This is a genomic window from Vibrio sp. MMG023 (genome assembly GCF_021654215.1).
GTDB lineage: Bacteria > Pseudomonadota > Gammaproteobacteria > Enterobacterales > Vibrionaceae > Vibrio > Vibrio jasicida.
In genome coordinates this window covers 461373-519043 of the sequence record NZ_JAKFZP010000005.1, presented here as the reverse complement: position 1 = coordinate 519043, position 57671 = coordinate 461373, and the positions used below count along the sequence as shown (strand labels likewise).

Here is a 57671-nt window from a genome sequence, read left to right as displayed (position 1 = left end):
GGGATTCGTTAGCTGTATTTTGTTAGATAGTGAGGCAGTGAAGGATTTTTCGACAACGATTCATTCAGAAGTTAATCCCGATGCTCTTTTAGAGCACTCACTGTCTTTTAATGTTACAGATCCCGATGGGAATATTGCTCCTTTCCAAAGTCTTGATGCAGAAATCGTGCGTGCCAGGGGAGTCTTTAGTAACGGACTTTCACGTGTCACACTTATTACCGATTCTTTGGGGGAAGCTTCAGAGACTTATCGAGATACTTCGTTAAACAATGCGGTTCTCTCCGTCTTGGTAAGTGCAAACAGTGAAGACTCTGCTGTTATCAAATCAGCTACTGACGAAATGTATATTGATACAACAGACTCGACTCTTTGGAACATTGCTGAAGTGCTAGGAGATTTTGATTTTCAAGACATTGATGAACAAGGTATCCCGCTCCACTATAAATCTAGTACCCAGTATGAGATTGCTGCAGTTCATAAAAACTCTTATGTTGGTCGTGAACTGGTTGCGCGGTATCGCTTAAAGGCAAATAATGTTCCTTCGATAACTTCAGGTAAATTGAACTTCGTTTTACAACAATTTGGCGATTCACCGAACACGGAAGATTGGGGATATTCGAACGCATATCAAGAAGGAATTCCACATTCTTCAGCTGTAATAAGTAATGAAATAAACTACTACTCAGAAAACATAACTACAATCGTGGGTAACGATTATCTTGGAGGTACTAAAGCGATTTTTACCAGCCTTCCAACAAGATACGAATATTGGTACGTTTGGATCGTGATTCAAGGCGATACTTTATTTGTCTACACGAATACATCTGATGAGAGGCCTGATAAGCCAACATCTTCAATAGAGAACGTTTGGACCATTATTGATCCGTCGCAACCTTATTGGATTGGTTTTGGGGGAACGCCAGGAACTGGCGTGTCAGAAAGTGTTTCAATCTACGCCAATGCACTTTGGTTTGGCACCGGAAGCTGAAGCCCACTAGAGTATTCGTAGAAAAAGGGGGAGGTACCTGCCTAGCAGGAGCCTCCCTTTTTGCTCTCTAACCTTTTAATCATTTTCTTTAGAAGGGGGGTGACAAAGACCTAGCCATCACGAAAGGTCATTTTAACTAATGGACATATTGGTCAACAAATTCCGGACACGGACTGAAGTCGACTTTCGACATATACGAGCGACAGTCTATCATTTGTTTGATGAGGACGTTGCTGATTGTAGTAAGGCATCAGGTAATAACTGATGCGTTTCTGCTTAGGTTTGAGTCAGGTACCCCGATGCTAGTACCCATTTAGTTTTCAAGCTTCTGAATAACCTTCCAATTAATGTGGAGCACTGGACCATTAAATCATCATACCGAGATGAAGTTATTTGGGGCGCGAGGGGCTCGATCACAAAAAGTGAGGGTGATTTTGGAGAGGATGAATCTTAAAGCGGAAAAAATGGCCCAAATCAAGGGCCGTCCATTTTCTAGTTCACTAAATGATAGACGTTGTAATTATAGGGGACCTGCTTTCTACTATGAACATACTTAATTGTTGAATATTATCTCAACCAAGTTAAGTCACCGTGTAACCTAGCTTTTTGCTTTTGTTTCCCTTCCGATTCAATTTCTTCATCATAGGTCAGCAAAAACTCTTGTTTGTTCAGACGTTCAATTCTTGCGTCAAAATATCGGTTGTTTGCGTTGATTAAATCCCTTTTAAACGCTTGTGAGGAGTGACTAGTGATGTACAAGTACTGGCTGCTCAACGTCAAGAAGTAAAAGCAACGGTTTGTGTAACCAAGAATGCCGGAGCTCTTCCTCGTTGTTCCATCCTCTAATGTGGTAATGAAGGTAAATAAACCGTTGTTTACGTATAAGTTAAGTTTTCGGCTAGGGTTGTTCAATTGACTCTCTATAGAGAACTTAGAACCGAGCAAACTTAACCATGGGCTAAGTATTAATAAGATTGCTATAAGTACTGAAGCCTTCCATAATGAGAACTTACCAGAAGCCCATTTGACCAGTAATCTCGACATTATCGAGCCTTTCATATTCAAACCTCTTGCTGAGATAAACGGTGTTACTTTTTTCATCGAGTTGAGCGACGTTGATTTGAGAGAGATAATCTTTAGCGTTGAGCTCTATGGTTTGGGCTGCATGTTGATTGCCATTTAAAAATTCATAACTCTTGTTAAAAGACAGCATAAACACCGTATCGTTTATCACCGCATAAAGCCCTTGGCTATGACGAATAACGTGATAGGGCATGAATTGGAGTGATGAATAAAAGCCATGGGAAAACTGTAAATGCGTTTCTAGTCGTGTCGAGGTCACGGGCGAGTACACGGTGAAATCGCCACCAGTAGCATTGATAAAAGGCATCGCAACAATGAGCGAGGCAATGCCAATCGTTCTTTTGAAGTTCATAATCAGTATAAAGAGCAATAAAGCGCGCTGCTGTAAAGCAAAATGAGAACGCTAAGGAAAATATCTCCCCAACGAATTGAGGTGAGGTTTGCGTGAGTTAGGTTTGACGGTGTTTGTATTTGTCCTTCTCCTTCTCCTTCTCTTGTTCCCGTCTCTTGTGAGTCCGGGACAAAGACAAAGTCGTTAGTTTCCCTTAATTGCAATGACATTAGGTTTACGTCAACAGGCAAAACCAGTTTGTAGCCAAGCGTTGGATAACTTCGGATTTCAATGTGCGAGTTTATGGTGGCCAGTTTTCTACGCAGTTTCATGATACTCACGTTTAGGGAATTAGAACCGATAGGCTTATCTGGCCAACCCGCCGCGATGAGGGCATCTCGACTGTAAATTCTGTCGGTGCCGTCGAAGAGTGTTTTAGCGATATTTAAGCTACTCACGCTCATGGATACCGACATGACTAAGCTTTTTGTTGAGTCGTCATAGGCATCAATGGCGAGATTAGCCTCATTGATACAAAGCAACATGGTTTATTGGCACTGCAAGTTAGGGATTATGACTGTTTCTTTTGGGTAAATAACATCTATATCACGTAAGGTTTTAAAGCCATCGTTGGCTGACATAAGCTCGGTAAAGGAAATGTGATGTTGGCTCGCGATTTTGTACAACCAATCCCCTTCTTTTACGCGATAGACCTTGGCCTTACACTTTGTGTTGCGATCTGTGTATTCCATAACCGGTATGACTTGCTTGTCTATTTGTGTTTCAGAAACCACTTGAATCTCTTCATAAGCAGGAGAGGGCGCTTGAGAGTTGGTATTTTGGAATTGATATTGAATTCCGAAACCCAGTGATTGCAATTTATAGTCTGCATTCTGATTGGAAATGAACTTGTAGCCAAAGTTAAACGCCCAGAGCGAGTTTAGATCATATCGAACGCCAATTTGTGCGATAGGCGAGAATTCGCCGTTTTCCGATATCATGCCCAACCCGCCGTAAATTTTGTAGCGTTTAGAGAGAGGTAAGGTACCCAGCAACGACAGATCGGTTCCGTATCGAGAGATATTTTGAGTGGTGTTACGGTATTCACCGACTTTGAGCATGTCTAGCTGACCATATGAACCTGTTGATGCTTCTATCGCCCAGGTTGGAGAGATTTGATAGCCAAGCTTTATCCCTCCGCCAAAAGAGGAGTCAGGTAACTCGGTATCTGTTTTACCGTTATGGGTGAGGGTGCCTCCCACGTACCAATTGGTAGGTTCTGCAACAGCAACAGAGGAGATGGCTGCAATGACTCCGATAATGAATGTTGTTGTATTCATTAATACAGCTCCTCGAACATAACGGTGAAACTTCCTGAGTAAGTGCCGGATTCAACTTCGGTTGAAGGAATATCTTGGTAATTCACCATTAGATCAAAATTAATCACATTGGTTGGCGCATCGAGTACATAACTTGTTTCGTCATTCGTCAGTTTGTTTACCCCCTTTTCCACCCAAATAGGGTCCTCACAGTTTGCGGAAGCACATTCAATACTAAACGGGATTTCTGTCTTCCCAGTGTTGGACGTCAACGTGAATTCATGGGTTAGCAAAGTCATAGATAATCCCGTGCTAAAGGTTCCTGTTGCGGTAATGTTGAACGTGGTCTCTGCTGACACAGTATGGTTGCTGGTGTCATAAACAGGGTTCATTACACCATCACCAGCAACATCGATGTTTTCCAAACTGTTAGGGACATAGTCGATATTGACAGTGAAAACGTCAGATAAAACACGATAGGTGAGGGCGCCACCTGACGACTGATAGTAGTATCGAACGTCAGCAGGGATGGTTGCCGTGTACACACCTTTCTCTTGTCCCTGCAAAGCGGCCAGGAGTGCGGTTGTATCCAAGTCAAATGTTGGTCTGTAAAAATAAAAAGGGGTAACCTCATTGCTGTAATCAAGAGAAAAGCTAGCGCTACAACTTTGCGTGCTGTCATCTGCAAGAGTGACAGTATTTCCAGATAGCTGCGATGTTGCGCAGCTTGGGGTTACAAGTTGAGTGTCATTACGAACATAATTGTTAGATGACACGTTGTATTGCAAGCCTTTCAGCCCGATAGGGGCATTAACGTTTGCCCCAGTTGGTCCAGTTAATGTCATTTCATCTGGCTTGTTGGTTAGGTACGCGCCCGGGAGAAAACGATCTGTCGGAGTGAGACCACTTGCTACTGTCCAGTCACTTAAGGTGTATGTGTTGCCACCTAAAGCAATGGCGTTCTCAAGTCGCAATTGTTGACCTTCAATGTGAACATTGAGGGTGGCACTATGGGCCAGCGGGGCAACAATCAACAGTAACCAAGAAGCAAAACGAATCATTACTTGCCATCCTTTAACGTTATCTTTTTATGGTAGCTTTCGTCATGGTTAATAACGGTCACTTCGACTTGATCTTTTGAGATGTTTTTAGGCAATTCATACGTGCGCTCACGACCTGACAGGGACATGGCGGTAAATTCGCAGTCTTCTGTTACTGTATCTGTACATTGGTCCACATAAGCGCGGATGAAGCTGTTACTCGTGTTGTTGATGTGCAGTTTCCCGTTCGACAATGATACTGAGTAGTCGATTTTCTGTGTTTTCGCAGGAATCACAAAGAGAGGACGATAGCCAAAGTTGATCGTCACAGCAGACTGTGATTTTCCTTCTGGGTCGTAAGGTGATGGTTCAAAGCTAACTAGGTAGTATTGGTCTTCGCTAAAATCACATTTGTTACCACACAAGGAACGCACACCAACTTGCTTTTGGCGACCTGATTCAAGGATCATCTTTGGATGAGTTAACGTTACGCGCCAATCAGAGAAGTTTGACTCTGTATAAGGTGTGCGCGTCAGTTCGCCATTTTTAACTTGCAGCTGAGTGATATTCGATTGAATGAACTCAGTGGTCGATTTGTTGTTTGAGATAGTGAAAACGCCGTTTCCGTATTCGTCACCTACTAACAACATAGTATCTACGTTCATTGCTGAAGCTGCCGTTGAAATAAGTGCAGCAGCGAAAATTGGAAGTGATTTCATCATCAGTTACCTTCTGGTCGATTAAGTACAAAGTCGCGCTCTTGTTGCGTTTCCGAGTTGGCGTACTGAGCGACGTTTTCAATGTTTTGACGTTGTTGATGACTGAGTTGAAGATCCTTATCTCCAGTCAGGTAAACAAAAGACTTACGGCCCAAACGCGTTGTTAGCAGTTCAGCGCCATTGTTGGTCATTGCCTTAAGTTGTTGGTTGATCTCTGTGAGGTCATCAAACTGACCGATGTACATCACATTGATTTCTCGATTATTTTTGACCAGAACCATTGACTCCAATGGTTCAAGATCTGGCTGGCAGTAATTTGTGCCAAAGTTTAATTGTTTTGCATCGTCTACCGATGGTAAATAACATTGCTGGCCACCGCTCTTGAGTGAGAAAGTTTGCCCTTCTTGAACATCAACTTTGTGAATACCTGAAGTAATGTTTGAGATGGACAAACACGCAGGGCCTTCACATTCGATAGTCTCAATGTCGTTACCGAAAATATCTTTGAATTTACTGACAAAGCTGATGACTCGGCTGACATTTGAGTTGAGTTCAATTACGGTTCCTGGGTGCGTATAACCCGTCGCGTTTTGCTGACCTGTATTGTGCAGCGCAACACTCTCCACATCTAATTCGATAGTGCTGGTTTGATATTTATCGAGTGAAATCAAGCCAGAATCACCATAGATGTATTCTTTATGCTTCACTTTGTCGTCAGCTTTTACCACCAACAAGCCTTTTGTTTGGTTCTCTTCATTGTCAAAACGAATGTTATTCTTCGTATCAACGGAGACGTACGCATCACTCTGCTTTGTGGTGAAGTGAATGCTATTCTTACCAATAACTTGTGTACTGCTTAGTGATGCGTTAACTGACTTTTCACCGTTGTCAGCAAGGTACACAAAACCATCTGCATGATAATGTTCGTTTCGGTTTGCCACATAAGCTGTCACATTATTGAGCGAAGATTGCGACGAATTTGCATAGTAGCTGTTGCTTGCCGTTAGACGGAGATCCGTCTCTTCACTCTCGAGCAGATCTCGAGTTTCTAAACTGTTGGTGTATTGGCTAAAGCCATCTTGATCTATGGTGACACTCGACTTGCCTCTTAGCTTAAAGGACAAGGGTACAGACCAATTAATAGCAAGAGTCACTTCGCCTTCATCAAAGTCAGAAGCCAACGATTCGTTGTTGTAACTCAGGTTGACATCAAGATTAGAATCAAGCACAAAAGGTGCACTTAATCCTGATGATAAGAACCAGTTTTTACGCTCGTTGTTGTAGATATCTGCTTGATTTAAGTAGTTTACCGACCCATATCCACGGATTTTTTTACCTAGTGTGAAGCTGCTCGATAGGCTCAGTTGCTCCTTACTCGCAGCGCCATACAGGTACTGGGCAAAACGGTTCTTCTCTTCGTTATCGAGCTTTTCATAGGTGACGCCGATGCGGCCTACATTTAGGTAACCAGATAAGTAAGAAGCTTCGCCATCAATTAAAGAGGCTGTTACCTCATAACGGCTTTCAAATGGTAAATACCCTTTGAGGCCAACTTGCCCCATGTTGTGCTCTTCGGTCACAGTAGAGCCTAAGGCTAGGGTTTGAGTATCAGACCATTTATATGCCACTATGCCTTGAAGATAAGGCGTGGCTTCGAAAGATTCCGTCTTCTGCGCTTCAAATTCATTGTCTTCATTGATGACCTCTACATCCGCACCTTGGAATTGACCTGCTGAAATAAAATAGTCGAACTCTCCGGTGTTAAGCGTATCGGTTTGTGCGTTATAAACACGAACCGACTCCGTGGAAACCACTTGAGAACCTGCCGTGATCTCTACCGTCACGTCATAAACGCCACTAGGAAGCTCTGAATAGCGAATACTGCCTTGGCCTTCTGTTACCGATTTTTGGATGATGATCTGTTCGTCTTTGTAAACTTTTAAAACGCCACTAGAAGGGGCATAAAAAAACAAAAACTGGTCATCATTACTATTTGCTCGACTTAGGTTTTTACTCGAAGATAGATTCACGCTAGCTTCGTGGTACTGAGTACCATTCAATAAAAACGATGTGCTGTTCAATGCCAAGCGATCTTGGTGATAGCCGGCGGTTAGGCGTAAGTTTTTGTGTTCGATATTGTAGTAACCATAGTTAACCTCGGAGGTTCCTTCTTGGTTGCTAACATAAGTATCAAGATGTACCGAGCCATAAGGTAGACCCAGAATGAGTTGGTCACTGATTGACAGGTTAGGGCTACCGTTAAAGCTTGACGTTGTGTATACATTTGCGCGATTGATCAAACCAGGATTTGCATTGTACGTTGACGCGTAGTCTTTCTTTATTGCTCCTGGTTTTGTATCGGCAAGCGACGTTTTGTTGACGTAAATGTAGAGCTTGTTTGTGTGGTAATCATAGAAAACATCGTATGACTCAGGGTTAAGAGAACACAGGTTCAAGTCACCCACACAATCAACGCTGTTTTCTGCGCCAAGCACTAAATCATTAGTAATTTTTGTAGCCGTCACTTTGGTTAAGCCAGAGTGCACTAAGTGTTCCACTAACGTTTGAACGTCATTCTGATCTTGAAGTTGCACAGAGTTGTATGTGACTAACATCGGCAACGTGATGAACGAGCCATTCAGCCCTTTGATTTCTACATCTCGAGCTTGTTTCTCGTAGAAATCCTGAAAACCTTGAGGGATCGGTGCCGCAAAAGAAGTGTCACTAAACGAAAGTGTTACCAAAATACTGGTAGCAACGGTGGAAATTCTATTCACAATGAAAGCTCCGCTAGCACAGATAGTTCGCCTTGACATAAGCTCGCGCTCTCAGGCAAGGTTCCGAAAGAAAATTTGACGTCGTATTCGCCAACCTTTACGCCATCCGAAGCTTGATTGAACTCCATTAACAAAGGTTCAATCTCTGTTAATGGTTGTCCCTCAATGTAAACTTGAGCAAAATCTGACGGTGTTACTAAGGCCGTCTCATCCGCGCTGTAACACTGTGAAGTGTTGCTCTTCATAAAGAGTTGAAACTTCATTGATTGGTCAGAACTCGGAATGTCTGTCGTGACCGTCAACAAAGTGAACGCATCATTAAATGTGTTCGTTTTCGTATTTGTTTTTAGTGTTAATGAAGAAGGGGAAAACGCGATGTCAGTAATCTGGTGAGAGAAAAACTGACTTTTATCGATTTCACTCACTAGTCGAAAAATGTGCGTCTCTGCTTGAGTGCCAAAACTGACGATTCCTGCAACACAAAAACAAGACAAATATCTTTTTAACTTCACGCTTCCCCCTAACAACTAATTAAAGGCCATCTTCGTAGCTAGCGGTCATTTGAACACTTACTTGGCCCTCGCCTTTTACTTCAATGTCAGTGATAGGTTGTTCATTTTTAATAGTAAGAGCTACTACACTGGTTTGAAGTTCATCGAAGTTACCCTTAGTAAACGTTGTGCCTGATAGTTGATCGGTTACCGCTACGTCAGCTTCGTATGACATTGAACCACCCATCATTACTTGAGCGCTGATGTATGACCACGTTGCCAGCGGCTGACGGTCACCGACGGTTTCTAATGCAGAGTCATAATCACGAGCTTCAAGAATCACTTCTGTAGAAGTGAATTTGCCATCATTTTCGATAAAAAGAGTTCCGCTAGCGATTTCGCCACCGCCTTCACCAGTAATAGTTAAGTTGTCGCTAGGAACAGAACTCCCAATTAAACCACTCCAAATAACTTCTGCATTTGCTTCCTCAGCATTTGCTGTACCAGATGACATTGCGATTGCCGTCGCACCCATTAAGAAAAATGTATTAAGTTTCATGTTTTTCACCTATGTTTAAAAAGTCACAGGCTCACACTCCAATATGAAATTGAGCCGTTTTGTGTCGAAAGCAATTTGAATCGATCGAGCAAAACTTTGGAAATAAAAGGCTGTTAATAGTGCTTTATCGATGATTAAAAGTGATTGAAATCAATCAATTTGAATTGATAACTTTATGAATAATTTGAATTTATATTTTTTTATACAACATTTAATGCGTAATGGGGTTGCACGAGGTTAAAGATGTACGAACGACTTTCTATTGATACCGTGAGAAGAACGATTACTTTAATCGACAGTGAATCGGGAAGGGGTAATCAACCACTTGAATTAAATCGAAGCGAATACAATTTGCTACTTGCATTTTGTGACTCTCATGGTGAGGTGATAGATAAACAGACACTTATCGAGATGGGGTGGCCGGGCCGAGTTGTAGGGGATAACTCATTAGCAGTTGCGATCATGAAGTTACGAAAAAAGCTAGATACTCTAGATTTGGGGTTTGAGATTAATAACCTCCCTGGTGAAGGGTATGTATTCATCAATGCTAAAAACGTTGCCATAGAGCATGAAGATGTCGTGGTTGAGTTGGATTCATCGCAAAATGAGCCATTAACATCCACCGATTTACCTACTTCCGCTGACCTTTCAGACAATGGAAAGTCTGACCTAAGGGAAATTAAGTCTCAGGCATTAGTTGAGCATACAGGTATCCAAAAGCTAATTAGAAAGGCAATTTTTTGGGAGATATCCTTAGGTCTCATTATTGGTTTGGTTATCTTCTTTTTTCTGTACAGAGAGGCATTTGAATGTTTTGACTGTTTTGGAGGTGCTGGTGGCTAACGTAAAAAGACTCAGTTTTAGATTACTTTTTGTTTTGAGTGTTGCGTTTTTTCTTCCATGGTTCTTTTCTCTTGGCACTTATTTTTCTGGCTATGCCCATTTTCAAGATGAAGAACATGAGATCTTATTGACGGCCAAATCGGGTTTCTACAAAACTATTCATACTTTTGACGGCCAAGTGTACCGCGTTCACACTGGTATCTACGCGTCTTTGGGCAGTTCGATGTATTTCTTTTCACTTGATGGGAATTACATCGAAGGCCTTGAGCCTGAGTTCGCTGAGAAAGTGATCAGTTTAGATTTATCTCGTTATTTTCGTGGGTTAACACACGTCAAACTTGCAGACCGTGGTGACGGGAAATGGGTTGGAAAAATGCAAAAATCTGAGAGTGAGCATCTATTTGATGAAGTTGTTTTTAACGGACGCTTGGTAGGATGGTGAAAATGGGAAGAAAGAAAAAGGTGTTCATCTACCTAGCACTACTTATAACTCTATTGTCCATTCCTTGGTTGAATGCTTTTACCAGTGTATTTCTGTTGGAAGGAGACTTCGGCGACAGAAACGTTAAGCTTATTGGCTCTCATGGCAGGTATAAGATGGACGTGAATTACCTTTCTAATACTCATATCGTTAATACTGGGTATTATGCTTCCTTTTTCGATACTCTCTATTTGTTTCAACTTCGCCGAGATAAAGTCGCCAATGATGATGCGTTTGATATTAACGAGTTTCTTAGGGGCCATCGAATTGTCATCGTTTTTAAGCTTAATCAAAAGTCCGATAAAGAATACTTGGTCAAACTTATCGAAGAAGACCCGCGGAAAGGTATCTCTGAGTACCCAGTAATTATTGAAGGTAACTTAGGGGTTCTATAGTAAGTAAGGAGTAGTGCTCTAATAGCTAGAGCGCTATTTTGCGCCTATACGAGCAAATTTATATTCCACCATTTTGATATCTTTTCGATTGTAAGTTGCCTAGAAAGGACTACAATCGCGAAATGTTACCCCTCCTTGGTGGATCTAAAAATGATAAAGAAAACCCTCCTTGCTATGGCACTTTCTGCGAGCATTATCGTTCCGGCGAGTGCTTGTACTGGCATCTCTCTTTCTACTGTGGCGAATGACCACATTCATGCTCGCACAATTGAGTGGGGCGAAAACGATCTCAACAGCAAGTTGATTGTTGCTCCCCGTGATTACACGTTTACATCGACTATGCCGGACCAGAAACAAGGTTTGAGTTGGAAGAGTAAGTATGGCTTTGTTGGGATCTCCGTCAGTGACGATCGCTTCATTGGTGAAGGCATCAATGAAGAGGGACTGACTGCTGGTTTGTTTTACTTCAAAGGTTACGGCTCGTTAAAAGCGTACGATGCGAAAGACCGTGCAAACAGCATCGCTGATATGGACTTTGTTCGTTGGATGCTGTCGCAGTTCAAAACCGTCGATGAAGTTAAAACAGCGATGAAAAACATCGATATTGTTCCGGTTTATATCGATGAGAAAGGGCAGCCTTCACCAACTGGGCACTGGCGTGTTACCGACAAAGCGGGCAACAACATCGTCATTGAAATCATGGATCATGGCCAAGTACACATCTACGACAACGAAGTCGGTGTACTAACGAACTCACCAACGTTCCCATGGCAAGTGACCAATTTAAATAACTACATTCATTTGCAACCGGGCACTAGTGCGCCAACCAAGTTTGGTGGTGTTGAGGCGAAGTCGTTCGGTATTGGCTCTGGCTTCTTGGGTATGCCTGGTGACATTACGCCACCATCACGATTTGTTCGTGCGGCGTTTTTCGTCAACACGGCGCCAGAATCAAAAACGGGCGAAGAGGCGGTGTCACAAGCATTCCACATTCTGAACAACTTCGATATTCCAATTGGTACAGAATTTGGGCCCGAATATCGTGAACACATCCCTGATTTGCCGAGTGCGACGCAATGGACCTCGGTGATCGATCAAGGTAACAAGGCGCTGTACTACACCACGATGCACGACAGTCGAATCAAGAAAGTTGACCTGACTAAGATTGATTTTGACCAAAAGCAAGAAGTGAAACGCGAATTGGATAACGGGACGTTTACGTTTACAGACGTGACACCTTAGGTTTCCCTAGAACGTATAAGAACGTATAAGAACGTAGAAATAACGCACAAAGCGGAGAAGGTTTTCCTTCTCCGCTTTTTTATTTCCGAAACATCATGAATTTCAAATAGAGTTTTGAAAATTGAGGTATTGATTCAGTAAGTTATGAAGCACGAGTTATTGGCTAATGAATTTCATGACTCTTATTCCATATTAAACAGACTTTATGCGAGATTTTTTAATCTTCTTATTTATCAGTCGGATGAAAATAATAGTGCTGTAGTAAAAGTCTGATCTTTTCAACAACAAGAGGTTGGTTTAAAACTTATTTATTTAACTTTTATTTACAGAAATATGCTGCTAAATATTTAATTAATTTATGACTTCAATAATTTAAACTAATTTAACGTGTTGAAATTTATTGTCTTTTTGCCTGAGTGCTTAGTTTGTCGTTGTTGTCTTGATGACTTTGAAAGCGGTGTTAATTCTCAGGCTAGAGCTTTAAATTCGCTAAAACTAATTAAGTAATTTCTAAATCCATGAAATGGAAGCTCTGTTCGCGCGTGTTCAATAAGAAATATTTTAAGGTTTTAACCTGATCTTTCTCGGGAAAAATCTGATTTCATGAAGTTGATTTTTACAATTGCTGGGAAATAAAAGTAATAAACAAAGTGGTTGAAATACAAACATAAGGGAAAGGTATGAAAATAAATAAGGTCAGTATAGGGTTAAGTGTCGCTTGCGGATTATTATTCACGGGCGTTACTCACGCTCAGGTTATTCCGTTCAATAATAATCAGCCGACTAATGACTTACAGGGTGATTTTGAGGCGATGGTCATTTATGCGCAAAACATCACGGTTCCTCATCACAACGATAAAGGCGATCCTAGGCCGCACCTCACTGCATTGCGTGATACTTTGCTGCTTGTTAAACCTGTCGAACACGTACTGAACTCGACGCAAGTGAAAGTGATTGGGCGCGATGTTAAAGGTGAGCAATTAGGTGTGCTGTCACTGAACCCACCAGAGCAACTTCCGAGTCACGATGGTTCAAACCTCGATATTACGTATGCGCAAGATATGTGGTCAGTGGCACTGCCAGCGACTTGGATACAGCCCGGCCTTACTCTAGAGCTCCTGAATGGAAGCACATCAGGCGTCCTCTCCGGTTTGGATATTGGTGCGCCGAACGAATTGCTGATAAACACGATGGATTTAGGGATGTTAACCAATCCAAGGGGGCGTTTTTACTTCGCAGATAATCCTGAAAGACATAGAGACTACTTCCAAAAAATTCCGGTAAGCAAGTTGATCGTTAACCCGTACGAAACAGTGAAACTCAATAAAGTGATGCTGCCAGATGGTCGCTTGTTAACCGAGTTAGACCCGAGCACGGGCACTTGGCACAAAGGGGATATGCGTGCGTATACCACCAAGATTCTGATGTCGCACGGCATCAACCTAGCAAACTATGGCATCAACTCTTCAACAGCGATCTCAGAGAGAGCACATCCATATACGGCGAATCAAATTACAGCGATTGCCGCAGTAGGGCGTTATCAAAATGGTGTGGTTGCTCACGGTGGCAGTGGTGGCAACGGTATGGTAACTATCGACTCATCGTTAGGTAATGAATGGAGTCACGAAGTCGGACATAACTTTGGCCTTGGGCACTGGCCGGGTGGCACGGATGGCACAACGCATCGGCCATCTACAGACATAAACTCTGCATGGGGTTGGGATCAATTCCAACAGCGTTTTATTGCTAACTTCATGTGGAGCAAGCGTAATGGTCAGGATCAGGTTTGTTGTACCGACGGCATAGGAATCCCAGCTTTCGAAGGCTATAAGTTCAACAGAGATGCAATGGGGGGCGGTGAGCCAACTTCACCGATTTCCAAATACACTCTGCACACTCCGTTTGTACTAGAAAAGATTCAGACCTTTATGGAAAAGAAAGCGGCGTTTGATGAGGCATCGTCGACTGGCTTTAGTAAATGGAACGATGAAACCAAAACGATGCAAGAGTTTGAACAACCAGCGCTCTTGCTGGCCAAATCCATCGCCTCGCAATCTCAACTAAATACGATCAAAGATGACATCTCAGGTTCAGCGCTGTTGGGTTACATCAGTGACTTTGATATCACAAAGGTAGAAACGGGCGACGGTCGTTGGATTCGCGATATTTACTTGCCGAGCGCTGTAAATGTTGTCGCGGGTAAAGTGGTGAACGTCGCACGTTACTCTGGATATGGCGTGACAGTTCATATTAATGGCCAATCGGTGAACTTGAATCGTGGTGACAGCAAGTTTTACATCAGCGACGGTAAAGGTTGGCAAGAAACCAGTGAAGCTCAGGTAGCGGAAAATAACCCGACACGTGTCCCTACGGATAGCGGTGTCGCTGTTACTACGCTCGTCGGTTACTACGACCCTCAGCAGACACTTAATAGTTATATTTTCCCAGCATTACATGGTGCGTATGGCTTTGTTTATCAGCCGACTCCGGCAGAGATCCTAAACACAAATGGATGTTATGTCAGAGTGTATAACGGTAGAAACTACCAAACGGATAACTACCAGTTGGTTGGATTCCGTTATGACGATAACGTGATGAACAAGTTCCACATCAACCTCAAGCAAGCGGATGCACCGACAAGAGCAGAAGTTGTCTGCGATAACACGGTATTGAGTTCGCTAGACATTGAGAAACCAAAGCAAGACCTCAAAGTCTCTATTGTTCAGTCTGATTCCTTAACCGACTCAACTCCAACGGAGAATAGCGCACCTGTTGCTCATGCTGGTGAAGATCAGTCTGTACTGTCAGGCGCAACCATTACGCTATCTGCAGAGCAGTCAGCGGATGCCGATGGCGATGAGTTAACTTATGTGTGGAAGCAAATCTCGGGTTTACCTGCGACCATTCAGTCGACCGACAAAGTTAACACCAGTGTTATTTTGCCGGAGTCGAACAAAGCGGAGTCGTACGTTTTTTCCGTCACGGTCTCCGATGGAAAAGCAAGTTCTGAAGATACGGTGATGATTAGTGCACAACCTCAAGCAAACCAAAATCATGCGCCTCAAGTGTTTCTCCCGAAAAGCAAGGAGGCAAAATCTGGTGCAGTTATTGAGATTACCGCAACGGCATTGGACCAAGATGGTGATGTACTTTCATATCAATGGCATACAGCTGACCTAGCTTATCAGCCTGTATCAGTAGGCACTATTCGTCTGACGGTTCCAGAAGTAACAGTGGATAGCCAATTTACGGTTCGTGTGATCGTCTCTGATCCAGCAGGGGAAAGTGCCAGTTCAAGCATGATTGTGAAAGTCAAAGCCAACAACAATGCCTGCAGCATCAGTGACCCAAATGCGGCGAACTACGCTATATGGTCAGCAAGCAAATCGTACTCGGGTGGTGATCTTGTCAGCCACAAGCAGCTCGTTTGGAAGGCAAAATACTGGAGCCAGAACAATCAACCTGATAACAGCGATGCCTGGGAGCTCATCAGTGATGTAGCGCTGCCATGGTCAACTCAAAAAGCCTACTCCGGCGGTGATCAAGTGACGTACAACGGCGTGAAGTATGAGGCGAAGTGGTGGACGCGTGGTGATCAGCCGGATACATCAAGTGTATGGAAGAATGCTGGCGTAGCATGTCCATGATGCTTTTCCGTCGTTAATTTGTCGGGAGAACTGCCTCCCGACTTGTCTTTTTCATTCTCAATAAATGATTTTTTCAATTGCCGAGGCCAATGCCTTTGGGCAAGGGCACGTTGTACTTGTCAGCCAGGCAAACGCTAGGAAACAAGGAGAAAAATATGATTAAACCAAAATTGAAGTTACTTGCTGTAGCACTATCGTGTTTCAGTGCTGTTCCGCAAGCCGTTTTAGCTGATGTTCATATCGGAAAAGAATTCCAGATCGAAGTGATGAGTGATGCCTCAAGGGTGGCTTATACCGCAGAAGAACTGGGGCTAGAAACACCCGCGCTTATCGCGATCGAAGTCCTTAACGACGCTCATCAGCGTGTTGGGCTACTGCATATTAAAAGCCCTTTATACTTGCAGTTTGAAGAATTTGAAGAGCAAACAGGCGAATTTGTCGTGGCCCATGAAAAGTGGTTTGAGCAGGGAATGGTGAGTTTAGATCATGCTCAGCAAGCGACGTTAGAGAGAGGAAGTTCTGTTCGCTTCTACAGTTTAAATGAGGCTGGCGAAGTTATTGAACTGCTCATGGTGCAACCAAAGCGTTTGGCTTCCCTTCGAACACGTAGTGTTTCCACATCTGCCTACAAATTTATTGATAATGGGTCTCCAAATGACAAAATCGACTTAGTTTTGTTGGGAGATGGGTATACCGCTGGAGAGAAAGAAAAATTCCGAAGTGATGCAAAACTGATTACCGATGGTTTTTTTGCTAAGTCACCTTATCGCGATTACCGAGACTATTTCAACGTTTGGTTAATCGAAAAAGCTAGCCAGCAATCAGGTATCGGTATTGGTTCTCCACTCGATGGCAGCGCGTTTAAAAGCTATTTCCCTGACAGTTCAAGCCGATTGTTGCTACTCAAAGATCGTTTTGTTTCGTTGAATGAAGCTAAGGCTGCCTTGCCGGAATCCGCGACCGAGATTTTCCTTGTTGTCTCCAATACAGAAAAATACGGTGGAGTAGGTTACGGAAATGTCGCAACCATGTCGACCCACAGCAGTGCGGTTGGACTTGCCTTACATGAAGTGGGTCATACCTTCGGCAAGCTTGCGGACGAATACAGCTACGGTAGCTGTAATCTGAATGGTGAACCCTCTGCAAAAAATGTCACGATGCAAACAAGCAATGTGAAATGGTCGCATTGGATGGCACATGATCATGAGGTTGGTCTGTTCGAAGGCGCGCAATACTGTGCGACTGGAAAATATCGTCCGACCAAAAACTCCTTGATGCGTGCTTTAGGAACAAACCTTGAATTTGGCTCAGTGAATAGCGAAGCCTTGATCCTTAAAATGTATGAGACGATCAGCCCAGTTGCTTCAGTTTCTCCTTCTTCGAGCACGGTCGCATTGGAAAGCGAACGAGTTTTCAGTGTATCGACACCTATTCCGACTGACAGAGTGGCTATTCAATGGTCCTTAAATGGAGACGTTCTTTTAGAAGGTGATCAGGCTGCAATAACGGTAAACCCGACAAATCTCGACTCTGGAAGTCATGTTCTAAAAGTGGTCGTGAAAGACACGACTGAAAAAGTGAAACGTGACCCAAGCAACCGTCTTATCAGTGAACGTCAATGGCAGCTGAATGTCGCTGATGACCCTCAACCAGAGCCCCAAAACCGTTATCGTTACGCACGCTTTGTTATTGATTCAGAGATTAAAGGACAAGACTTTGCTTCTGCGGCAGAACTGACTTTTGTTGACCAAACTGGCAGTACTGTGTCTCCGGATAACATGAGAATTGTCTCGGTTTCTAGCCAAGAAACTCAATATCCACGTCCGGCAAGCAATGCTATTGATGGTGATCCTGATACGTTTTGGCATTCACGTTGGAGTCAATCTCCTGTGGGTAAAGCTCCACACGAAATCATCATCGACTTAGGTCAAAGTGTCGCGTTATCCCGAGTTGAATATCTACCGCGACAAGACGGCAACGTAAATGGTACGGCCAAAGATTACAGACTGTACTTGAGTAATACCGTTGGACAATGGGCATCACCGATGGATAGCGGCTCGTTTGCACCGAATACGGAAGAAAAGGTGATGTTGGTTGAGTCAAAAGGTGAGGAAAACCAAGCGCCTAACGCTATTGTTTCTCGCTCGCAAGGTGAATTGACAGGATCGGGAACCGTGATGTTAATAGGTGAAAAGTCTAATGATCCTGATGGTGACGGTTTAGTGTATCAATGGCAGCAGACTTCTCCTAAATCTCCACTTGCAGTTATTGAATCCCCTAAAGAAGCAAACACCCAAGTACGGTTTGTTGGCAGTACGAGTGAAGTCATTTATCGATTTACCTTAACCGTCAGCGATGGTGAGCTTTCGGACTCTGCAGAAGCAGTGATTACGCAGAAAGCGGAGACGACTCAATCAAGTCCAAAATGGGAGGCAGGTAAAACATACGCAACGCCTTGTGAACGCGTTTATTGGAAAGAGAATGAATGGGAAAACCAGTGGTGGACTCAAGATACGGAGCCGGGCTCGGATGGAACATGGGGTGTTTGGCGAAAAGTTAATACTTCGAACAATCAGTGTTCTTAAATGCAATGTTGCAAGAAACCTAAATTAGAAATACTAGCCACAAATTACGTTTTTCATGGAATCTCATAAGGGTGAAAACATGAATAATTACAAGAGATTATTTCTTTGCGCCTTGCCGGTTGCGCTGCATTTACCAGCCAATGCATCTCAAAGTGAAACTTACATCGTCCTCCTAGATGATGCGAGTTCACCAAAGAAAATGACGCGAAGTACACAGGTTAATTCTGTCAAAGAAAAAGCAAATCAAGTATTGCAACGTTTGGCGAACGTGCCTGAGTCAGTTCACACGCGTTCGTCCCGAACTCATGCCCTCATTTTGGCTGATAGTATCTACCAAAACCTCAATAGCTTCTCTGTAAAACTATCGACAGGTCAAGCCGAGAAGCTAAAAGAGATGACGGAGGTTAAAGGTGTTTATCCAGACGTTATCTTTAGCGCGGACGGTGTACATGGCCAGAATTCACAACGAGTCGCTTCTTGGGGATTGGATCGTTCTGACCAACGTGAGCTGCCTTTGGATGGAGAATACGAAGTAGGGCGATACACCGGAAAAGGCGTATCAATCTATGTTATCGACTCAGGTATCGATTTTTCTCATCCGGATTTTAGGGGGCGTGTTCAATCTGGTTGGGACTTTGTTGATAACGATAGCGATGCTTCTGATTGCCATGGTCACGGTACTCACGTTGCGGGTACAGCCGCTGGAGGTAAATATGGTATCGCACCGGAGGCAGACATCTATTCGGTGAGAGTCTTGAATTGTGAGAACAAAGGTTGGGGAAGCCAGATTCTTAAGTCTTTTGATTGGGTCATTGAACATGCTAAACAACAAGGTCAGCCAGCTGTCATCAACTACAGTATTTCTCGAAGTTCTCGTTGGGCTCCACTCGACCAAGCGGTTGATAGGCTTATTACTGAATACAACCTGCCATTTGTACACGCGGCTGCGAACAATAACACCGATGCCTGTACCAAAACACCTCACTCTGAATACTCAATAACGGTTGGGGCATCCACCAACGACGATTACCGTTGGTATAGCTCTAACTGGGGGGAGTGTGTCACGCTGTTTGCTCCAGGAGCCAACATTATTTCCGCCCGCAACCATGGTGGTTATCAATCAATGTCCGGTACCTCAATGGCAGCACCACATGTAGCCGGTCAAGTTGCACGATTGTTAGAAGCAGAGCCCGAAGCATCGCCGAGTGAGTTAAAACGCTTGCTGATAGAAAATAGCACGGTAAACGCTCTTTACAATGTGGGCGGCGGTTCACCAAATCGTTTGTTGTACGTCAAGAGTGAAGACAGTACAGACGTAAACCAATCTCCAATCGCTGTCGCAACCAGCAACCAATACGAACTGACAGGTGCTGGGACGATAAGTTTAACTGGGGTTGCTTCTCGCGATCCGGATGGCGACCAATTGATCTATCAATGGCAGCAACTCGCCCCTTCAAGCCCTCTTGCTATTTTGGCATCACCTTCCGCCTCAAAGACGAACGTAGTCTTTGATGAAAGTGGAGCCGCCATTACTTACCGCTTCTTATTAACGGTAAGTGATGGCGTAACTTCTGATTCTGCAGAAGTGAGAGTGGTGCAAAAAGCACAACCTACCACTCCCAACGGTGTTCAATGGGAGTCGAGCAAAACTTACGCTTCTCCTTGCGAACGCGTCTCTTGGAAAGGGAGTGAATGGGAAAACCAGTGGTGGACAGTCGGTAACGAACCGGGTGCTGGAGGCATATGGTGTGTGTGGCGAAAAGTTGGAGGTTCGAACAATCGATGTGGATGAACGCGATTTTTCAATAATGAATTAAATAGCGGTTGAGCCAATTAAAAAAGGATGGTCATTTACAGCCATCCTTTTTATATATCAAGCGTTAAGCACTATTTGTGTTCACAGATAACAAATGCATGCGAGTTAGGGTCTTGTCCTGAAATCTCGAATTTCGCCGTATCATCGTTAAAGAACACAGAGTCACGGTATTCAAACCAAGAGTCGACCTCGCCAGTGCTCATTTTTGTCGTCCAGAAATAACGAAAGTTGAGTGGCCAAGTTGACGTTTCATCATTGCCTTCATTCAAGTAGGCCGCTAGCGATGTTGGATTTGATGCCAATTCCTCACCTCTTAGCTGACACTCAGCAATGGCTACATCAATCTCTACTGCAGCATAACCATAAATATCAGGGCCAGGTCCAGGCATTTGAGTTGTACCTGTGCTGTCGACATAAACGATCTCTTCTTTTGTATCTTCCTCATATACGGTTTCATCTGCTAATAATGGACGACGATATGGACCAACTACATTCAATGCTGTTGTTGCATCTAGCGTTAAACCATCAAATTCTCCAGATACGGTAATATTGGTGCTACCTAGCTTAATCCCAGTAACTGTGCCTTTATCCTCAGCAGCGTTAGAGACAGAAGCCAAAGAGGTGTCCTCTATCACCCAAGTTGAACGGTCATCTGCAGTTAAATCAGTAGTGTTGCCATCAGATAGTTCTCCAATCGCCTTCATTGTTAATGTTTTTCCAACAGCAACTTCGTTATCTGTCGTGTCTATAGAAATACCAACAATAGTCGCATTGTTAATGGTGAGTTCTCCTGATGATTGCCAGTTCTCTCCGTTAACGCTTGCTGAGGCTGTGATGCTGGTTACACCGACAGCAACGCCGGTAGCAACACCATTTCCGTCAACTTCTCCGTTTGTTACTGTTGCTACTCCGGTGTTGCTAGAGCTCCAACTTACTTCTGGGTTATTCGTTACATCGAGTGATGTCGAATCGGAAAGCGTTGCGGTTGCGATAAAAGAAGTAGGCAATCCAAGTGCCGAAGCGCTGATTGCAGGTGTCACTTGGAAATCAGTAATGACAGCCTTAGTAACTTCTAAATCTGCCGTTGCTTGTAGGGATTGACTACCTAATACTCCGGTGGCAGTTATCGTTGTTTTGCCTACGGATTCACCTTTTACTATTCCTTTGCCATCCGCATCATTGCTTACTGTTGCGATAGTTGCTTCACCTGTAGTCCAGCTAATTGCGGCATTGTTTGTAACATCCAATTCACTGTCGTCAGAGAAGACTGCAGTTGCGCTAAATTGCTTGGTTAACCCAACAGGAGTGTTTGCTGATTGCGGTGAAATAATAATGTTCGTTACGACCGTCGGTGTGACAGTCAATGTGGCACTGTCTGAGAATCTCTGTGCTCCAACCACACCAACGGCTGTTACTGTTACATTACCTTCTGCTACCGAAGTCACTATCCCTTTATCAACCGTCGCAATAGAACTATCACTGGTTGTCCAACTAACAGCTGTGTTCTTTGTTACATCGAGAGATGTTCCGTCAGATAATTCGGCTTGGGCAATGAACTCTTGTGTTAAGCCTTCCGGTAGGGTGGCTGTTTCTGGTGTTACTGAAAGGGCAGTTACTGTCGCAGTATTGACTGTGATAGCCGTGCTGTCGGTATACTCTTTCCTAGCTACGGTAATTGAGGCTATGACATCTACTGGCGACGTGTTCGTTTTTTTAGCGTGGATAGAACCCTTGTTGCCCTCTGTATTATTAACGTCGAGCACTGTAGAATCTGTTGTTGTCCAATCTGCTTCTTGCGTTACGTCCTTTACTGAGCCATCTGTCAGAGTGACTTCTGCTTTTAATACTGTATCTAAACCTACAGGTATGGAAGTTGCGTCAGGGGAGACGTTGAAGCTTTGAATTGTGGCTTCATTCACTGTCAATACTGCTGTGTCGGAAAACTCTTTATCACCTACCATGCCTTGCGCTTTAATCTCAGACGTACCCGCAGTTAAACCCAAAGCTTGTCCTTTGTTGGTACCATCATCATTAATTGAGGCAACTGCTGTATCGCTGCTACTCCAAGTTAATGCGGGGTTTTTGGTAACATCAATGACTTGCCCGTCAGACATAATGGCTTCGGCTTTAAATGCTTGACTTAATCCCTTCGCAACAGAAGCAGTTTTTGGTGTCACGAGAAGCTCGGTGACCGCAGCATTTGTGACAGTTACATTTGAGGTATCCTCAACGATAGAGCCATCTTTGTTGATGCCTTTTGCAGTAATAGTTACTTGTCCAGTTGAAACACTGGTTAATGAACCTTGATTGTCGATAGTTGCAATGTCGTTATTGGAAGAGGACCAACTTAGTGAAGGGTTGGACGTTACATCGACAGTTGTACCATCATCTAACGTAGCAATTGCCTCGAATTGAAGTGGTAGCCCAACAGGGATCTGAGCATTTTTAGGAGTGACAACGATGGAAACTGCTTGATTAATTCCCCCGTCTGGTACATCAACCAGCCCTTCATCTCCATTGTTACATCCTGCTAAAAGGATGCTGCACAATGAAAGGCCAAATAGCCATAACTTCTTCATTTTTTTACCTCTTAGTTCGTCTTATTTGGCTTGTCAGTAGCTTCTAGAGTTTGATTAATTGTTGTGTCGAATCGTACTTCAACACGACGGTTTTGAACTCGCCCTTGTTGCGTATCATTTGAAGCAACGGGATTTGCTTCACCTTTACCGACGACGGTTAAGCGAGATGCATCAATGCCTTTTTCTGTCAGATAGGCAGCAACTGCTTTAGCACGTTGCTCTGATAAGCGTTGGTTGTAAGCTTCAGAGCCGGAATTATCGGTATAACCTAGGATTTGTACTTTATCTTCAGGATAGGACGTGAGTTGTTCTACGAGTAAATCTAGCGACTGATTCGTGACAACAGTAGTAGAGTCAAACGCAAATAACGTTTGTGCACTGAGAGAGAGCGGTTTCTCAATAGTTACATAACGAATCGCTGGTTCAATTGGTTTAGGCTCAATGATGGGTGTCTGCTGATTGAAGTGATACGTTAATCCAATAGACGTGAAGTGGGAGTCTGCTTGTCCCACGTTGCTATCTCCAATTCCATCAATGAATTGATATTCGCCTCGTACCGACCAGTTTTGGGAAAGTCGATAGCTAACCCCTAATGAAGAGAGTACGTTCCAGTCGTGACTACTTGAATCTCCCTGAGTTCTAGAGATTTCTTTCTCGATATATTGGTATGCACCCCCTAATCGGGTAAACACATTTATACGTTCGGTTAGAGGATAATCTAGCTTGACAGCAATTTCTCCGCCATAAACGTCTGCAGAGACATTGCCTATGGAATAACGAGCATCTGGTGAACCATAAGATGTTGCTCCACCTTCAAGAGCAAACCAAGAATTGAATTGATAGCCCCCGTATAAGCCATAGCCCAAAGTATCATCGGTGCAATCTAAAGCAGAAGTGCCACATGCGCCATCATAAGCAGCCCAGCCAAGACGTCCACCTAAATAAAAGTGTCCGTTTTGAAAAGGCGGCAACTGGGTTAAATTTTGGTTCGAAGCTGCCAAGAGTGTTGTATCGGTAGAATCTTGTACAGAAGAGCTGGGGGAAGCGGTTGATGGTTCAGCGTGAAGCATTGGTATGTAAATTACCCCCGTAGCGACCACTAAGCTGCGAAAAATTAAGTTCATATTCATCTCATTTATATTAACTGCGACTATTTGTGGAAAGGCTTATCGTTTGCTTAATAAGGTCGAGTTAACTTATCTATGTATCTCAAAACTTAAAAGCAGCAAAAATAAACCCTTACTTTTATGATGGTGAATTATAATCAACTTAATGAATAGACTCTGGATCGCAAAAAACACAAAAAAAGAACATCTGGTGATATTTAGGAAAAAACCTACACTTAATTGTGGAAAATTTGTTTGAATTTGTAGGGGGTAAATTGAACCAGCCCAAGCCAGGCTACATTACAAATTTTATTAAGCTTTAGTCTGTTAGCAATGTTCAATTAACTCGGTAGTGCCATTTGAGCACATTCATTTAGTATGCTTTAATTTTCTTCTATATTTGTTGCATATAAAATTAGCATGATATTTTAAGTTAGATATTTATTGAAAGATCTGGGAAATGGTTTTTAACGCTAAACAATAAATTTGGAAAATAAATCAAATAACCAACAAGGTAAGAATTAACTGACGCTTTTCTGCGCTCAGTCTGATTCTGCACAGAGATTAAGTTCAATAAAGTGGCAAGAGTTATCGAACAGGGATGTGATTATATTCCGTTATAGGGAGAATGATCCCTTCCGGCGGTGATGACAGCTTCTTTAACTCACCATTACAACTACATTGAGCGAGCGATCTCCTATGTTTTTTAAAAAGAAAGAAGAAATAAATATTGTCGATGTGAATATGGACTTTGTCAGGTCGTTGTATTCATCGACTGCCGTCATTGAATTTGATCTTCAAGGCCATGTTTTAGAGGTCAGTGACTCTTTCCGATCTTGCATGGGATATGAAAGAACAGAGGTGCTCGGTAAGCATCACTCAATGTTTTGTTCTCGAGAATTAGTTTCATCACAAATGTACTCAAATTTTTGGGATGACTTAAGAGCTGGAAAAGAAAAAAGCGGTGTGTTCTCTCGAAGAGATAGAGGAGGCAATGAGGTATTTATTGAGGCCACATACTTTCCTATTATTTCTCAAGGTCGGGTTGATAGAGTTGCCAAAATCGCTTCGGATATTACCAAAGCGCATACAACTAGTATGAATAACCAAGATCTCTTAACAGCATTAGACAAAACCTTTGCAGTGATCTCCTTTAGTCCTTCTGGGGAGGTGCTAGATGCCAATAAGGCATTTCTAGATACTTTGGGCTATTCGAGAGAGCAGGTGATTTTGAAACATCATCAAATGTTTTGCTTTGATGAGTTTTACAAAGAAAACCCAGATTTTTGGAAAGACTTACAAAATGGAAGAGCCTTTAGCGGTCGGTTTTTGAGAAAGTCATCTACCGGAGAGAAGGTTTGGATTCAAGCATCTTATAACCCAATTTTTAATGAGAAAAATGAGATGTATAAGGTTGTTAAGTTTGCTACGAATATCACCTCAGAAGTGATGAGAGAACAAGAGTCAAAAGACGCATTGTCGATTGCTTGTAGTACATCTGTTGAGACAGAACAAGTTGCAACGGATGGTAAAAATTCAATCCATCAAGCTCAAAAGCAATCATCTGTGGTTGTGGAGCAAGTGGCAAGTTCTGTTGCTTTGATTGATACGCTTAATGAGCTTTCCGTAAGTATAGAGAATATAGTCCAAGTCATCGGCAGTATCGCAGACCAAACCAATTTGCTTGCTTTAAATGCAGCAATCGAGGCCGCGAGGGCTGGGGAGCATGGTCGCGGTTTTGCCGTAGTTGCAGATGAAGTTCGTGTTCTTGCGTCGAAAACATCGAGCTCGACAAATGAAATAAGTAAAGTGGTTTCGGACAATCTTGCACTTACCAGTCAGATCTCAGCATCGATGCAGTCTATTCGTCAATCTTCTATTGAGACTGATGAGCAACTGTTACTGGTCTCTTCAGTCATTGATGAAATACAGAGGGGAGCAGAAAATGTGGCAAAAAGCATGTCTAATCTGACGTAACTTTTGTAATGAAAGTAATAGTCAAAATCTTCAAATTAGACCTGCATATTTGGTCGATGGCTGTTCACTAAACAAGGGGTACGATCACAATGACGACGTTGAGGTACTTGTCCCTGTTGCGAAAACATGTGGTCGAATGACTCATGCACATCGGTGTGAAGGACGAAGAGACTGTTGGTAATTAGAGCAATCGATGCGGATTAACAGTTAACACTTGCTCTGGTTTAAGAGGGTTTTTCAGAGGTTAGGCGCCTCATTTTTACTTACAGAAGCGTATCTATTACCGATAACTTATCAGTTTTTATAGAATTTAATCATTCTGTTTATCGTAGGAAAAATCAGACAGAAACCTTTATTTTCAACGTATTAATGATTTTTCACACAATAATTTTGCGATTCTCGTAGGCATTCCGTTAGAAAAGTTCTGTCGTATGCTATCCAGACCACAGGAAGTATTTGCAAGAATTCTCGCTAACGCTAGTTAAGATGTTGGTCGGGAAATCATAATGAAAGATAAAATGGAAACGTATTGGGTTCAGCTTGTTGATAAAGCAAGTACGGCATCCGATCTGTCGGATTTGACTCGCTCGAGACTGCGAGGGTGTATAGGGAAGTATGGATTGCGTTACAAGGTGGAAGGGGGGGTATTGAGTGAACATCGCTACAACCGTAAAAACTTGGTGAACAGCATGGAAGGTGAAGCCGAAACTTCACCTTCCTAAGCGTGTCTTTATTTTGAGCGGCTCTTCGTTTGCTCCAGCGCGATATGAGTTGCATCATTGCTGGTCAGCATTTGATACGGCCTTAGGCCAAAGAGTGGCATAATAGAGTAGATGTGATCAAACAAGTCCGCCTGAACGCCTTCGTAATAAGCCCAGTCGGTGTTATTCGTAAACGCATAAACTTGGATTGGAATCCCTTCGGGTGTCGGCTCTAACTGCCTCACCATAATTAACATGTATTGATGGATGTCCTTGTTCGCTTTCAAATAAGCATTCACGTACGCACGGAACATTCCTAAATTGGTCATTTGACGAAGGTTACCCAACGCAGGTTCCTCGCTCATTTCATCGTTGTAGTCATTGATCTCACGAGACTTTTCGTAAATGTACTGACGTAGAATTCGAATGTTCTTGAGCTTTTCGATTTCTTGATCAGATAAAAATCGAATTGAGGTGACATCAATATTGACGGCACGTTTGATGCGTCGACCGCCGGAGTCGGACATGCCTTGCCAGTTAATGAATGCATTTTGAACCAGTGCGTAAGCGGGCAGCATACTAACGGTATTGTCGAAGTTTCGTACTTTTACTGTCGTTAATGAAATCTCTTCTACCGTACCGTTGGCGCCGTATGAGTCCATCTGAATCCAATCATTCAAGCTGATCATGCGGTTTGCAGAAAGCTGAATACCCGCGACAAATCCTAATATCGTGTCTTTAAACACCAGCATGACAAAACCTGTTGCGACCCCCAATCCAGAGAGGAAGATAACAGGGGATTCATTGGCCAATATCGACATCGATACGACAACACCTACAAAGAAGGTAAAGAGCTTAATAAGCTGAACAAAGCTCTTGATCGGCATTTTTCTCGTAATGCCTTTAAAGGTGGCAATGTCATTCAAGGCATCAAGTAGGGCGAAAATCATCCAAATAAAGATGACTAAAATCGAAATACTTAAAATGCGGTCAAAGATGTTGGCTAACCAGTCATAATGACCAACGGCTAATGGAATAAAGACATCCAAAACCATAATTGGAATCAGCAGTGAGAGTTTTTCTAAAACATCGTATTTCGTAAAGCTGTCTGCCAAGGGTTTATTGGTTTTTTGCAACACATTGTTGGCAGAGCGAACGATAAGGTGGTGAACAATCAAATAACTGATCGCAGCAGCAGCGAGGCTCGACAAAATAAAGACACTGGTGAGCTCTATTCCGTATGGATCGCTATTGATGCCGACGGCACTCAGCTTTTCTGAAATGAAAGTGCGAATATGATGATCGAGCAAAATGTCATCCTCAAAACGGGCCTGAAAACTGGGAGTGAGAATCTCAAAACAAAAAATCAAGCAGCAAGCGTTAGAAAGCCGCCAATCCTACTCCCCATCTCTTTGTTTTGCACTGCTTTAATCTAACAATCGTGAATCTTATTATTCAAAAATAGTGTATAGGCGATGATGTGATACGGGTTTAACATCCAATTCTGCAAATGGGACACGTATTTCTGTTAAGTCTGTGAACTCTCTACGGTTTTATTAGACTAGACTGAAAAGGCGGCTTGCATTTAATTTAAGAGGCATTCAATGGAAAATTCTAATCAATCACAACAACCGACTTTTTTGTCTAAAGGCTGGAAGTACTTCGTCATTGTCGGCGTCATTATCTCATTAATGGGCGTTGGTGCCATGAGTTTGCCTGTTTTGGCTGGCGTGACGATCTCGACCATCGTTGGTGCGGTTCTGTTGTTCAGTGGTCTGGTTCAGGCATACCACACGTTTTCCATTAACGTTTGGAAAGAGAAACTTTGGTACGTCTTAAGTGCCGTTTTATATATTGTTGGCGGTTTGTTTATCCTATTTAAGCCACTAGCAGGCTTAGTAACCATTACAATGTTGATGGTGATTGTGATGATCTTAAACGGTTTGACTCGTATCTTCTTTGGTTTGAGCAACCGGAGCCTACCAAGCAGCAACGTGATTGTATTCAGTGGCGTAATTTCAGTGCTTATCGGTGGTTATTTCTTCATGTTGCTCGATGATCCTGCATTCTCAACCACGCTATTGGGCACATTTGTGGGTATCTCGCTACTGATTGAAGGCATCAGCTTCATCTTTATGGGCTTACAAATGAAAAAGCTTTCCCAATAAAGGCACTATCTAGCGCTAAAACTTTGTGAAATAGAGAATGCCTGCCGATTCGGTGGGCATTTTTTATGGATGACTTAAAATCGTTCTCTATCTCACATATTTACTATTCAAGTCAGGTTCATATCTGAATCTCTCTTACTGTTTAAGCAAAGGTTATTAATAGACAAGGAGAGGGTTTTGAAACCGATTCAAACCGCAGTGATTGCACTTTCATTGGTGTTTAGCTCTGTATGGGCAGACACTCAATTGCCAGATTCAGTAGAGGCTGACCTAGTCCTAAAGACAACAACCAGTTGGGATGGCACTACGCTACCACAATATCCAAAAGGCCAACCGGAAGTCACCATTGTGAAAAATACCGTACCTCAAGGTGTGCAGCTTCCCATGCATCAACATCCTGTCATTAATGCAGGCATGGTGCTGAAAGGGGAAATCACAGTCACGAAAAAGGATGAAGATAAGATCGTACTGAAAGCCGGAGACGCAATTGCGGAAGTCGTCGACCAATGGCATTTTGGCGCAAATACGGGTGATGAGCCGGTAGAGATTTTGGTGTTTTACGCTGGAGTAGAAGATAAGCCGATAACGGTGAAGTGAAGAATGTAGAACCAAAAAGCCCGAGCCTAAACTCGGGCTTTTGTTTTTCACGTTGCAGAGTGTTACGACTCACAAGGCTTTGCGTTGTTGATGCTGCGTTTTTGTTTGAACGACATCACCAGTTGCGGAACGAGCGACATCAGGATCATGCCAAGCATCAAGCTGTATTGTACGGGAGTGAAGCTTTCGCCCATCAAGACTAAGCCCGAAACAATGCCAGCTACTGGGTTTGCGATACCACCGAAGGTAAAGTCCACGACCGACATGCGTTGCAATAGCCACACGTACATGCCGTAACCAAGTGCGGTGTTAAGGACGATGACCCACAATAGACCACCGACGTTTCTTAATGATGCGTTTTGTAGGGCGCTCATATACGGCGCTGGATTAAAGCTCGCGAAGATGGCTGCGGCGATAGAAAGAATGATGCCGCCCAAGATGAGCTGCCATGTTAGCACCGTCCACCAATGCATTCTTGCACCAAGAGACTTAGTAACGCTACTGCCGATAACGATACACATGATTGCAGATAGCATAGCGATTAAGCCAATTGGGTTGAGTGTGATCGAGCTAGGATCAAACAGGAACCACGCCAGTGCGATCAGAGCTGCGCCGCTTATCCCTTGAATCAAACTTGGTTGTCGCTTGTACACAACCCAACCAAATAACATGGCGAACACAGGTACAGAAATCATACCCACTCCAGAAATCGCAGAAGGCAAGGTCAACGCCATAACAAAGATGAGTCCGAAGAAGAGGGCTATATTGATTGTGCCGAGTACCAGTAAGATCTTCCAATCTTGTTTTTTTGGTAAGGATGGTTTGATAGCAAGCAACAAAAGGCCAGCTGGCAAAGCTCGCAGCGCGCCAAGCAACACCGGCGGCCAGTCTGGCAAAGTAAATTGTGTCACGGCGTAAGTGGTGCCCCAAAAGAACGCCGGAATCATCGCGAGTAAAATGTTCATGTTAAATATCTTTACGTTGAGATAATTTATTGTAAAGCTACGCTCGCGATGGCTTTTTGTAAAGTATCTTTATGTTAAAATAAATTCGTAAATCAAAATGTCTTTGGAGATGAAAGGGTAATGGACGCAATTGACAGAGTGGTAAGCCAGTGGGCTAAGGAAAAGCCGGAGCTCGACACCGAACCGATGGCGATTATGGGGCGTTTGATGAGAATCGCAAAGCATATGGAAAACCATGTTGCCGAGCTGCACAAACGTTACGACCTCAAAATGGGCGAGTTTGATGTCTTAGCAACGCTGCGACGCAGTGGTCAGCCATATCGTTTAACGCCATCGGAGCTGATTTCATCCATGATGCTGACGTCCGGTGCCATGACAAATAGGCTTGATAAGCTAGAGAAGAAAGGTCTGATCGCTCGTGAGCACAGTAAAGAAGACCGCCGCAGCGTCACTGTCGAACTCACAGAAAAAGGTTTCGAGTTAATTGACTCACTGATAGAGCAGCACCTTCAAGCGCAACATGAGCTGATGGGGTCTTTGAGCAGTGCAGAAAAAGGGCAGGTTAATCAGGCGTTAAAGCTTCTCTTGCCGCAGTATGAGTAATCGAGAACCTATAACCTAGTGGTTGCTAAACTAACGAAAGCGCAGCGTATTTCATTGGGATATCAGTAACATAGTTTGTGCTTGGTCGCAGATACTTTGCTTATTATCAATATCTTCGGGCAAAAACTCGCACCTTTAACTCGCACCGACTATATAAATGTTATAGCGATGTTAAAGGTGAAGTTATGCGTGAACTCTCTGAATGGTTAGAAGCCTACGGTGAAAGCCATCAAAACCCAATCAATCAAAAGATTCATAAAGTGGCGGTGCCGGGTATCTTTTTATCTGTGGTTGGGTTGATTTGGTCTTTTCCGCAAATTCCTTTGTTTGGATTCAATCTCAATTGGGTGTGGGTCGTTGCTTTACCCGCTTGGATCTTCTACTTCCGGTTGTCTCTTAGCGTATTCATGATGATGATTGGCTACACCGTTGCGTGTATTGGGTTAATCTGGTCGATGGACATACTCGGTTGGCCAGTTTTACAGATTTCGATGCTACTGTTTGGTGTGCTTTGGATTTTCCAGTTTATCGGGCACAAAATCGAAGGGAAGAAACCATCGTTTTTTGAAGACGTTCAGTTCCTTTTAATCGGGCCAATTTGGGTGTTTCGTAAGCATTAATTAAATGGGGAAGCGTTGGCATTTTATAGCGCAACCAATCTTGTCGTTAGTTTGAGTGGTGTTCCATGGTCAGATCTCTCCATGCCTGCGATTGTGTTTGCTTTTACCCGAATGGCTCATCCCGTCATGTACATTGCGGATGTTGCCATCGGCAGGACTCTGGTCGTTATCGCTGGCATCGCTAGTTGTGTGTATATGCATTCTCTCGCGTTTAAGTTTTGTGCCACGTTTTGCACAAAGTTATCTTGTGTTTCAGACCTCTCGTGGAACTCATGCTAATCTTTCGCCAATTTTAAAAGTCCTTTCACCTTGTGAAAAACAGAATAAAAAGTCGAAGCGAACAGTTGTAGAGAGGTAGTCGCGTGAGTGCACAAGATCATTTTCAGGGCCAGTTTGAAGTTGAATTGAAATACCGAGTGAAAGACAAGCGAGCGTTTTTAACCGCGCTAAGCAGCTTGCAACACGAGGTGATGTTCGAAGACAACCAAGAATCAGATTGGTTTTACGATACACCTGATCGCAAGCTAACCAACGAAAACAAAAGCTTGGTGATTCGTGAAATTGAACCATCTGGCATTAAGCTTTGGATTGTTAAAGGGCCGGAAGAAGATCGTTGCGAAGCGACAGACATCACCAAGTCTCATGCAGCAAAAAGCATGTTGGAGAACATGGGTTACGAGGTCATCCTCCATACTAAGAAGACTCGCAGTATCTACTTTGTCGGTGAATTCCATATTACACTTGACCACCTTGAAGGCATCGGTTATTTCGCAGAATTCGCGATCATGACTGATGATGAAAGCGCACTAGGACGCTACAAACAAAAACTGCAAGCACTAGCAGGCATGTTTGGTTTGGATGAGTCCAACCGAGAATTGCGCTCTTACAAACAAATGTGGACCGCTCAGTAAAATCCCCGTCATTTCTTATTGGTCTGACAAGCAACGCCCTCCAATCGCACTATGATTAAAGTAGTGCGAGCTTGCCGTCTCGCACCACCATTCCATTTCGCAGACTGATGGTGACAATGTCACTTAAACGGAGGGGGAAATGTACAACCGCGAGCACAAATACGTGTATTGGCGAGAAGAGCGCAAGAAAGGCAAATGGCACTACATAATGAAGTCTTTCTTGATGATTTGCTGTGCGTTGTTGGTTGGCAAGGTTATAGGCTTGTTTATCTTTGGTGAGCTGCAAACGGTAAGGGATATTACCGATCAGTTTCCTGCCGATGTTTTCATCATGATGCTGGTGGGGTTCCCCATTAGCGTTATTGGTTGGTATCACGAAGAGTCGAAATTCTTCCGAGCCTTAAAGCGCCGAAATAAGAAATTTAAAGCGCGCTTGGAAAGTCGCAAAAAAACCAACAAGCCAGCTTAGAAAGATGCCGCAAGATTCGAACTCTGCGGCATTTTTGCTCCAGCCAGTCCACTGTTTTCTGTTCATTAGGTTCATGTGTGATTTTGTCTTGGTGTTGTTTGCTCTCAAGGTTAACCCTAAATGAGTATGAGAATTAACCGGTTACGTATCCTACACTTATTGATGTGAAAGCGGTGAATTCGCGCAAGGAAGCATGTGCTCATGGCAAAAAAGCTCTCTAGGTTCAGTCCGAAAGCTCTATTACTCATTTTTATTGGGATGACTGCGCTCATTTACGGAGTCATTTCACTTATTGTGTTATCTCAAGAAAGTCAGGCGACAATAAAACAACTCCAAAAGGGGAATGGTCGGTTTGAGCTAGAGTCCGCCAAGATCTTCATGGAGAAGTACTTAGAGGTAGCGGAAGACCGAATCGTCCTTGCATCCCAATACCGTGGGGTTATCGATGCCGTGGTCGACAATGATGTTGAAGGGTTAGCGTTCCAGCTGGAGCGTTTTAAAGGCCAACATCAAACGATGCAATTTGCAGCAAGAGATGTTAACGGCGATTTATTGTTCGAAGACACTTTTCGTCACCCCGCATCTGAACAAGAAGTCGCGATTTTTAATGCGCTTTCCGAGTCTCGACTAAATGAGCGCATCGTGTATCTGCTGCACGATGATACTAATCACATCTGCTTAAAGCTTTTTATGCCCCTTGTGAATAACGGTGATTTTGTCGGGGTGTTATATGGTGAAACCGCTGTCGACTACGATGACTTTTTTGGTTCGTTCGTAACAGGAAGAGAGCGTTGGTATGAACTCAGTCAAACCGTACCACCACTTCCTGAACTGGCTCATTTAACTGAAACACAGGCGCAAGACCACCTCTCCCATAGCCATGAGCACGTTCCAACAGCAAGCGAAATCGACCGTTGGATTATCAATAAAGAACCCTTGAGCCGAGGTAATTTGCTTTTGACTCAAGGTGTCAGTAAATCCTTCTTGGATGAGCAATTAACGAACCTCCAAAGCAGTTTGTTAAAGGGCTTAATTGGTGTACTGATCGTGAGTTCGATTATCGTGACAGTCATAGGAAAAAGGCTGTTCGTTAACCCACACCGTGAACTAGAGAAATCCAAGCAGGAGCTAGAAGAATCTAACCTTCAATTGAAAGAAAAAGAGAAGGAGAGCGAGTTACTAGCGACCGTAGTTAAAGCCGCAAGAGATGCCGTTGTTATTACAGACCACCACGGAAAGGTTGAGTGGGTAAACAAGGCGTTTGAATCCATGACGGGTTATCAACTCGATGGCATCAAAGGTCTAGCGCCGGGCGCTTTCTTGCAAGGTGCTGATACTTCACCAGAGACGATTTCAGACATAGGAAGCGCGATTCGACAGGGTGAGCAAGTTAGGACAGAGATACTCAACTATACGAGGAACAAACAACCCTATTGGATTGATATCGATATTATCCCATTGAGGAATGAGCAAGGTGTTGTTGAGCGGTTTATTGCCATTGAACGTGATATCACAGAAGTGAAACGCTTAGAGAGTGACCTTGAAACCGAGGCGTTGAAGGCAAGGCATGCCAATGAAGCGAAATCGGCATTTTTAGCGACGATGAGCCATGAAATCAGAACGCCGCTTAATGGGCTATTGGGAATGCTACAAATACTGCTCGATGACATCCGAGACCCAGAACAAAGGAAAGTGCTGCGACTCGCATTGAACTCGGGTGAACACTTGATCTCGATTCTCAATGACATCTTAGATTTAGCCAAGGTCGAAAGTGATGCGCTTGCACTCGATATTTATCCTTTCAAAATGGCAGACATCATTACTCCGGTGGAAGTGACTTACCAGAGCTTGTGCTCAGAGAAAGGCATTGTGTTCAGCGTGGATAACCAATGCAGTGATGAATGCCAATATAGTGGTGATTCTGTGCGTATTCGGCAGGTCTTGCTCAATCTTGTCGGGAATGCGCTCAAGTTTACTAAGGCCGGTCATATTAACGTTTCCATCAAAGCGCTAGAGTCGCCCTTCGTAGAATTTTGCGTAGAAGACTCCGGTATCGGTATTCCTCAAGATCGTATGGATTCTATTTTTAATGAATTTGAACAAGCGGAAGTGTCGACGACTCGGCAGTATGGTGGCACCGGATTGGGCTTAGCGATTTGTCAAAAATTAGTGACTCTTATGAATGGCCAAATCAGTGTTGAGAGCGAGTTAGGAAAGGGAAGCCAGTTCCGCTTTGTAATTAGCTTACCGAGTGCTTCGGGCGAGGCCATTGAAGAGAAAACAGAGGATGTGAAGGTTGAAGATCTCTCTTCCGTTCACGCGCTGATTACGGATGACAATCGGATGAATCAAATCATCGCCAAAGTCTTTTTAGATAAGTTAGGGGCGAAAAGTCACACATGCAGCAGTGGACAAGAAGCGCTGAACTTGTTGAACGAGCAGTCTTTCAATCTCATCATTATTGATAACCATATGCCAGAAATGAGTGGCATTGAGGTCGTTAAGCGAATTCGCGAGCAAGGGCTGGATGATGTCGTGATCTTCGGTTGGACTGCGGATGTGATGCAACAATCGACACAATCTTTTATCGATGCGGGTGCAGATGAAGTTCTTGCCAAACCACTCATCAAAAAGGATCTCATGGATGCTTTGTCTCGGCATCTACCTAACGCGTCCAAGGAGTAAGCGTCGCATTTTTGTCTGTGAAGAAACAACTCATCATAGATGAAAACGTGCCTCAGGTTCATTACTTCACCTTGCTATAAAGTAAGGCGCGAATTTCATGACTTTTGGCAAGCCTTTCTTATTCTGACTCTGCTAAATTCCAACCAAGAACATCCCCTCAACAGGAATAATAATGGATAAGAAAACCATGTTGCACAGCCAAAAAGTGTACTTCTGTAACGATGAAGAATTGGCGGCAATGCAAACCGAATGTCTTGAGATCTTATACGATTACAACCACACACGTCCTTCGGAATCAGAAAAGCGGGGCGAGATACTCGGGCGTCTGCTCGCGTCTGTTGGTGAGAACTGCTACATCGAACCGCCTTTAAGAGCGAACTGGGGTTGTCACACTTACCTTGGCGACAATGTTTACGCAAACTTCAATCTCACTTTGGTCGACGATACCTACATCTACATTGGAAATAGCGTGATGATTGGGCCTAATGTCACCATTGCAACAGCAGGGCACCCAATCGATCCCGATTTGAGGCGAGACGTCGCGCAGTTCAACATGCCGGTTCGAATCGGAGATAACGTATGGATTGGTGCAAACTCGGTGGTATTACCGGGTGTGACGATCGGAGAAAACTCGGTGATTGGCGCGGGCAGTATCGTAACTAAGGATATTCCTGCCAATGTGGTAGCCGTTGGTAACCCTTGTCGAGTGCTCAGAGAGGTCGGACAACACGATAAAGAGTACTATTTTAAAGACCGTAAGCTTGAACAAAATATGTTCAGTGGTTAGTCTGAACCTTCTACCCGAATAGGAAAGTAAAATGATCATCCGCACAACCAACCTCTGGTGGCTCCTCCTTCTAATGCCAAGCAGTCGGTAGGTTGAGTTGTGCCTGGCTGCGAGTAGATGCAGCCAGAATCGTATTCTATCTCGTAGCCTTGTATGAACAGAAAATGTGTTATCAAGGAGAGACAATGAATACGGCATCCGAATCCAATCCACATTCAGAAAACAAGCCAACTAAGCCATTCAAACAACCGATCAATTCGGTCACATTAGGCGTATTGTTTGCACTCGCGGGAACATTACTTTTTTCTATAAAGCCAATTTTCGTCAAAATGGCCTATCAGCATGGTGGTGATGCCGTTAGCATCATGACGCTGCGAGCAATGAGTTCATTACCCGTGTATCTTTGTATTTTGTTTTGGATGCTGCGTAAATCTGAACATCGGACACAAGTGAAAAGCCACGGATTAAAAGCTGCGGCAATTGGTGTGTTGGGCTATTACTTAGCTAGCTATTTAGACATTACTGCACTTAACTATATTTCCGCTCAATTGGAGCGCTTGCTGCTTTTCCTATTTCCAACGTTTGTTGTGTTGATCATGTGGTTAACGCAAGCTCAAGTACCTAATCGTAATATCATCATCGCGGCTTTGGTTGGTTATGTAGGCGTTGGATTGATTGTTGCCCACGACCTTTCTCAATATGGGGATCAGATATGGTTAGGTGGTGGATTAGCAGTATTGTCTGCTTTTGTCTTTGCAGTTTACTTAGTGATGAGTAAAGGGAGTATTGCCAAGCTTGGTAGTACAATCTTTACTAGCATCGGGATGGGCAGTGCGGGTGTAGCGATTCTAGTTCATCTGGTTTTCAGCGACTTAGATCTACAAACATTGAGTCATGAACTTATCATCATTGGTGTATTACTTGGATTGTTTTGTACTGTGATTCCGTCTTATTTGATTGCGGCCGCGATGGCGAGGTTAAATCCGACGCATTTAAGTTTGGTGAGCAATGTTGGCCCTGCAATGACTGCGCTTTGCGCGATTCTAATACTGGGTGAGTCTTTTACTTGGTTTCATGCCGTAGGGATGACTTTGACGATCCTCTCCGTGGTGATGATAAACCGAAACAAGTGATGTGTTGAGTTAATAAATCAAGAGACTTCAAAGCAGAGCAGGTCGAGAACGTTCGACCTGCCTTGTAGTTAACTGACTAAGGTTAGAAGACGAAGTTAACCATGATGGTGTAAAGATTGGCTTCATCTTCCGGTGGTGTGTTAACAAACGCACCAGAGGCATTGCGATAAGCGTTGAAGTGTTGCCACTCTGCATTGAGTGAAATGTTGTAATGAACATCGTATCTCACACCGAACAGGTAACTGTCACCGACACGATGTTCGTGGTCATCAAACTGTTGGCCGTAAGTCACGTATGGTGTGAATCTGTTGAGATTATATGTCCCTTGAACGTACCAGGCAGAAGCGATGTCGTTGGTTTGGCCCTCAACGGTTAACGTTAGCGCATCAAACTCGTATTCTGCCCCAAGAGAAAACAGCTTGATGCTTTGGTCTTTAGCGTTCAGGGTTTGATCTGGCACTTGCACTACACCAACCCCTGGGATATTCGTAGTGAGGTTGGTAAGTCTCGTCTCTTGGTCGTAGTTGGAGTCTAAATAGGTAAAGTTCCAACGGTAGTAATCACCACTCAGAATGAAGTTAACGCCGTACATTTCATTGGTCTTGAACGTCAATTCGGTATTGGCGTTAAAGTCGACCGTGCTTTCATCATGGAAACCGATGAAAGGTGTCGTGGTTAACGTCATGCTGTCGTTCAAGTCGTAATTCCAAAGCACCGACAAACCATTGTAAGCGGTGATGCCTAATATGCTGTCGTAAACCTCATTTGGTGGGCGAGCAGGGGTAAAGGCATGTCCCACGTAGTAGTACTCCGAAGCGAGAAAGACAGGCATTCTTAAGCGGCCACCTCGAAACTCAACGTTTCCATAGGTGTACGCCAAGTATGCCCATTCTAATTGAGGCTCACTCCAATGATCTTGTGGACGTTTCACCATTTGTACAGAAGCTTTGAAAGCATCGTAAAAGAAGTCGAGTTGCACACCAAACGTTGTATCACAGTCGTAACAGTTTTCGTCATCGATAAAGCGATTGACCAGCAGTGGTGTCTCGTTATCGGATGTCGCCCACGAGGTTGAACCAAATCCGCTGAGTGACAAATTATCGGTAATTTCTATGGTTGCGAAGCTCGGAAAAGCCAGACCACTTAGTGCAATTGCGATGAGTGATTTCTTCATATTATTTCTCCGAACTGACTACGTAGAGGATTTGTGCATTAGAAGGCAGACTACTCACCGGTGCGTAACCTATGCGATTAGGTTTTTCTTTCATCCATTCCAATAGAGCGTTCATATCTGAACTATCAATGACTTTAGGCGGGCGTGCTTTGCCAGAAAAAGACAAACTCGCCCAATGCGCATTCATCTGTGCGACGTTCTTGTTAAGTAAATAGCGATAAAACTCAGATCGCTCTGACGATGTGTCTGGCCAGTCTGACAGTTCAATTCGTTTCCCTTGTAAGCGTTTGGTTTTTCCACGGTAGAGTTTTCTCGCTTTAGTAATATTTAATTCACTAAACTCTGAGTCGAGAGAGAATATGGCGTATTGATCCGCGGCTAGAGCCTCGCTATCGAACGACATGAGCAACGCGAAGGCAATCAGCGCAGTCGTCAATCCTCTCGCCATGCTGTTTTTGGAAATAAAGAAATCGGTATGCATATCCATCAACCTTTTCGTTAAATCACGCTTTCAATTTGATGAAGAAGTTTCTCTTTCCGCACCGGTTTCGGTACATAGGCATCCATACCTGAGTCATAGCAACGTTGAATATCGTCATCCACAACACTGGCGGTTAATGCAATGATCGGTGTTTTCGGTAGACCAGAGTTTCTTTCATATGCTCGGATTTCTTTGGTCGCTTGGAAGCCATCCATCACCGGCATCATGCAGTCCATTAAAATGATGTCAAAGCCATTATCTTGTTGGAACATATCCACGGCAATTTGACCATTTTCTGCAATCTCAAACTCATAACCAGCTTTACTTAACAACAATGATGCTACTTTTTGGTTTACGGTATTATCTTCAACTAACAGAATACGCTCAGAGCGACTCGGTAGGATCGTGATTGAAGGCTCTTCTTTTAGAGCCGCTGCTTGATGGTTATCCACATGACTAACTGGGGCTGGACTGATGTTGTTAATCGTAGCGTCGACAACTGGTACGTTAGCAGCTTTTGCCAGTTTCTCTTTCAACACATTCGCTTTGAACGGTTTCGGGACGTAGTCGTCCATACCAACATCAAAACACTTCTGAATATCGTCATCCACCACACTCGCGGTTAAGGCGATAATAGGGATGCGGTAGTTGCGGTTTTCATCTTGCTCGATCTGACGAATTTTCTCTGTCGCTTCAAAGCCATCCATGACAGGCATCATGCAGTCCATTAAGATCAATGCGTATTGGCTCTTTTTGAACATTTCAACGGCTTCGGCACCATTTGCAGCTAAATCGAAAGGGAAGCCCGCTTTGGTCACGTGCAATCCAGCAATTTTTTGGTTTACTGTATTGTCATCAACCACCAATATTTTAGCTCTGGTATTCGCGACACTGTTTACGGCTAGTTGTGCTTTTTGGGTGAATTTTGCTTCGCAGCTTTCAAGTGCTTTCACTAAACGTTGACCAAGCAGTGGTTGAGTAATGATGGCACTCACGCTCTGACCGAAGTCAAATTGACCGCTGTGTAAATGCTTCACTAAACACAGACGAACATTCTGTGTTTCCAGTCTGTGGAAGATGTCTTCATTGGCTTTGGCTGCATTAGGACGAGTCTCGGCATAGATCACAACCACCTGTTCTTTGTCATTGATCCATGTCGGTAGCTCATCTAATGACGTTACGGATTGATGCATCGCGATGCGATAGAAATTAAGCTCATCACGTAGGGTACTTTCCATATTCGGGTCGTCACAAACCAGCCAAACCTGACTGTTATGAGCGGTATGCTTTGAGTCAAAATCTAGTTGGACTACGGAAGAAGTCAGTTGGAAGAAGAAGCGGCTCCCTTGGCCTTTCTCAGATTCCAATTGGATCTTTCCACCCATCAGCTCTACCAGTTGCGTGCTGATCGCTAAGCCAAGCCCAGTGCCTCCAAATTGGCGCGTTGTAGAGTCGTCTTCTTGTGCGAAGGGTTCGAATATCTTTTTCTGCTGTTGTTCATCAATACCGATGCCGGAATCTTGCACTGAAAACTCCATTACCGCGTAAGAACCCGACACTGAATGGGTTGATACCGACAGGCACACAGTGCCACTTTCGGTAAACTTCACCGCATTAGACATAAAGTTCATGATCACTTGGCGTAAACGGTGATCATCAATCATCAAGCGGAATGGAGTATTACGGCTAATGTTTACCTTAAGGTCGATGCCTTTTTCTTTGGCTTTTGGAGAAACAATAGAAGCAATGTCGTAGATAGATTCACGCACACAGGTTGAATGTGGACTGATCAGCAACATGCCCGATTCAATCTTGGAGAAATCCAAAATGTCGTTAATCAGACTAAGTAGTAACTGAGACGAGGTTTCGATAGTATCGACGTAATCACGCTGTGTGGCTGTTAATGAGGTATCGGAAAGCACTTCAGATATACCAATTACCCCATTAAGTGGTGTGCGAATTTCATGTGACATGTTAGCAAGGAAGCTGCTTTTTGCTTTGCTGGCTTTAATCGCGTCGTCTTTCGCACGCTCCGCATCCTCTTTTGCTTGGGTTAATTTCACTTTCGCTTGTTCGCGTTCGTAACTCAGGCGCTCTACTTCCTGAGCGAACTTACTCAACTCGTCTTTGCCTTTGACTAATTCTGCGAGCGGCGACTCTTCGCTGTAGCTGTCGCGGCGTAAAAACTCGAGAACAAGGTTTAGGTTGCCTGTCACTTTACGTACTAAACGTATTGCGAGGCTGATGACCAAAATGGTGATTAACGACATCACGCCGATGAACATGAGTCGCTGTTGGTTGGCAATGGAGATGGCATGATCAACGTCAGCATTAAGTTGGTCAGTCATTTTATTATCGACATTTTGTAGCAGTTCGAGACGGCCGTTTAGAGCGGTCAAACCCGTCGCGACTTCTTGGGGAGGTAGGGTACTCAACTCTTGTTCACTGAACAGATAAGCACGGAATTCTTGGCTAAGAACGAATACTTCATTTGTGAAGGTTTCGATTAACAACTCAACTTGTTGTTGATTAGCATTAAGGGTTACAAAGCGCTCTAAAAACAGTTGCTGATTTTTGACTAAGGATTCAATCTCGCTCCCGATGTCTGTGTCGTAGTACTGGTTTTGTTCAACGGAATAAATTAGGTACTGGCTTAAACGGTTTTCTTCTTTCGACCAGAACATTAGCCACTCAATTTGCATTAAAGCAGACAGATGGTTTTGGATTTCAACCGTGGCATTGTTAAAAGGGACTTTTTCTAAAGCCAAAAGAATCTGTTTGTAAGTGTCGGCGCGCCATTCAGCTAAGTCTAGACGTTCATCCATGTCTGTACTGGTCGCGAGAGACAAACTTGCTTCTTCTAGGCTTGACAACAAGTCCGCCATTTCAACGCCTTTATCGGCAAAAATGAGAGTGGCGGTGGCATTGAGTTTCTCAGTTGTGCCTTTGATCATCACCGCTTTATCGGTTACGTCTGGATTGCTAGGCAGGTTGTAAAGATACGAAACCTGATCCATGTAGTCAGAGAACAAATGTGCTCTTTCAAGATCTTGAGCCTGAGTCGACAACCTAACGACTTGCTGTCCCGCCAGAAAGAGCAACAAAACGATGGGTAAGAAAACTAAGCAAAACAGCTTGTGTTTTACGGAGAGGTTATTCCATGAAAGCGATCCAGCCACAGTGCACGTCCATATCCAAGAGATTGATATGAAAAGTGTAGTTTATGTATCTCATTTGTTAGAAATGGTGTAGAAAAATTCATACTTATACAATCCAAAAAGTGTGACTCTTGCGACAAAGGTTCAGTTTGTTAAGAGGATATGATTTCAAAAATATCAATAACTCCCTTCCTATTAGATTTATATTGTTTATTTAAAGTAATGAAACGTATCGATAAAAACCATTTGTTGTACATGGAAAATGTTTTGTCGTAACTCGGGAGAAAGTTGCTGTTTCGATATACAGGGGTAGGTATAATTTGTTTGCTTTCTTGCTAATGAGAATGCCAAACGTCAGCGCTTGCATTTTGTGTAATTTGTACTCTGATTACAGCTAAAGGGCGCAAATAAGACGTGTCATCCATCGATTAGAATACGTATTTTAAAATACGACAATGTCACAACAACAATTAAGTCATGAATGTATCTCGAAGTCTTCAAAGCGTAACGCTCCGCTACACCGTCCCAATTGTCTTTATCGCTTTATTTACCAACTTTACCTATTGGGCCTACCAACAAGTCGATGAAGCAAAGAGTCTTGCTCGCTACCACGTGAAATCGGCTGAAGTAAACCTAGGAACCATCGTTGGTGGGTATCGTGATTTGTTGCGGGCTATGAGCAATGATGAGCATTTCACCGAATCAGAATTGTCGTTGAAAGAGCGAGCCTCTCGTGCTGTGTCTTATAAAGAAGCGTTTGAATTGGCAGGGATCGGGTTCAGTGATGGCGTTGGGAATATGGTCAGCACGCACAATAACAAAGTCCATTCCATCGCACATCGAGACTATTTTCATCAAGTAATCCGAACCCAAAAGACCGTCATGACCGATGTACTTACAGACATCAGTAATGGCAACATTGTGTATGTCCTATGCCGTCCAATGTTTGACTTGTTAGGGGATTTGCAGGGGACCATTTCAGCATCGATTCACTTTAGTGAGATTCAACATGCGTTAAAAACGGACAACGAAGATGATATTTATAGTGTCTTATTGGATGATGAGCTGAATGTCATTAGTCATTCCAGAGATGCACAATATGTTGGTGTCAATCTGTTCAATTATGGTTATGAAAAACTATTTGATCGGGAAGCCAATTTACACGCTTTATCGAATTCTTCTTCCGGTGGTTTCTTCACTTATTCTTCGCCATTTGATTTGTCATACATTGAGTTCCGCAAGATCGAGGACACGCCTTGGATTTTACTTTCAAAAGCCAAGTTCAGCAGTTTACTCGGTGAAGGGACAACGATGTTTGGTGTTAACGTCCTGCTTATCATCGCGATTTATCTTGTGATAACACGACTGATGGGTAAACAAGTCGTTGGATTAACGCAGCCTCTAGACCGATTCTTAGAAGAGAGCCAAGTGGTTCTCAATGACAGTTCTATGGAGCTGAAAGAGCATTTTGAGTTGGTATTACAAGCCAGTCGCAATGGCGTGTTTTGTTCACGCAGTGGTTTGCTCACGCGGGAGTATTTCTTGCGAGGGGCAGAAAAGTCGTTGTCTCTTAGTAATACGCCCAAAGCTTGTATCTTCTTTGATATGGATAACCTCAAGTACATCAACGATACATACGGTCACTTAGCGGGCGATAAAGTTATCGCTCTGTTTGTGGCGGTGTTGAGAGAGAGTTTTGGCCACAAGCGCGACATCATAGGCCGATTTGGTGGTGATGAGTTTGTGGTGTTAACGCAAGAGTTTCGAACGAAGCGTGAATTAGAGCTAAAGCTAGACAAGTTCCTCGCTAAATTGCAAAGTACGGCGGATCGTTTAGGCATTGATATCAGTTTAACCGCGTCAATTGGGGTTGTTCTCACAGAGGGCGTGGGGCGCGATATTGATATTCTGCTGCACTGTTCCGATATGGCGGTGTACAGAGCGAAGCAATTGGGTAAAGGGCGTTACGCGTTTTATCATACTTCGATGGTAGAAGTGCCGATATTCAGTTAGCAAAAGGGAGGTGTGAAGCCTCCCTTTTTTATTGTGTCTCAGCCGCTGGTGGTGAGTTAAGCCGTAACCGCTTGAGGCTGTTTTCTCAACACATAGATGTCATGATCTCGCAATAGGTAGAGAGCGAAACACGCAGCAAGCATCGGCCACGCCGCGAAGAATAATAGGTTGTTGAACGGGTCTAGGTATTTCGCAAACGAAGAGAAAGTCGAGCCTGCGTGTAATACCAGAATCGCAAGATAAGTCAGGTTCTTCCAAAGTCCAGCCACAAAAATCCCGATGAACACCAACTGGGCAATACCTAACGCGACAGAAAATCCACTCGATATATCTAAACCATAAAAGCCAGAGAACACTTTCATTGCATGCTCTGGTACCAGCACTTTATCTAGCGCCCACATGATAAATACCAACGCGATACTTAAGCGCAGTGCTAACAGCCCTAATCCCAACTGACGTTGAAGCTTTGGTTGGAGCGTTTCTTTCATTTTCATTCCTTTAGTGAGTAGTGAAGGTTCCTAATGGCAGACCGACTCTTTCTTAAACTGATTACAACGAGATATGTAAATATTCGTGTCCCGTTCCAATTTGGATTCTCGTCAGCACAATACATAAACCACGGAAATATGACTGAATTGGCAAAAATGAAGTATTCGAGGACTCAAGGTGGATGTGGCTGATAGAAGATGTCACTCTTTCTTTGAGCAAAGAGTCGCTACCAAGCCTAGAAGAAGGGACATATGAGCAAAGTGGATTGGCATAAAAACCATATTGAAGACAACACGTTAATTACGTCTTCCTATAAGAGCACTCAAAATGTACGTCGTTACTTCAAGTCCAAATGTGGAGACGGTTTCAAGTTTGACCGCAGCTTTATGCAGTGGATGAACGACGCAGAAGGAACAAGCATGGGTGATGCCGCACAAGAGTGGTTACGCAGACAGCAAGCAAAATAGTTCACCAATAAAGTGATTCACGCTAAACGTATCGAAATGGAAGAACAGAAAGAAAAACAATGAGTATTGTAGAAACGTTAACTCAAAAGTTAAGTGAGATTGGGTACCCAGAGAAGCGAGTGCGCACCGGCTTGGTGAGGGCGATCTCTGCCGATGGTTTTCGAAGTTTAGACAAAAAGCAAGCAGACTTCGTTTTTGAGCAGTGTGAAACATTGCTGGCAGAGCGTGATTGGGCATTAAGCGTGATTGCGTTTGACTGGGCGTTCAGATTGAAAAAGCATTATGACGCCGCCACGTACGATCGATTCGAATCTTGGCTTTATCAATACATTACCGATTGGAATGATTGTGATGATTTCTGTACGCATGCTCTAGGTGCTTTGATTGCCCAAGATAATAGTTTGTTTGAGCGAACCTTAGAGTGGACCAAAAGAGATAATTTTGCAGTGAGAAGAGCAGCTGCCGTCGCGCTGATTTACCCAATTAATAAAGGGATGTACGGTGGAATTGATCCATTTGAAGTGGCAGAACGCCTATTGGAAGATGATCATTATTTAGTGCAAAAGGGTTATGGCTGGATGCTCAAAGTGCTGGCGCAAAAAGAACCGGAGCGAGTGGTGGACTACTTGAAACGTCATCATAGCAAGATGCCGAGGACGGCGTTTCGATATGCGATAGAAAAGTTGGATAAGCAAACTAAGCGAGAGCTGATGGCCTTGTAGCTTCCCTCTTCGACACTTCGCCAAAGCAAGCAGAGTGATACAAAAAAGCCGACAGAATTGAATTCTGTCGGCTTTTATCGTCTTACGGGTTACTTAACAGACAAATACTCAGAAGGAGACTTATCTGGTTTCGGTAAATCTATCGTCGCAACCGCGTTGAAACCAGCAGGTGTTAAACCACCAGAGTAATCAACAGTGCCATTTGGCAGGTTGGCTTTGGTTTCTGATGGGTTCCACATACGGAAGTAATCTGTCAGATCATATCCGGTCAGGTATGAGGTACATGCCATCATGAGATCGCCTTGGCTTAACTGGCTGCTTTGTGCAGAACAGTAGTTAATGCCTTGGTCTCCAATACTGTCACCACGTGCTTTACGGTGTGCGAGTTTGAAGAAGTTCCAGCCTTGGTCTTCAGTAAAGATGCTCGGCTTATCTGCTTGATTCGCATACCAATCATCGATGTTGAAATGGTCTTCTGCCCATAGCTTTAACTGGCCGAACATCGCTAAACGCATACCAACATCCGCTTCACTCCAAGCATGACCTTCGAAACGATCAAGCCATAAAGGTGACTTGGATAAATCACTCGCAATACGGTCCATGTATGGCTTCGATTCACGTTGTTCTTGCATGTAAAGCGCAAGAATGTTGTTGGTGACCTCAGTAGAGCCTGCCATCATAAACGGCGCTGTAGCAAGGTTGTGTCCGACTTCATGCCATAGCAACCAGTCATTGGTTGGGTTTGATGGAACGACAGTCCATGTAGGCCAGTAGCTGTTACTTTGAACTGGGTAGCCTGAGTGCGCCGCACCAATCGAGATTTGCACATCATTTACGAAGCGATGTCGGTTGGCGAGCAGGGCATCGTAAGTAAATCGACGGTGTTTTCCTTCTACCGTGACTTGATCACGTCCGTAAAAATCACTCGCATGGTTCGCGAATGCGTTCAGTTCATCGGCAAACTTAGGTACGTCTGTGTCCAGTACGTTTTTCACTGGCGTCGTGTAGACGAAATGACCTGAATCGATTTCTGCCAATGGGACGTCAGTGTTGATTGGGGTTAACCAAGCACCATCTTTCCACCAAGACGCACGAAGCACACCAGTGAAGTTAAACGTCACAACGTCACGAGAATCCACTTCTAACGGTTGAATGTAAATCAAACCACCGTAAGGTACTTTGAAGCTCAAAGAAGAACCATCATATTGGAAAGTCTTTTGCACGCGTGGCGGGCGTTTCAAGCTCAGTTCGTGGTTTGCACGGCCTGTTAAGTCATCAACCAATGCAACATTGATAGACGCTTTTACACCACCAGAGATGGTGACTTCTTCAAGTTGCGGCGCCCACAACCCCGTCGATTGCATGCTGCCTGCCGTACCAATCACGGTTTTGTTGTCAGTATGAATCGCAACGCTCGCTGCACTGCCTGATTGAACAGGGCGACCCGGGTAGCCAGTCGTATCAACACTGATCTCTAAATCCCAGTAAGAGCGACCCAGCATCATGCGTGTTAATGGCTTCTCCATCCAGTTCAGAGGGTAAGACGGGTTCAGCTCGCCTGATTCGGTAATCATTGACCATTTAGCAAGTTGCTCTCGTGTATCTTGACCACAAACATTACCGCCTTGATGTGCGTTGCTCGTGTAGCAGTTCAGCATTTCGACCGCACGTTTGAAGCCAAGCTCATCTTGTACGTTTGGATTGAATTCGTACTGCTCGTCATTCCATAGCCAAACGGAGAGGTTATCGTAGGTTGAAGTTAGCTCAGCCTGCGACAAGCGTTCACCAATCTCTCCTTTACTGCGGTAGTAAAGCTCGTGAGAAAGTAGACGATCAATGTTGGCACCTAAGTTCGCTGCTTTTACCATGCTATCCACGACTTCAGGGCTCATTTCGTAACGAGTAAAATCTGGACGATGGTGGTTACCACGGCTTGGAATGCCATGGCCTTCGCGCACTTCAATACAGTTTACTTCGTATTGGTAATTGTCTTTACAAACCGGAACGCCAGGAAACCCGCGTTGAAGTTCTGCGATTGCTGCTTGTTTCTCTTGTTCCGACTTCACCATGTGGAATGCATAACGTTGATGCTCTTGTCCATCAATGGAGACTTTGTATAGCGGTATTTCAAGGGTAGGCATGTCGATATTGCCCGGCCATGTCACCGTACCGTTGTCATTGATCTCAATCTTAGTTGTGTCTGCATAACGTTCATAAACCACGAGGTCGTGCTCTGCGACCGCATGCAAGTTAGGTACGTTCGGGCCTGATGTGCTGTGACACCAATAGCTGTCCGTACACAGAGACTGGAATGTTTTGGCAACGTTCGCTCCGCCAACCGAAACACCTGCCGCATCCGCTAAACGAGCAATCGGCTCTGGGTTACTCTCTTCTAAAGCATCAAAGAAGATGATGCTACCGCCGTTGTTTACGTATTCGATCAGCGCTGTAACGTCATCTGCGTCCAACTTAGGTTGGTTGATGTCAGACACGACGGATTTTGTCGCGTAGCCATCGGTTTTGATTTCGTAAGACTGAAGCAAAAGCAGTGGTGTAGAGGTTGGATCTAATGAATCAAACTGGCCGCTGCTTAATACGTCCACTTCACCCAATTTATAGCTGGGATTGACAAAGAAATCGTAGATTTGACCTTCTTTGCGATCCCAACGGAATGCATGACCTTTGTTGATGTTGGTGGCAATCGCGACAGAATCTTGTGTTGCATTCGGCACTAACCAATCAATCAAGTTGCTGAACATGATTTGCATGCTGCCGTGATCGGTACGAGTATCCGCATCTTGCGCTTCTTGGTTGTGAGGCGTGCTATAACGACATTGCTGTGCTTCGCTGTCGATGCCCAGATCTGCGCCTGCCCAGTAGTTTTCTGGACAAGAGAAGATAGAGGTGTACATCGCGTTACCCAAGAACACCACTTTACCCGAGTCAATCATACCTGCCGTCATGGTTGGTAGATTAAAGGTCGCAGTTTGTTTGGAAATCACTTCTGGGCGCTGCATAACCACCGTTGAGTTTTCATCAATGGTTGTGGCATCCACAATGTAGGCTTTTTGATCTTTGCCAGAACCATGAGTCCATGCCGCTTCTTCACCAAACGGGAGCCAGTAGCTGTTGTCGTTGCGTGGCATCAGAACAGGGAACGCTTCGTTGGTTAGGTTGAAGTTACGCATTGCACGGGTGTAACCAGAGCCACCCCAACCATGGTTATCATGGAAGATGTGTACGCTATCCACACCAGCATAAATCTGATGCAGAGACTGCGTGACATAATTACTACCAGAAGCGCGAACCGTGCGTCGCATAGGTGCAGCAAAGCCCGACCATTGAGGCGTCTGCTTTAGTTGCCCATCAATGATTTGTGTTAAACCTTGGCTGAATTGCGCTTCGAACTCATTGGGTGTTGTGAAGTTCGTGCCTTCAATTTTTGCACCGTTAGGTAGGCTCAAATTGATCAGCTCGTTAATAACGTTCGGGTATTGTGCGAACACCTGACGAACGGTATCGCTGATCTCAATGTGGTTGCCAGAAGACACACCATAACGGTGAACGAACGCATCAAGGTTCTGTTTCACCAATGGGTTGTCGCTTAAATCTGCAAGTTGGTAATTGACCTTATTGCCTTTCACTTGGCCTAGAGTAAAGGTGTCGATACCAAAGATCAGGTTCTCACCCCAAAGGTATTCAAATTCACCGTTGGCATCCGTGATTCCGCGTGCGGATTGGCTAAAGAACTCGACGCCAGCAAGCGCATTTCCTTGGGAGTCGGTCAAACGGCTTTTGGTCAACGGTTTGTTGGCTGCACTTGGTTTGTATTCGTAAGTCGCCTCTGCATTGGCAGACACAAACGACCCCGTTAAGTTGTTGCTTGCGCCCGGAGTGACTTCTGGTTGAAGTTCTGGGTCAACGTGCGCGCTTGGTTGTTCACTTTCGTTTGCAACACTTGGATTGAGGAACTCATCAATCGCAGCTTGATCGTCACTTTCGTATAAGTCTTGGATGTCATAACTGTTGATTTCATCCAAACACACTTGTGCGTCCTGAGTAGGGCACGTGTCGATCTTGTTTAACAGCTTAGTGGCGTTGTTTGCGTGTTGGCCGAGTACGTCTTTTAGGTCATAGGCTTGCGTTAATTCAGCTGGCTGTGAACCCATACGAGTTTGCTCAGGGATCTGGTAACTGAACTCACCTAACGTCACCCCACCAAATTGACAATCAAACTGGCCTTCTGAAGCTGCGTAGGTGAAGTAGCCAGACTCACTGATGTCTTGTCCATCACACTGAATATCGCCAGTGATCTGTTTACCGTTAATGAACAGCTTACCTTGGTAGGTCGTTACGCCAATATCTGGTTGTTCAGGTGGTAAATCTGGTTCGACCGTTGGAGGTGTGGTGCTTGTTGAGTGTTTGTTTTCATCGCCTCCGCAGCCAAACAGCAGCGAAGCGACAAGGATTGAAAGAAGACTTCTTTTCAAAGACTAAACCCTTATGAAATGCCATCGAACAATGGATGGAGTATTGGTTGAGAGTGACTTTATTTAAAAGCTCAAGGTTTTTGGTTGATACTAAGTAAGTCGTTAAGTCTTAGTGATTTTTTGAGCTCAATAAATGCGCGCGCATTCTAGATTTAAATGCGACCGGAGGGAACATAAATTAATGCTTGAGCTCAATTATTTACGCTTATGAGAGCAAGGTTACGACGACGAACGATCCTAGTGGCTGCTTTCCCTTTCATTTCCTCAAAAATAGCGTAAAGTTTGCTGGTTTTTCACTAAAATCCTTCCATTATGTCTAATGCAAAACTCCTTCTTGTTCGTGGCTTACCGGGCTCTGGCAAGACAACGCTGGCCAAGCAATTGTCCAAACAGCTCAAAGCAAAGCATTTTGAAGCTGACATGTATTTTGAGAATGAAAATGGCGAGTATGTTTTTGACGGTACGAAGCTGGCAGAAGCGCATGAATGGTGCTTTCAACAAACGCGCAAGTGGCTAAGTAAAGGTAAGACAGTGATTGTGAGTAATACGTTTGTGCGTCGCTGGGAAATGAAACGCTATGTAAAGTATTGTGAAAAGAAGGGGATTGAAGTGGAAGTTCAGGTCTGTCGCGGTGAGTACTCAAGTGTTCATAATGTGCCACCAACGACGATTGAAAACATGCGTCGCCAGTGGCAAGAGTAACGGTTCTTCATTCTTTGATTGTTTCTAATCAGTGAAGCCTCTATGGTTTACTGACCGCGACCGTCGATCATCACCACTAGTGTTTTGCTCATGATTGCAATGTCCATGGAAATCCACGAGTAGAAAGAACTCAAGCTCAGTGCGTAACTGTGGTCAAACCCCACCTTGCGACGAACGTCTTCAATACAAGAATCATAACCTTGGTTTACCTGCGCTAGACCTGTGATGCCAGGTAGCACACCGTATGTGCGTTCAACAAAATAAGGGATTTCGTCTTCCAGTTTTTGATAGAAAGCAGGGCGTTCAGGGCGTGGACCAATCAGTGACATTTCACCTTTCAACACGTTGAACAATTGTGGCAGTTCATCCAATCGTGTCTTGCGTAAGAAACGGCCAACGGGCGTAATACGTGGATCATTTGCCGATGCCCAAACTGCGCCAGATCGTTGTTCTGCGTCGACATACATGGTGCGAAACTTCATGATTTCGAATAAATCCATTTTTTCTGGCGTGCAGCGTCCAACACGAAGTTGACGATAAATAATAGGGCCACGCGAATCGATGACAATCGCCAAAGCAATCAAAGGCATGATTGGCGCAGTCACGATTAAGATCAATAGCGAAATGAGAACATCGAAAGCTCGCTTAGCTAGGTGAATGTTTGAATCGTAGCGTGATGTCTTCATGATGATTTCCTTATTGATTAATGCGTTTCCAACGCCCATTTTCCATTCCTAGTAGGTAACGCAATCCACCTGCAAAGTTGGCGATATGTCCTACGACCATGTAACTGATTAATTTGAACGGTTTGAATATATTGAAAACCGGAACAAAGTAAGTGATCAGCGCGACGAGATATACCGCTAACTGCCCAAACATTAGAATCTGAAATGCTGGATAGTGATCAAGCAGCAATGAGCTCACCAAGCATAAGATCATCAGATAAGGCGTCGCGAGACGCAGTACCTTTCCCGATAGAAATGCAAATGCGGTGCCACGATAACGGGGAAGCAGCAGCTTTTTTAGCTTTAAGAATTGCTGCATATTCCCGGCAGAAATACGCAGGCGACGTTGGAAGTCCGAACTGTCTGAGCTTTCTTCCAGTTCGATGGCTAACATTTTTGGTTCATAGACGGAGTCATAACCTTGAAGCACAATGCGCATGGGCAAAATGAAGTCATCATTGATAATTTCTGGCTCTAAAGGCGTGAACAGTTTGGTTCTAAACGTATAAAACGCGCCATGAGAACCGATGGTCGATCCAATCAACGACTCTTTGTATTTTACTTGAGATTGATAATGCCAATATGCCGCTTCACCTTCGTTTTGGGTTGTCATGATTTGATAGGTTGCATTAACGACGCCGACGTTTTCATTTTGGTAGTGCTGGCTAGCAAGTAGTAGAGAGTCACACGACACCAGCGCGGAAACGTCACTCAAAGCAGTAATGTCCGAAATGACGTTTTCCATTTCTGCGTTGAGAAGTGCCACTTTACCTCGGTTGATTCGATGATCGTGGATGATGAACAAGGTATCGGCACAAATGGCTTCTTGAATGGTGTCTTGCGCAATATCAGCGGTATTGTCAGAGCACCCGTCACAAGCAATTACCACGGTAAGCTTATTTCTCGGATAATCTAAACTAGCAAGGTTGCGAATTTTCTCTGCTATCCACTGTTCTTCGTTATAAGCGGGAACGATCACCGTAATGGAGGGTAAAGTACCGTCGCTTTTTGACGCTTTATAGTTACCTTCGCCTCGTTTCGAGGAAACTTTACTTGTTCTGCGATGAGCAGATAACCAGTTGAGAACAAGGGGGTAGCCAACGTGGTGGTAAATAATCAGTAGCGCAGATAAAACGAAACCAACTGTCCAAAGTAAATCACTCATAAGAAGTCTCCCCAGATAAAACAGCATAGCGATTAACCATATCGCGAATATCAAAGTGCTTAAGAATGTGTTTTCGTGGTGAACGAGATTGTCGTGATAAGTAGTTTGTTAACGCTTCCGCGAGCATTGGGACTCGGTTTGGTTCTACCAATGCACTGGTATGAGGACATAATGTTTCCTTTACCGCGCCGACATTGCTGGCGATACAAGGTACGCCGCATGCTTGTGCTTCCAGTGTCGAAAGTGGAAAACCTTCTTGTAATGATGGCAAGCAAAACACATCGAGGCTTTGATAAAAGCTTGGCATGTCATTGACTAACCCGAGAAACGTCACTCTTTCTTCTAGGCCGAGAGTCCTTACTTGTGCCTCAAGCAAATCTCGCTGGCTGCCACAACCAGCAAGCGCGAGGTGTGTGTTTTCTGGTAATTGTGAAAATGCTTTGATTAGGATTTCTTGTCCTTTGACGGCCTCTAAGCGGCCAGCGGTTCCGATGATAAACTTGTCAGTTGGTAGCGAGAATATTTGTTTAGCTAACAGCCCATTGCCGTCTTTGAATTTTTCGCAATCGATGCCGTTGTGGATCGTTTTTACCCGTTCGTAACCCAAGTTATTGATGATTTGTTCTGCGACAAAATCGGCGTCTGCGACAACCTGAGGACGAAGCAATTTGAGCAGGGTGGTTTGCAATCGTGCGGCTTTTCTGTTGTTAAGATGCCACGCATCGTGCTCGGTATGGATTAAGGCCTTCACGCCGTGGAGCCGAGCAGCGATGCCTCCGTAGAGAAGAGGCCCGATATGATGGGTATGTACCACATCGGCATGCAGTTGTTTTAATGTCTTCTTCAACGCTTTGAGTGTGACAAGATCCAACCCAGATTGTTTGTTGAGAAAGTGGAGTTGGTCTTGATAGTCTGCTAACTTTTCCCAATGGTTTAGCGCGGTGTACCGGTTTCCCTCTAGGCTAATGACACAAACGGAGTCTTCTGCTTTGGCAAAGCGAAGCATCTCAAGAACCAAGGTTTCTAAGCCTCCAGGTGCGAGATGCTGAACGACATGAACGATCACTTTACCTTTGCTCTTACTATTACTTTCTCGGGTCTTAACGTTTTCCATTCCTCAGCCCTCTACGTCAGTTGTTATCAGTAATACTGCACAGTGCATGCCAATCATGAAATTTAGTTAAAACATATGGTTAGGGTAGACTTTGGTGGGGTGCTTAAAATGACACAAAATTATTCTCAAATTGAAATTCATATTCGTTGTGAATTTTCAAACAAGCAAGAAATTGATAAATAAGGAAAAGCACCCGAAGTTCGAGTGCTTTGATTGCGCTGAGTGGCCCTCAGTGAAGAGCTAAAATGTTACCTTTGGAATCGTGGTGATGACAGCAACGCCTAAGTGATTTTCTAATGCCTTACGTGAACGGATAGAGTTGTCAGCCAGCTCGATAAGAGTTGCGATGCCAATTCCTAATCCCGTACCGCCAATGAGCCCCAGAAGGACAAAAACAATACTGGGTAGATTAGAAGGTAGGGTTGGCGTGTAGGGTTCATCAATGATTTTTACCCGTTTGTTTTCTTCGAACACACCGAGAGAACCCGTCAATTGAGCCATTTCATAACGCTCAACCAGATCATCATATAATTCGCGTTTGACTGCGACGTCTCGTGCAAGCCTGTTTATCTCAGTCGCGGTACTACCAAAACGGTTGGCGTTGTTTTCCAAATCTTGAATCATGTTGTAGAGACTATCGGTTTCTTCTTCTAGCGACTCGTATCGACCTCGCATGATTTGTAGTTGATGGAGTTGAGAGACAAGCAAGGGTTGTGCGTCGCCGAGGTTGCTGACCGTTGCCGTACTGGCAATATCCCAAAGCTGATTACTGTTCATTTCCGGTTGTTTAGAATTAATCAGTACCGTACGTTCTTGCTCAAGTCGATTGAGTTCTCGGACTTTACCTTGGACCAGACTGTGTGCTTCGGTGTATTTAGCACGAAGCAGCGTCAACTCACTTCGTATTTCTATGATCTGTTCTTCAATCTTGCCGATAACTGGGTTTGTTTTAGAAAGTTGTTGGTCCAAACTACCCAAGCTGCGTTTTACCCCGGCTAGCTCTGCTTCCTTCTCTGCCAAGGATTGCTTGAGACTGGCGAGTCGAGACAAACTTTGCGCCTGCATCTCGGGTGTTGCGTGGGCGTAAGTATTTTTGTACTCAGCAAATGCTTGTTCTGCTGCATCAAGCTCTGTGCGCCTCTTATCGATATGAATCGTCAAGAAATGACTGGAATCTTTAATAGAGGAGCGCTCTGGTGCAAGCAATTGTTCGACAAAATGATTACTGACCGACGTGAGCATCGCTTCCATGCCATCTGGTGTCTTGTTGGTAAGTTCGATTTGAATGAAGTCTTTACCCAACTGTTTGACGGAGAGTCGACTGGCGAGGTCTTTAATAATGAACTCTTGTTCTTTTAGATCCATCTCATCGTTTATCAACCCTTGTTCTTGAGCGACGGAGAAGAGCACGTGTCGGCTCTTTAATAATGTACTTAACGCGTTGATACGGTCTTTCAGTTGAGTAGAAACGGCCAGATCTTCAAGAAACGGATTCATTTTGGCGGTTTCCTGTACCAGCATGCTGGTGTGCGCAACGTAACTTGTAGGCAAAAGCTTGCTAACAATAAAACCAAGGACGGGCAGCACTAGCATAGGGACCACGATCAGGTAACGTCGACGCCAGGCCCCGTGAAGCAATACAGATAAGTTTTCTCTTAAATCGCTCATAGTGACCTCACGAGTTGTTCAACTTGAAAGGCTCTCGATGCCCAGCTTTGTTTTTCGATCAAAGCCATAGTACCAATTGGAGGAGGCAGTAAATGATTTAAGCTGGCGCATACATCCTCGGCACCCGCTGCAACATGCAACATCTGTTTGTAAGGCATGAGCGCTGGGAAAGTGGTGCTGATAACAGGTGTGCCGGTTGCTAAATACTCCAAAAGCTTGAGTGGATTACACGCTTTAATCTGAGCATTGTCGACGAAAGGTAACCAACTCGCATCCCAGTGCTGTGAGTAGCTTGGCAACTGTTGATGTGCTCTAGGTCCAAGGTAGTGGACATTAGTTCGTTGTGGGAGCGGGTTGTGGGGCAGTTCGTTTGGCCCAATGAAAACGAGATCCCAATCGGGTGCCTGAACCGCCACTTGTTCAATCAATGCATAGTCTAACCATTCGGATAAACTGCCGTAAAAGCCAAGTATTTTTCTGCCATTATCTGGCAAGTCGTTAGCTTTGACTGCGGGAGTTGAGAATAAGGTGAAATCCACGCCGTGAGGGAGGGTGACAGTTTTGTCTTGTGGGAATTTAGCCGCCAGTTTTTCACTCGCGGCCAAAATGAGGTCGCAGCAATCAATCAAATCCTCTTCGTGTTCCAAGACCGTTTGATGATCGACGCCGGCGAGTGCACCAAAATCGTCGCCACAATAATAAACGATGCCAGAGTTGTCCATACTCTTACACACATCAACGGCAGTCGGCAGAGACGTCCAGAGTACCGGTTTTTCAAAGCCAAGCTCTTTTAGCTTTCGCTTCAGTTGATGTTGCATCATGCTCGAAGCCGCCTTCCTTGCCCATTGAGTCCGCGGGGCAGGGATGGTGAGTAGGTTAATCGTTTGAATGCTGGCGCTCATGTGGCAGTCTTGATTGAACGTTGTATTGTTCTGTGTATGTGCATCAAAAGAGCGTGTGAGTTTGTTAACGATGCGCTTTACGTCTTTTGTCACCAACCTCGGCTGCCTTAAACCGATGGAATTAACCCACAGGATGCGATGATTGTCTGTCAGATGTTTAATGATATGTTGAGTGGAAGAAGGCAATCCGCCAAAGTCTTCGCCAAACACTACGATGTCCGTCATCATTTTCTCCTTTGAGCCAACTTATGATTGTTCTAATAAGTAGACTTATCACATTGCGTGCCAAGGAAATAATTTAATAAAAACAGATGGTTGAACTTAACGAGGGAAAGGGCTATGACGCTTTCGCATTTTGACAATCAGATTGAACGATACGATGTATCACAATAGTCAGCGCGGCTAGGATGTATATTGGCCAAGTAAACCCTTGAGTTAAAAAAGTACCGGAAACAATCGTACCGATAAGACCCCCCAAGACGGCGTTTGCTCCAATAGACAACGTATGGTCACTAGTAGGGGTGAGCATCTGGATGGTCTCACGAGAAGTTCGAATCAAAGACACAATCAGCGCGATAAACACGAATAAACCAACAAATCCAGTTTCAGCTAACACACCAAACCACGTGCTGTGTACGGCGTGATTGAGTCCATCCCAATGAGAACTGTAGAAGAAGTAGTTGTTGTAGAAGTTATCTATCCCGATGCCCGTTAATGGGTTTTCTATCGCCATTTTTATTGCGGCTTCCCAAGCATAAATCCGTCCCATTGCGGACTCGTCTAT

48 protein-coding genes (2 of these 48 cut by a window edge) are annotated in these 57671 nt (G+C 44.1%); 24 read left to right on the top strand and 24 right to left on the bottom strand.

The window, feature by feature from the left end:
* Window positions 1-988 carry the 3' end of a hypothetical protein gene (locus tag L1076_RS18680; protein WP_237304264.1) on the top strand. It extends 1355 nt beyond the left edge of the window, so the window shows 988 of its 2343 coding nt (coding positions 1356-2343); its start codon lies off the left edge, out of view; it ends in the stop codon at window positions 986-988.
* 567 nt (window positions 989-1555) lie between these two features.
* Here the strand turns inward: L1076_RS18680 and L1076_RS18675 are convergent.
* The 9 genes from L1076_RS18675 to L1076_RS18635 all read right to left on the bottom strand — a co-directional run bounded on the left by L1076_RS18675 (window position 1556) and on the right by L1076_RS18635 (window position 9307).
* Window positions 1556-2032 (bottom strand): hypothetical protein, encoded by a 477-nt coding sequence (locus L1076_RS18675; protein WP_237304263.1) that lies wholly within the window; start codon window positions 2030-2032, stop codon window positions 1556-1558.
* The gene (locus L1076_RS18670) at window positions 1998-2423 is read right to left on the bottom strand and encodes a hypothetical protein (RefSeq protein WP_237304262.1); all 426 of its coding nucleotides are present in this window, start codon (window positions 2421-2423) and stop codon (window positions 1998-2000) included. The genes L1076_RS18675 and L1076_RS18670 overlap by 35 nt, the downstream gene beginning before the upstream one ends.
* A 2-nt stretch (window positions 2424-2425) precedes the next feature.
* The gene (locus L1076_RS18665) at window positions 2426-2878 is read right to left on the bottom strand and encodes a helix-turn-helix domain-containing protein (RefSeq protein ID WP_237304261.1); all 453 of its coding nucleotides are present in this window, start codon (window positions 2876-2878) and stop codon (window positions 2426-2428) included.
* Between the two features lie 72 nt (window positions 2879-2950).
* A complete protein-coding gene (locus tag L1076_RS18660; RefSeq protein ID WP_237304260.1) occupies window positions 2951-3742 on the bottom strand; it encodes an outer membrane beta-barrel protein in 792 nt (263 codons plus the stop codon).
* The gene (locus L1076_RS18655) at window positions 3742-4782 is read right to left on the bottom strand and encodes a hypothetical protein (protein ID WP_237304259.1); all 1041 of its coding nucleotides are present in this window, start codon (window positions 4780-4782) and stop codon (window positions 3742-3744) included. Before L1076_RS18655 ends, L1076_RS18660 begins: the two co-directional genes overlap by 1 nt.
* The gene (locus L1076_RS18650; protein WP_343231853.1) at window positions 4782-5483 is read right to left on the bottom strand and encodes a hypothetical protein; all 702 of its coding nucleotides are present in this window, start codon (window positions 5481-5483) and stop codon (window positions 4782-4784) included. The genes L1076_RS18655 and L1076_RS18650 overlap by 1 nt, the downstream gene beginning before the upstream one ends.
* The gene (locus L1076_RS18645; RefSeq protein WP_237304258.1) at window positions 5483-8257 is read right to left on the bottom strand and encodes a TcfC E-set like domain-containing protein; all 2775 of its coding nucleotides are present in this window, start codon (window positions 8255-8257) and stop codon (window positions 5483-5485) included. Before L1076_RS18645 ends, L1076_RS18650 begins: the two co-directional genes overlap by 1 nt.
* Window positions 8254-8769, bottom strand: a complete 516-nt coding sequence (locus L1076_RS18640; protein WP_237304257.1) for a hypothetical protein — start codon at window positions 8767-8769, stop codon at window positions 8254-8256. The genes L1076_RS18645 and L1076_RS18640 overlap by 4 nt, the downstream gene beginning before the upstream one ends.
* Window positions 8770-8788: 19 nt before the next feature.
* Complete coding sequence (locus L1076_RS18635) at window positions 8789-9307, bottom strand: hypothetical protein (RefSeq protein WP_237304256.1); 519 nt, start codon at window positions 9305-9307, stop codon at window positions 8789-8791.
* Between the two features lie 243 nt (window positions 9308-9550).
* On the opposite strand from L1076_RS18635, the gene L1076_RS18630 reads away from it, so the two are divergent.
* The 7 genes from L1076_RS18630 (at window position 9551) to L1076_RS27015 (ending at window position 20292) form a co-directional block, all read left to right on the top strand.
* Window positions 9551-10150 carry a winged helix-turn-helix domain-containing protein gene (locus tag L1076_RS18630; RefSeq protein WP_237304255.1) on the top strand — a complete coding sequence of 200 codons (600 nt, stop codon included), beginning with the start codon at window positions 9551-9553 and terminating at the stop codon, window positions 10148-10150.
* Complete coding sequence (locus L1076_RS18625; RefSeq protein ID WP_237304254.1) at window positions 10143-10592, top strand: hypothetical protein; 450 nt, start codon at window positions 10143-10145, stop codon at window positions 10590-10592. Before L1076_RS18630 ends, L1076_RS18625 begins: the two co-directional genes overlap by 8 nt.
* A gap of 2 nt (window positions 10593-10594) precedes the next feature.
* Window positions 10595-11026 (top strand): hypothetical protein, encoded by a 432-nt coding sequence (locus tag L1076_RS18620; RefSeq protein ID WP_237304253.1) that lies wholly within the window; start codon window positions 10595-10597, stop codon window positions 11024-11026.
* A gap of 150 nt (window positions 11027-11176) precedes the next feature.
* Window positions 11177-12268 (top strand): choloylglycine hydrolase family protein, encoded by a 1092-nt coding sequence (locus L1076_RS18615; RefSeq protein WP_237304252.1) that lies wholly within the window; start codon window positions 11177-11179, stop codon window positions 12266-12268.
* Between the two features lie 680 nt (window positions 12269-12948).
* The gene (locus L1076_RS27020; protein WP_275424169.1) at window positions 12949-15915 is read left to right on the top strand and encodes a M66 family metalloprotease; all 2967 of its coding nucleotides are present in this window, start codon (window positions 12949-12951) and stop codon (window positions 15913-15915) included.
* Window positions 15916-16070: 155 nt separating this feature from the next.
* Window positions 16071-18500 (top strand): M64 family metallopeptidase, encoded by a 2430-nt coding sequence (locus L1076_RS18600; RefSeq protein WP_237304251.1) that lies wholly within the window; start codon window positions 16071-16073, stop codon window positions 18498-18500.
* Window positions 18501-18579: 79 nt separating this feature from the next.
* Window positions 18580-20292 carry a S8 family serine peptidase gene (locus L1076_RS27015; protein ID WP_275424168.1) on the top strand — a complete coding sequence of 571 codons (1713 nt, stop codon included), beginning with the start codon at window positions 18580-18582 and terminating at the stop codon, window positions 20290-20292.
* A gap of 95 nt (window positions 20293-20387) precedes the next feature.
* Here L1076_RS27015 and L1076_RS18590 read toward each other — a convergent pair whose 3' ends face one another.
* Both L1076_RS18590 and L1076_RS18585 read right to left on the bottom strand, forming a co-directional pair.
* On the bottom strand, window positions 20388-22895 hold the full coding sequence (locus tag L1076_RS18590; RefSeq protein WP_237304250.1) for an Ig-like domain-containing protein: 2508 nt from the start codon (window positions 22893-22895) through the stop codon (window positions 20388-20390).
* 11 nt (window positions 22896-22906) lie between these two features.
* Window positions 22907-23965, bottom strand: coding sequence for an OmpA family protein (locus tag L1076_RS18585; RefSeq protein ID WP_237304249.1), 1059 nt, complete (start codon window positions 23963-23965; stop codon window positions 22907-22909).
* Between the two features lie 735 nt (window positions 23966-24700).
* On the opposite strand from L1076_RS18585, the gene L1076_RS27010 reads away from it, so the two are divergent.
* Entirely contained in the window at window positions 24701-25978 is a 1278-nt protein-coding gene (locus L1076_RS27010; protein ID WP_275424167.1) for a PAS domain-containing methyl-accepting chemotaxis protein, read from the top strand.
* A gap of 518 nt (window positions 25979-26496) precedes the next feature.
* Entirely contained in the window at window positions 26497-26700 is a 204-nt protein-coding gene (locus L1076_RS18570; RefSeq protein WP_038871201.1) for a hypothetical protein, read from the top strand.
* A gap of 8 nt (window positions 26701-26708) precedes the next feature.
* Here L1076_RS18570 and L1076_RS18565 read toward each other — a convergent pair whose 3' ends face one another.
* The gene (locus L1076_RS18565) at window positions 26709-27989 is read right to left on the bottom strand and encodes a mechanosensitive ion channel family protein (protein WP_237304248.1); all 1281 of its coding nucleotides are present in this window, start codon (window positions 27987-27989) and stop codon (window positions 26709-26711) included.
* A 294-nt stretch (window positions 27990-28283) separates the two neighbouring features.
* On the opposite strand from L1076_RS18565, the gene L1076_RS18560 reads away from it, so the two are divergent.
* The gene (locus L1076_RS18560) at window positions 28284-28847 is read left to right on the top strand and encodes a DUF308 domain-containing protein (protein WP_038871184.1); all 564 of its coding nucleotides are present in this window, start codon (window positions 28284-28286) and stop codon (window positions 28845-28847) included.
* 177 nt (window positions 28848-29024) lie between these two features.
* Window positions 29025-29444 (top strand): cupin domain-containing protein, encoded by a 420-nt coding sequence (locus tag L1076_RS18555; protein WP_237304247.1) that lies wholly within the window; start codon window positions 29025-29027, stop codon window positions 29442-29444.
* A gap of 62 nt (window positions 29445-29506) precedes the next feature.
* Here L1076_RS18555 and L1076_RS18550 read toward each other — a convergent pair whose 3' ends face one another.
* Window positions 29507-30409: a DMT family transporter gene (locus tag L1076_RS18550; protein ID WP_237304246.1), complete on the bottom strand. Its 903-nt coding sequence runs from the start codon at window positions 30407-30409 to the stop codon at window positions 29507-29509.
* A gap of 120 nt (window positions 30410-30529) precedes the next feature.
* On the opposite strand from L1076_RS18550, the gene L1076_RS18545 reads away from it, so the two are divergent.
* The 8 genes from L1076_RS18545 to L1076_RS18510 all read left to right on the top strand — a co-directional run bounded on the left by L1076_RS18545 (window position 30530) and on the right by L1076_RS18510 (window position 37617).
* Complete coding sequence (locus L1076_RS18545; RefSeq protein WP_010647662.1) at window positions 30530-31012, top strand: MarR family transcriptional regulator; 483 nt, start codon at window positions 30530-30532, stop codon at window positions 31010-31012.
* Between the two features lie 185 nt (window positions 31013-31197).
* Entirely contained in the window at window positions 31198-31632 is a 435-nt protein-coding gene (locus L1076_RS18540) for an Mpo1-like protein (protein WP_104046761.1), read from the top strand.
* A 15-nt stretch (window positions 31633-31647) separates the two neighbouring features.
* A complete protein-coding gene (locus L1076_RS18535; RefSeq protein ID WP_275424166.1) occupies window positions 31648-31911 on the top strand; it encodes a hypothetical protein in 264 nt (87 codons plus the stop codon).
* Window positions 31912-31994: 83 nt separating this feature from the next.
* On the top strand, window positions 31995-32543 hold the full coding sequence (cyaB, locus tag L1076_RS18530; protein ID WP_020197363.1) for a class IV adenylate cyclase: 549 nt from the start codon (window positions 31995-31997) through the stop codon (window positions 32541-32543).
* Between the two features lie 139 nt (window positions 32544-32682).
* Complete coding sequence (locus L1076_RS18525; protein ID WP_104035325.1) at window positions 32683-33012, top strand: hypothetical protein; 330 nt, start codon at window positions 32683-32685, stop codon at window positions 33010-33012.
* Between the two features lie 201 nt (window positions 33013-33213).
* A complete protein-coding gene (locus L1076_RS18520) occupies window positions 33214-35697 on the top strand; it encodes an ATP-binding protein (RefSeq protein WP_237304245.1) in 2484 nt (827 codons plus the stop codon).
* Window positions 35698-35869: 172 nt separating this feature from the next.
* Window positions 35870-36484: a sugar O-acetyltransferase gene (locus tag L1076_RS18515; protein WP_237304244.1), complete on the top strand. Its 615-nt coding sequence runs from the start codon at window positions 35870-35872 to the stop codon at window positions 36482-36484.
* 185 nt (window positions 36485-36669) lie between these two features.
* Window positions 36670-37617, top strand: a complete 948-nt coding sequence (locus tag L1076_RS18510) for a DMT family transporter (RefSeq protein ID WP_237304243.1) — start codon at window positions 36670-36672, stop codon at window positions 37615-37617.
* 82 nt (window positions 37618-37699) lie between these two features.
* Here the strand turns inward: L1076_RS18510 and L1076_RS18505 are convergent, their stop codons facing one another.
* The 3 genes from L1076_RS18505 to L1076_RS18495 are packed head-to-tail and all read right to left on the bottom strand — an operon-like array spanning window position 37700 to window position 42451.
* Window positions 37700-38791: a hypothetical protein gene (locus L1076_RS18505; protein ID WP_045423562.1), complete on the bottom strand. Its 1092-nt coding sequence runs from the start codon at window positions 38789-38791 to the stop codon at window positions 37700-37702.
* A gap of 1 nt (window position 38792) precedes the next feature.
* Complete coding sequence (locus L1076_RS18500; RefSeq protein ID WP_038872766.1) at window positions 38793-39272, bottom strand: hypothetical protein; 480 nt, start codon at window positions 39270-39272, stop codon at window positions 38793-38795.
* A gap of 17 nt (window positions 39273-39289) precedes the next feature.
* Window positions 39290-42451: a response regulator gene (locus L1076_RS18495; protein ID WP_237304242.1), complete on the bottom strand. Its 3162-nt coding sequence runs from the start codon at window positions 42449-42451 to the stop codon at window positions 39290-39292.
* 456 nt (window positions 42452-42907) lie between these two features.
* On the opposite strand from L1076_RS18495, the gene L1076_RS18490 reads away from it, so the two are divergent.
* Window positions 42908-44443 (top strand): diguanylate cyclase, encoded by a 1536-nt coding sequence (locus tag L1076_RS18490; protein WP_038874958.1) that lies wholly within the window; start codon window positions 42908-42910, stop codon window positions 44441-44443.
* Window positions 44444-44499: 56 nt separating this feature from the next.
* Here the strand turns inward: L1076_RS18490 and L1076_RS18485 are convergent, their stop codons facing one another.
* Window positions 44500-44931 carry a hypothetical protein gene (locus L1076_RS18485; RefSeq protein WP_033006358.1) on the bottom strand — a complete coding sequence of 144 codons (432 nt, stop codon included), beginning with the start codon at window positions 44929-44931 and terminating at the stop codon, window positions 44500-44502.
* Window positions 44932-45183: 252 nt separating this feature from the next.
* On the opposite strand from L1076_RS18485, the gene L1076_RS18480 reads away from it, so the two are divergent.
* Complete coding sequence (locus tag L1076_RS18480) at window positions 45184-45399, top strand: DUF6434 domain-containing protein (RefSeq protein WP_038872631.1); 216 nt, start codon at window positions 45184-45186, stop codon at window positions 45397-45399.
* 59 nt (window positions 45400-45458) lie between these two features.
* Entirely contained in the window at window positions 45459-46121 is a 663-nt protein-coding gene (locus L1076_RS18475; protein ID WP_237304241.1) for a DNA alkylation repair protein, read from the top strand.
* A gap of 89 nt (window positions 46122-46210) precedes the next feature.
* On the opposite strand, the gene L1076_RS18470 is transcribed toward L1076_RS18475, so the two are convergent.
* Window positions 46211-50611, bottom strand: coding sequence for an SslE/AcfD family lipoprotein zinc metalloprotease (locus L1076_RS18470; protein ID WP_237304240.1), 4401 nt, complete (start codon window positions 50609-50611; stop codon window positions 46211-46213).
* Between the two features lie 312 nt (window positions 50612-50923).
* On the opposite strand from L1076_RS18470, the gene L1076_RS18465 reads away from it, so the two are divergent.
* The gene (locus tag L1076_RS18465; RefSeq protein ID WP_054756105.1) at window positions 50924-51313 is read left to right on the top strand and encodes an ATP-binding protein; all 390 of its coding nucleotides are present in this window, start codon (window positions 50924-50926) and stop codon (window positions 51311-51313) included.
* Window positions 51314-51360: 47 nt separating this feature from the next.
* Here L1076_RS18465 and L1076_RS18460 read toward each other — a convergent pair whose 3' ends face one another.
* The 6 genes from L1076_RS18460 to L1076_RS18435 all read right to left on the bottom strand — a co-directional run.
* Window positions 51361-51999, bottom strand: coding sequence for a sugar transferase (locus L1076_RS18460; protein WP_171374098.1), 639 nt, complete (start codon window positions 51997-51999; stop codon window positions 51361-51363).
* 10 nt (window positions 52000-52009) lie between these two features.
* Window positions 52010-53203, bottom strand: coding sequence for a glycosyltransferase family 2 protein (locus tag L1076_RS18455; RefSeq protein WP_237304239.1), 1194 nt, complete (start codon window positions 53201-53203; stop codon window positions 52010-52012).
* The gene (locus tag L1076_RS18450) at window positions 53196-54317 is read right to left on the bottom strand and encodes a glycosyltransferase (protein ID WP_237304238.1); all 1122 of its coding nucleotides are present in this window, start codon (window positions 54315-54317) and stop codon (window positions 53196-53198) included. The genes L1076_RS18455 and L1076_RS18450 overlap by 8 nt, the downstream gene beginning before the upstream one ends.
* Window positions 54318-54557: 240 nt before the next feature.
* Window positions 54558-55985, bottom strand: coding sequence for a GNVR domain-containing protein (locus L1076_RS18445; protein WP_038874973.1), 1428 nt, complete (start codon window positions 55983-55985; stop codon window positions 54558-54560).
* Window positions 55982-57112 carry a glycosyltransferase gene (locus tag L1076_RS18440; RefSeq protein WP_237304273.1) on the bottom strand — a complete coding sequence of 377 codons (1131 nt, stop codon included), beginning with the start codon at window positions 57110-57112 and terminating at the stop codon, window positions 55982-55984. Before L1076_RS18440 ends, L1076_RS18445 begins: the two co-directional genes overlap by 4 nt.
* A 112-nt stretch (window positions 57113-57224) precedes the next feature.
* Window positions 57225-57671 carry the end of an O-antigen ligase family protein gene (locus L1076_RS18435; protein WP_038874979.1) on the bottom strand. Its footprint extends 921 nt past the window's final position, so 447 of the gene's 1368 nt are visible here — the last part of the coding sequence; its start codon lies beyond the right edge, outside the window — the gene reads right to left on this strand; the stop codon is at window positions 57225-57227.

Bases quoted from the DNA above. Each gene is read 5' to 3' on its own strand.
- L1076_RS18675 (WP_237304263.1), bottom strand. From the start codon at position 2,032: ATGTCGAGATTACTGGTCAAATGGGCTTCTGGTAAGTTCTCATTATGG.
- L1076_RS18670 (WP_237304262.1), bottom strand. From the start codon at position 2,423: ATGAACTTCAAAAGAACGATTGGCATTGCCTCGCTCATTGTTGCGATG.
- L1076_RS18665 (WP_237304261.1), bottom strand. From the start codon at position 2,878: ATGTCGGTATCCATGAGCGTGAGTAGCTTAAATATCGCTAAAACACTC.
- L1076_RS18660 (WP_237304260.1), bottom strand. From the start codon at position 3,742: ATGAATACAACAACATTCATTATCGGAGTCATTGCAGCCATCTCCTCT.
- L1076_RS18655 (WP_237304259.1), bottom strand. From the start codon at position 4,782: ATGATTCGTTTTGCTTCTTGGTTACTGTTGATTGTTGCCCCGCTGGCC.
- L1076_RS18650 (WP_343231853.1), bottom strand. From the start codon at position 5,483: ATGATGAAATCACTTCCAATTTTCGCTGCTGCACTTATTTCAACGGCA.
- L1076_RS18635 (WP_237304256.1), bottom strand. From the start codon at position 9,307: ATGAAACTTAATACATTTTTCTTAATGGGTGCGACGGCAATCGCAATG.
- L1076_RS18630 (WP_237304255.1), top strand. From the start codon at position 9,551: ATGTACGAACGACTTTCTATTGATACCGTGAGAAGAACGATTACTTTA.
- L1076_RS18620 (WP_237304253.1), top strand. From the start codon at position 10,595: ATGGGAAGAAAGAAAAAGGTGTTCATCTACCTAGCACTACTTATAACT.
- L1076_RS18615 (WP_237304252.1), top strand. From the start codon at position 11,177: ATGATAAAGAAAACCCTCCTTGCTATGGCACTTTCTGCGAGCATTATC.
- L1076_RS27020 (WP_275424169.1), top strand. From the start codon at position 12,949: ATGAAAATAAATAAGGTCAGTATAGGGTTAAGTGTCGCTTGCGGATTA.
- L1076_RS18600 (WP_237304251.1), top strand. From the start codon at position 16,071: ATGATTAAACCAAAATTGAAGTTACTTGCTGTAGCACTATCGTGTTTC.
- L1076_RS27015 (WP_275424168.1), top strand. From the start codon at position 18,580: ATGAATAATTACAAGAGATTATTTCTTTGCGCCTTGCCGGTTGCGCTG.
- L1076_RS18590 (WP_237304250.1), bottom strand. From the start codon at position 22,895: ATGAAGAAGTTATGGCTATTTGGCCTTTCATTGTGCAGCATCCTTTTA.
- L1076_RS18585 (WP_237304249.1), bottom strand. From the start codon at position 23,965: ATGCTTCACGCTGAACCATCAACCGCTTCCCCCAGCTCTTCTGTACAA.
- L1076_RS27010 (WP_275424167.1), top strand. From the start codon at position 24,701: ATGTTTTTTAAAAAGAAAGAAGAAATAAATATTGTCGATGTGAATATG.
- L1076_RS18570 (WP_038871201.1), top strand. From the start codon at position 26,497: ATGGAAACGTATTGGGTTCAGCTTGTTGATAAAGCAAGTACGGCATCC.
- L1076_RS18560 (WP_038871184.1), top strand. From the start codon at position 28,284: ATGGAAAATTCTAATCAATCACAACAACCGACTTTTTTGTCTAAAGGC.
- L1076_RS18550 (WP_237304246.1), bottom strand. From the start codon at position 30,409: ATGAACATTTTACTCGCGATGATTCCGGCGTTCTTTTGGGGCACCACT.
- L1076_RS18545 (WP_010647662.1), top strand. From the start codon at position 30,530: ATGGACGCAATTGACAGAGTGGTAAGCCAGTGGGCTAAGGAAAAGCCG.
- L1076_RS18540 (WP_104046761.1), top strand. From the start codon at position 31,198: ATGCGTGAACTCTCTGAATGGTTAGAAGCCTACGGTGAAAGCCATCAA.
- L1076_RS18525 (WP_104035325.1), top strand. From the start codon at position 32,683: ATGTACAACCGCGAGCACAAATACGTGTATTGGCGAGAAGAGCGCAAG.
- L1076_RS18520 (WP_237304245.1), top strand. From the start codon at position 33,214: ATGGCAAAAAAGCTCTCTAGGTTCAGTCCGAAAGCTCTATTACTCATT.
- L1076_RS18515 (WP_237304244.1), top strand. From the start codon at position 35,870: ATGGATAAGAAAACCATGTTGCACAGCCAAAAAGTGTACTTCTGTAAC.
- L1076_RS18510 (WP_237304243.1), top strand. From the start codon at position 36,670: ATGAATACGGCATCCGAATCCAATCCACATTCAGAAAACAAGCCAACT.
- L1076_RS18505 (WP_045423562.1), bottom strand. From the start codon at position 38,791: ATGAAGAAATCACTCATCGCAATTGCACTAAGTGGTCTGGCTTTTCCG.
- L1076_RS18500 (WP_038872766.1), bottom strand. From the start codon at position 39,272: ATGCATACCGATTTCTTTATTTCCAAAAACAGCATGGCGAGAGGATTG.
- L1076_RS18490 (WP_038874958.1), top strand. From the start codon at position 42,908: ATGAATGTATCTCGAAGTCTTCAAAGCGTAACGCTCCGCTACACCGTC.
- L1076_RS18485 (WP_033006358.1), bottom strand. From the start codon at position 44,931: ATGAAAGAAACGCTCCAACCAAAGCTTCAACGTCAGTTGGGATTAGGG.
- L1076_RS18480 (WP_038872631.1), top strand. From the start codon at position 45,184: ATGAGCAAAGTGGATTGGCATAAAAACCATATTGAAGACAACACGTTA.
- L1076_RS18475 (WP_237304241.1), top strand. From the start codon at position 45,459: ATGAGTATTGTAGAAACGTTAACTCAAAAGTTAAGTGAGATTGGGTAC.
- L1076_RS18465 (WP_054756105.1), top strand. From the start codon at position 50,924: ATGTCTAATGCAAAACTCCTTCTTGTTCGTGGCTTACCGGGCTCTGGC.
- L1076_RS18460 (WP_171374098.1), bottom strand. From the start codon at position 51,999: ATGAAGACATCACGCTACGATTCAAACATTCACCTAGCTAAGCGAGCT.
- L1076_RS18455 (WP_237304239.1), bottom strand. From the start codon at position 53,203: ATGAGTGATTTACTTTGGACAGTTGGTTTCGTTTTATCTGCGCTACTG.
- L1076_RS18450 (WP_237304238.1), bottom strand. From the start codon at position 54,317: ATGGAAAACGTTAAGACCCGAGAAAGTAATAGTAAGAGCAAAGGTAAA.
- L1076_RS18445 (WP_038874973.1), bottom strand. From the start codon at position 55,985: ATGAGCGATTTAAGAGAAAACTTATCTGTATTGCTTCACGGGGCCTGG.
- L1076_RS18440 (WP_237304273.1), bottom strand. From the start codon at position 57,112: ATGACGGACATCGTAGTGTTTGGCGAAGACTTTGGCGGATTGCCTTCT.